We start from the raw sequence: 57,101 nt of genomic DNA, 5'->3' as shown, positions 1-57,101 counted from the left end.
AAAATGAACCTTGAGTTAGCGCTTGAGTGGATTGAAAATGACGAATTGGTAGAGGTCACACCAACGAACATTCGTATTCGTAAAAAATACCTTGACCCAACTGTACGTAAACGTATGAGTCGTTAAAAGATTCTTTACATGTAAAAAGATTTTGCCATTTAAACGTGGCAAAATCTCTCAAATTTAGGGGTTATCATGCAGACACTTCTCATTGTTTTAGGTGTGATTCTTCTGGGTGTTATCTTTATGTATAACACGCTTATTTCTAAAACCAATCACGTTGAAAATATTTTTGCAGGGCTTGATGCGGTTTTAAAAAAACGCTACGACCTTCTTCCAAACCTCGTTGCGAGTGTCAAAGAGTATATGGTACATGAGCGTGAAACGCTCGAAAAAATAACCGCATTGCGTACTCAAGCACTTCAATACAATCTTTACAGTCATGAAAAAATCGCTTTAGATAAAGAGCTAAGTTCCATGCTAAATGGCTTAATGGTTGCGGTTGAAAACTATCCGGCGCTTAAAGCCAATGAAAACTTTTTACATCTGCAAGGTACTTTGCATGAGATTGAAGAACAGATTTCTGCGGCACGCCGTGCGTATAATCAAAGTGTGACCGATTATAACAATGCGATTGAGATGTTCCCTACGAATGTGATGGCAGGTTTTATGAAATTAAGACGCAAAGAAGTGTTTAATATTCCTTCGCAAGAGCGTCACAATGTCGATGTTAAAAACCTTTTTCAAAAGTAGCGTTGTCTTATGAAAAAACGTGCATCGATTGTGGATTATTACTACGAATCGATGTACCCTGAACTTCAAGTCTTAGAGCAAGACCGATTGGTCATTGTCTCAAAATTAAAAAAAGCCGCATTTTTTCTCTTTTGTTTAGCAATAGCAACCTATTTTTTCTTACGTTATCAATTCCATTTTATCTCTCTTGAGGCATTGGCACTCTCTTTCATGGGAGCGTTTATGCTTTTCATGTTTGTCTATCGTCACGAAAGTGCGGGATACAGTATGCTCTTTAAAGACCATGTGATTGAAAAAATCATCCATTTTTTAGATGCTTCTTTGGCATACTATAAACATCGTTATCTTTTAGAAGATGCTTATCAAAAGAGTGAGCTTTTTCTTGAACAGTATGACCGTTATAGCGGGAGTGATTTAATCGAAGGGGTGATTGAGGGCGTTAGCGTTCAGTTTTGCGATTTACATGTAGAAAAAAAGTATCGTACAAAAAATGGCAAAGAGGAGTGGAAGGATATCTTTTCAGGACTCTTTTTTGTAGCCGATTTTAATAAAAATTTTCAGACGAATGTGGTGGTTTTACCTGATCATGCAGAGCGTATGCTTGGGGTTTTAGGTTCATGGTTGCAAAGTATCAACCAGAGCAGGGGTGAACTCATCAAACTGGATGATAGTCTATTTGAGAGTTATTTTGTTGTTTATGGGAACGATCCTATTGAGAGTCGTTATATTTTGACGCACTCTTTGATGGAAAAAATCGTGCAGTTACGCCAAAAAAGTGGTAAAAATCTTTACCTCTCTTTCGTGGATTCTAAAATTTATATTGCCATAGAGTACAACAAAGCGCTTTTTGAGCCGATATTGTGGAAGTCCTTATTGAAATTCTCTTATATCAAAGAGTATGTGGAGCTTTTATCAATGATGATAGGCATTGTGAAGCATTTTAAATTGGATGAAAAACTTTGGAGTAAACGCTAATGTTTAACGAACGATTATTAAAGATTTCACTGGCTTTTATCGCAGTTTTGATTCTTCTTGGAATTTTTATGATTAATTATGCACTTAACGATGATGGTAAGCGATCTTCTTATGAGGGTGTTTCTAGTACTAAAAGTTCAAAAGGAAGCAGTAGTGCTAATGAAGTCAGTCTTGATACGATTTATATCAATATCAAGTCTCCAAAATTTAAGATTTTAAAGGCAGATATCGCCCTTGAAATGAGAAATGCTGAGAATAAAAAAGCGATTCAGTCTGATATGCAAAATGTACGTAACGCTGTTTTACGTTATTTAAATGAGATGGAAGCTAAAGGTTTAGAGACAAATGAAGGCAAAGAGCGTTTGAAAGAGGAGTTAAAAGAGTTTTTGAAAGAGAGTTTTGGTTATGAAGTTGAGCAAATTTATCTTAAAAATTTTATTCTCTCACCTTGAAAAAGAGCAAACTGATCAACGCCAGTAGTGCTACGGCACTAGCATACAAATAGAGATAACTTCCGTAAAAATAGCCTGCCAATAGTGCCCCCACAAATCCACCTAAACCAAAAGAGATACCATAATAAAATTGAGCAGCTAGCTTTTTATGAGTGTAAAGGGTGTATAAAAGAGAAAGTGCTGCCGTGTGATGAAGGGCAAAACTAAAGGCATGTAGAGATTGGGAGAAATAGGCGATAAAAAGAGAGGATGGAAAGGCAAAGAGTAAAAACCATCGAATAGCAGTACTTAAAACACTAAAGCGTACTAAATTTAAGAGCGTAAAACGCTTTAAAATAGGCGCTTGAAAATAAAAAAGCACAATCTCACAAATGACGCCAAATGCCCATAAATAACTGGTTGTTTCCAAACTAATATGATGGTCTGTCTCGTAAATAGTAAAAAAGTTATAAAACGCTCCAAAACTAACTTGCATCAGAAAAAGGGCTATCCAAAAAAAGCTTACATGTAAAAGGTTAAAAGGTTCATTTTCTTCTGAAGAAGGGGTGAAATTTGGGTTATTGTATGTGAGCCAAAACGCAAAAAATGCAGTCAATCCAATAGCAAAAAGAAGATAATGCAAGCCATTGGCATAATCATCTAAATGCCGCGCAAGAATAATAGCAATCAGCATAAAGCCTATTGAGCCAAAAAGGCGTGATTTACCGTAACGTTCTTTTTGCAGATGTTCCATCGCATAGGTTTCAATATAGGGTAAAATGAGTCCTAAACACGCACCAAGAAGCATATTGGGTAACATAAAAAAGTAAAAATTGTGGATGCTACTATAAAAGAGCAAAACAGCAATCATAGCACCTATCAGTGCTATATAAAAGGTTTTTTGTGTGAGTTTAAAATGTTTGAGAAAGAAAAAAGGGACAATAAAACGCATCAGTGGCGCAAGGGCAAAAATAATTCCAATTTGCAAAGCACTATAACCTAGCATCTGAAGAATTTTAGGCATAAAAATAACATAGACACCCGTGACAACAAAGTAGAAAAAGAAAAAGCTTGAGATTTTAAAAAAAATCATTTGCAAAAGGGTGCGGTACGGCTTAGAAGATCATACAAAGCTTGTTTATCTTTACGAAAAAGGGGTACGAGCAGCCCAAAAAGAGTAGCGGTAGTTATAACCATCACACTATAACGTAAAAGAATACGTTGCCATGAAGGTGTTTTGAGGGAAGAAAGCTCTTTAAGTTCTATTTCATAGGCTTTATACCCAGGTGTTTGTCCCTTGCGTACCAAAAAGAGGGTGCTCAGAACGCCATAAGAAAGTAAAATAAGCACCCACCCTTCAACCATGTGTTCTGCAAAGCCTTCTCGTGAACCAAAAACAAGGTAAAAAACAATGTATAAGATAGGCATCAAGAGCATAAAAGAGTCAACAATAAAGGCTTTTAAACGTCTGGAAAAGGGTGCAATGCGATAAAGAGGCGCTTTGTTTGGCATCTCTTTTTTAATGCCTTTTTTGCTCTCTCTCCATCGCATAGGCTCTTAATTTCCTCTACTGCCTGGTTTATAAGCCACACTGCCTTCTTTACATAAAGGGCACTCATTTGGCTCATAAATGTCAAATTCAAAATCTGCCAATGCAAAAAATGGGGCATCATTGGGAAGTTTACAGGTAGGTTTTGCACTCACATCGCTTCCGATTCTCTTGCAAAAACCACGGTTAGCAAGGGCTGCAAAACCGACAATCTCTCCACCCATACTCTGGGCTACTTTGGCTGCTTCAAGGGCAGAACCGCCTGTGGTGATAATATCTTCACAAACAAGAATTTTCTCGCCCTTTTTAACTTCAAAGCCACGGCGAATGGTCATCTCACCATTCACACGTTCTGCAAAGATAAAGCGTTTTCCAAGGGCACGTGCTAACTCATACCCTGCTAAAACGCCCCCAAGTGCTGGAGAGCAGATGGTGTCTATTTCGATACCATGCGCTTGAATCATTTTGGCTAAGGCTATGGCTAATGTTTCAGCCACTTTTGGATCTTCAAGTACTTTAGCGCTTTGTAGGTAATAACGGGAGTGCTTACCACTGCTAAGGAGAAAATGTCCTTCTAAAAGGGCATTGGCATCTTTGTATATCTGTGCTACGTCCATTCAAAACCCCTTAAATTTTAAGTACTTCTGCTTCTTTTTCTTTGACCAAATCATCGACTTTTGTAACGGTTGCATCGGTAATTTTTTGGACTTCATCTTGTCCTTTTTTTGATTGGTCTTCCGTAATCAGTTTATCTTTTTCCAATTTTTTGACTTGGTCGTTGGCATCTTTGCGCACATTTCGAATAGCGATTTTTGCTTTATCGCCCATTGCTTTAGCTTGTTTTGCGCTCTCTTTTCTTTGTTCTGTGGTCATTGGAGGGAAAAATAGTTTTACACTTTCACCATCATTGTTAGGATTGACGCCGATATTGGCTTGCATAATCGCCTTTTCAATCTCCCTAAGCATTTTCTTTTCCCACGGGGTAATCGTGATGGTTGTTGCATCGGTTGCCAAGATGGTTGCGACTTGATTTAAAGCGGTGGGTGTTCCATAGTAATCCACATGAATATTGTCTAAAATAGAGATAGAGACCTTACCGCTACGAATGGTTGTAAAGTCACGTTTGAGTGCCGCAATACATTTTTCCATATGCTCTTTTTGGTCAGCATAGACTTTATTTAGTTCCATAATTATCCTTTACAAGTAGTTTCGTTGAAATTTTATTGCCCACGGAGATCATCACCCGTGTACGCTCTTTGATGGCTATTTTATTGATATTTGTCTGAAAAACACCCTCACTGAGATTTAAGGCTTCATACCCATATCCACTGATATAAATACCTCCTTTGGATGCAGAGGTTTGTGTCTTTACATGTAAAGATGTTAGCGCACCGTTTTCCATCAGCGTTAAAGGCTCAATCCACGTCGCCTCAAGGGCTTTGTATTTTAAAAATCCTGCCAAATCACTTTTACCAACCAAGGCGGAACGATCCAAATCCATAGGGTCGCTAAAAGAGGCAACGGCTCCCATGTTTTGATTGACAATGGCTTCAAATCCATAGGAGGAAGCGATGGCTTTGACTCTGGGTGAAAACTCTCCAAAGGGGTAAGAGAAATAGCGTGGCTTCATACCTAAGTGTTTTTCAAAAAGTTCAAGACCCACTTCAAAATCTTTTTTCAAATCAGCATCACTGAGTTCATGCATATGGGGATGATTGAAGGAGTGAAATTCTAAAGCACCGTATTTGGCAGTTTCACGGAGTTGTTCCCAACTCATAAAATCGCCATAGTTGTTTTCAGTCGCTCCCACATAGACAAACATGGAAAAAGGGTAGTTGTACTCTTTAAAGAGGGCAAGTCCATGTTCATAAAAGCTTTTGTAGTTGTCGTCAATGGTTAAAACTACCCAGTGATCTGGAATATTTTCTTTGTTGTAAAGCGCACGCACCAGTCTTTCGAGAGGAATGACTTCGTAGCCGTGCATTTTAAAATAGTCAAACTCTTTGCGTAATGCTTCAAGACTGGTGTTGGTTGAGGGGTGCCTCGCATCGTTAAAACGATGATAGACGAAGATATGGGCATCTGCCCACATCATCATGCTAAAACAGACAAGAAGCCAAAAAGATTTCATGGCTGATTATTTGGTGGTTGGAGCTTCTGGAGCAGCAGGTGCTAATGGTGCTGTTGTTGGAGCGGTAGGTACAACGCTTTTTTCAATTTTAATCTCTTCAGCCAAAGAAACTTTTTTATCTTGATTGTAAAAATAACCGAGTGTCAAAGTATTTGCGACAAAAACAATCGCCAAAATAAAAGTAAATTTTGCCATAAATCCTGCTGGGCCTTTTGCACCAAAAAGAGATTCGTTGCTTCCACTGTATGCGCCAAGACCAATAGAAGAACTTTTTTGTAACAATACAGCAATCGTCAAAATAGCCGTTAAAATAAACTGGAAAACCAGTAAAACGGAGGTAATCATTCGTGATGTCCTTTGTTTTCGAAATAATGTAAAACCAACGATTATATCTAAAAGGAATTAAAAAATCACTAAAGTACAGCAGAGTCTTTTTTTTAGTGAGAAGCGAGTATAATTTTTCAAAAAAGAGAGACGGGTTTTTTCTACGATGATGGCACAACATATTAGAGAGTTTTCAAAGAACGCACATCGCTATGATGCGCACACTGCTTTGCAACAAGAGATTGCACGCTATTTGGTTTCAAAGGTGGTATCGCATCCTCAACGTATTTTGGATTTGGGGTGTGGAAGTGGAGCTGTTTTTAAAACAATTACATGGGAATATGAGCATTTTATTGGGGTGGATTGTGCGCTTGCTATGTGTCAGTTGCATCCTAAAAATGAGAAAGTTGAAGTGGTATGCGATCGTTTTGAGAAAGAACAATTACTTCAAGAAACGTATGATTTGATTATTTCCTCTTCTGCCTTACAGTGGGCGTGTGATATTGAGGGTTTAGTTCAACGCATTGCTTTTACATGTAAAGAGGGAGCATTTGCAATTTTTACCGATAAAACCTTTGAAACGCTCTATCAAATGAGTGGTTTGCCTATCTTTCTTCCCTCTGCAGAACATTTACAGAGGGTGTTCGATAAACACTTTACATGTCATCAAGAGGTGAAACATTTTCATCTCTCTTTTGAGGACAATCGTTCACTCTTTCGTTACATTAAAAACAGTGGTGTCAGTGGCGGAGAGAAACGTTTGAGTGTGGCGCAAACCAAAAAATTGATTGAAACGTATCCTCATCCTTCGCTTGAGTGTGAAGTATTATTTGTTTGGGGAAAATCTCATTATAATTAATACTTATCTTGCTTTATTGTTTTACTTATTAAACTTAAATAAAAAAATTGACTAGAATCTATTTTTTTTGCCTATTTTGATATATTTTTCTTCAAAAAGGTTAAATATAATAAACCTTTCTAGGATAAAAGTGACGAAGAAATAGAAAAAAATTTAGGGGTTAAATCCCCATAACTTCGGTATTTGGTTAATATTAGTTTCCTTTTGTTTACTTTTTTTTACCTTTTGTAAGTTCTTTCTAAGATTTTACTTTTACAATGGATGTCATAAGATGTGCTTTAAAAGAGGTTTTTAAAGCTCTAAGCTTAAGAAGGAGAGGCAATGAAAGTAGAGATCTCACGAAGGAGATTTCTTCAAGGAAGTGTGGCATTAAGTGTTGTGGGTGGCACAACGCTGAGTACGACTTCCATTTTAGCAAGTTCAGAGCAAAAAACTGACGCTGTGCTAGTGAAGAAAGTTCCAACGATTTGTGAAATGTGTGTTAACAAATGTGCGGCAGTTGCGCATGTAAAAAATGGCATTGTGACAAAACTTGAACCGAACCCTTATTTTCCAAAATCACGCAATATGTTGTGTGCAAGAGGCGTTGCGGGTATTCATGCGTTGTATGATCCAGATCGTCTAAAATACCCTCTAATTCGAGCAGGGGAAAGAGGTGATGGAAAGTATCGCCGTGCAACATGGGATGAAGCGTATACGTATATTCAAGAGAAGATGGTCAAAATTCTTGATGAAGAGAAAGACAATCGCTCCTGTATTGGTTATTGTGCGGGTGAAGGTTTAGCTGAGCATACATTTAAAACGTTTATGGCTGATAAATTTGGATCTTCAAATTTTCTCAATCACTCAACGATTTGTTTACAAACGGCTGTCTCAGGCTATACTTTAACCATTGGTGGATATGGTTTAGCAGACATGGAAAATGCCAAATATGTGATTATGGCAGGAGCCAATCGTGCAGAAGCGATTTTAACACCTGATACGATGGATATGTTTAAGCGTACCCGTGGTCGAGGAATGAAGCTCGTTGTTGTTGATCCTCGCTATACCAACACCGCAATGCATGCAGATACCTATTTGCCAATTCGTCCTGGAACAGACTTAGCATTTGTTTTAGCGTTAACTTATGTTGCCATTAGCACTAAAATTTACAATAGAACCTATGTTGCTAAAAACTTTGTTGATTTTGACAAATATGAAAAACATATTTTAGAGAGCGGTTACACCCCTGAATGGGCAGAAAAAATTACAGGTATTCCTGCTGCAGAGATTCGTAAAGTGGCGCATGATTTTATGGCGCACGCTCCACAATCGGTCTATTATCAAGGTAGACGTACCACATGGTCTAGCAATGATTTTCAATTAAGACGTGCTATGGCACTTTTCACTGCACTTGGTGGTGGAATTGATGTTAAAGGTGGTATTGTTTTTGGTAAGAAATTGCCTTTGGGTGAACATGCGGTCAATGCGCCAATGTATGCCAATTCACAACCTCGTATCGACAAAAGTGTCGCAGCTGTTGTGGGTGCTACTGGTTCATGGGTAGGTTGGAGAAATATGGTAGCAGAAGGTAAAACACCGTACCCAATTCGTGGTATGTTTGTGTACAAACAAAATCCAATGCTCTCTGTTCCTAACTCTGCAAAAACACGTCAAATGTTTGAAAAGATGGATTTGGTTGTAGTGATTGATACGATGCCAAGTGATACGGCGATGTTAGCAGATGTTATTTTACCTGAGTGTACGTATCTTGAGAGAGAAGATCCTGTTCAATCGTTTGCGGGAGTTGAACCTGCCATTATTTTACGTGAAAAAGCGATTGAGCCTATGTATGAGACAAAGCCTGTGAATGACATTATGCGTGAGTTAGCTCAAAAGTTGACAAAACCATTATGGGAAATTACCAAAAAATACGATGAAGATGTCCAAGAGGCTATTGAAGAAGAGGATGAGCAGAGTGTTTTTGAGGATGGCGGTTTTGATTTAGCAGAGCCTTTTATGCACTCTCAAGAAGAGACGAATCATCATATGTTTGTAAGCAAATACGGTGAAGAAGCGTGGAAAATTTTACGTGAAAAAGGTGTTTTCTATCCTAATATGCTCTCATATTTTAAAAAGATAGATAACAATACGTATGAGTATTATCCAAAAGATAAGCGATTTTATTCTGTGCTTAAGTTAGAAGAAGAGTATGACCCAGAAGCATTTTTGCACGATTTATGTGTGAATCCATCAGACATTGCTGAATTGAGACGTTCGTTTAATACTCCCAATAAAAAAGTAGAGTGTTATCTTGCCAGTATGGTTGCAAGAAAAGTCGATCCGATGCCAGCATGGAGAGAAGAAGAGTATGTCAAAGTTCCTGAGGGTAAATTTAAATTTATTACAGGACGTCATGCACAATTTACACAAAGTTCAACGGTCAATAATATTATGCTTTTAGAGTTAATGCATGAAAACTATTTGTGGATTAACGATAAAGAGGCAAAAACGTTGGGAATTGAGTTTGGTGATATGATAGAGGTAACCAGTGGTGTCGGTCAAGTGCGTATTAAAGCCTATCCAACACCCAAAATTGTACCTAATACCGTATTTTATATCCACGGATTTGGTGCAAAATCAGAAGGTATGACCTTTGCACATCGCAATGGTGCGAGTGACAATGAAATTATTGAAGATACGATTGAGCCGGTACACGGTTGTGCAAATATGCATGACACGCTTGTAACGCTTAGGAGGGTGTGAAGATGAATTACGCAATGGCATTAGATTATCAAAATTGTATTAACTGTAAAGCGTGTGAAGTAGCGTGTAAAGAAGAGAATGGTGTGCAATTAGGTGCAGATAAACAGCGTATTTGGGTGGGTGTTGTGGAAGGAACCATTTTTGGAAAACCTTTTGCAAATCTTTACCCTTCACAATGTAATCACTGTATTGATGCACCTTGTGTGAGTGTATGTCCCACCAATGCAAGTCATTTTGCAGAGGGTGGCATCGTCAAAGTAGATCCGCATAAATGTATTTTATGTAAAGGATGTATGGAAGCATGTCCTTATGATGCACGTTTTGTGGATGACACCATGGTAGCGGTTGATAAATGTACCTTTTGTGATCACCGTATTGATGAAATGGGCACAACAGCATGTCAAGCAACCTGCCCAACAAAAGTAAGATTGTTTGGTGATTTAGATGATGAAAACAGTGATTTGGTCAAATTACTAAAAACCAAACGCTTTTTCTTTCAAAAAGAGTATACCAATACCTTACCAAAGCTTTTTTATATCTTACCTGATGATGAAGCGTATGCAAAACAGACGGTATCGCATGATACGATTATTCATACATGGGAAGATATTAAGCCCATTTATGAAGAAGCGAAAAATAGAAGGAGTAAAGAATGGAAAAGATAACTTTTGCAGGTCTTGAAATTAACAAGATCTCTCTTTTTAAACTCTTACTGAGCTTTCGCACCTAATTCCAATAAAAGAATAGTCTAAAAAGGCTATTCTTTCGAGCGTTTAGAAGAGTGCCATCTCCATATTGACAAATGAAAAAAGTCTGTTAAAGCCCTATATTAGGCACTTTTAGCTATAATAAAAATAAAGAATATCATCCATGAATCTTCAAGAACAGATCCTATCGGCCATAAATACAACGCTTAAAAACCCCATATATCAAACACTGCAACTCTTAAACATCAAGAGTATTTTACACCGTGCTAACTTTGTAAAGAAAAGAGAAGGCGTAGCCCCCTATCTTGTTGTATTACACTTTGTCTATATGTTGGTGATGAATAAAAAGATATCTTCGTTTATGCACCAAAGCAATGAGAGTTTTAAAAAAGACACCTACTACAGACTTTTGCAAAATAGTAGCTACAACTGGAGAAAACTTCTCTCTTTAAGCACTTTAAAAATCATCAAGCTTTTGCATAAAGTCCAAGATGCTTCGTCAATAAAAGTCTTTATTATGGATGATACGGTTGAGGGTAAAACAGGTAAATATATAGAGGGGAGTCGTGATGGACTTTGGAGCAATAAAGAGAAGCGAACCATTAGAGGGATCAATGTTGTTTCTTTGAATTATAGTGATGGTTATTCAAATTTTATGATAGATTTTGCAATGAGCATGGGAAACTATGCCCGCGTTAAAGTTGAAGAGTTTAGTACAGAACTCGATATCCGTTGCAACGCTTACAAACGAAGAATGGAGATTATGGAGGGTAAGTCTAAGATAGCATTGGCTATGGTAAAAAGAGCTGTACACAGTGGTATATACGCTGATTACTTGCTGGTTGACAGTTGGTACTCTAAACCAGCCTTTATCCAAGAGATGAACGATTTGGGTCTAAAGGTCATTTCAAGAATTGCTAACAACACTAAGATTTGGAACTTTAATGACAAAGAAAAAACACTGAATGCCATGTATGAAAAACACAAAAAGCTTAAAAATGCCAAAGTGGGAACATATGGCAAGAAGATTCGCTTTAGCTATTTTTCAACCGTTGTTGAACATAAAAATGCAGGGAAACTCAAAATTGTTTTTATTAAAACCACCGACAATCTCATCCCTATTGTCTCCACCGATTTAGAACTCAATGATGAAGAGATTATTGAGATTTATAAACGACGATGGGATATAGAACAAGGCTATAAAGAGCTCAGAGAATACTTTGGGTTTGGACAAGAAGAAAATAGAATCTATGAAGCACTGATTGCTAGAATGACACTTTCATTCTTTGCTTACAATATTGTCAGCTACATCAATAGAATCAGCCATGAGCCAAAAACCATTGGTGGATTATTTAAAGATTTGGAGTGTGAACTCTACACGCTTTCTATTGCTATGCAAGCGTTTATTGAAATAATGGACAAAATAGCACAAATTGATGAGATTGTAAAGAACAATAAGGATTTTACCAGTATAATTGCTACACTACGAAGTGCAACTCAAGAATTGCTGGGATTTAGGTGCGAAAGATGAGCTCTTATTTAATAAGACAATGATTATTGGATATTTTTTCCTTTTTCTTGCCATGGTAGGTATTTATGAGATTTTTGATGTGAGGTATTTTAGTGCAGCCGCCAATGCTCATGCTTCAGGTCTTAATCCAACGGACCCTGCGCTCAAAGAGGCAATGCGTTTAGCCGTATTTGGCGATGTCGGAGAGGTAAATCGTAATATCCCATGGACACTGTTTATCGTGAATTACATGTACATGATTTACACAGGAAGTGGCGTTATTTTTATTGTTGCGTTGGCTGAGTTGATGGGTTTTCATGTGATTGCTAAAGCAGCGGCTGGATTTATGGCAGTTGGTTTGTCTATGGTGTTTGCAGGACTTTTTACCATCGCAACGGATTTGAACATGCTCAATATGCTGTGGATGGTCTTGACACCAAATATAAGTGCGGGTATGTGGTTAATGTTACCGCTTTATTGTACCTATATTCCTTTTGTTCTGTTTGAAATTTACTTACTTTTGACGAATAAAAGAGAGTGGGCAAAACGTTTGGCTTTACCTATTTTGGTTTTAAGCATTGGCGTGGATTTGGTGGAGTATTATATTCAAGCGAAGTTGTTTTCTATGAATACCGCGCGTCATCTCTGGACAGAGTTTCCATTTTTGACGTTTTATTTTATTATTTCAGCATTTGTTTCTTCTTTGGGTGTAATGGGTATTTATAGTTACTTAGTCCACAAAAATAAAGAAGAATATAATGAATTAATGGATTTAATTAGAAAAGCAATGTTGTTTTTCGTATCCATCTTAGCGCTTTATGAAGTTTTTGGTTATATGGCAGTGGATAAAGATTGGTCTTTTTTAATTCTTTTTGGACCGTTTAAACCTATTTACTTTGGGGGTTATATCTTATTGACATTGGCGTTACCGTTTTTCTTTATTTTCAAACCAGGTAAATCACTTTATACCCTTCTTGCGTCTGTGTGTGTGGTCATAGGTGGTTTTGTTGGACGATATATCTTTGTCTATGGTGGTAATGCGAATCCAATGTCTAATCGTTTTGGGTTGGGTTACGAGAAATATGATTTTTATGCTTTAGAAAAATCATTTAATTACGTGGCTCCTCATTTAGGTGAGGTATTGATTGTGGTTGGTTCTTTAGGTGTGATTATGATTGTCTACAAAGTGTTTGATAGTATTCTCTCAGTCAGTGACTTTAGAGAACATCATTAATGTGTGAAATGCAAACTTTTTAAAGGAGAGAAGATGAAGTTACGAATTTTTGGGGCAAGTATTGTTGTGGCAGGTTTGCTTCTGAGTGGATGTACAACCACGCAACCTGAGGTGGGTGCAACACCAAGTGCAAAAGTATTGAATGCTCCTACGGCACATGTAAAGGGCTTAATGGAGAAATTTAAACTTCAAGACGTTGATTATGCGTATGTTAAAGCTGCTGTTGGCAATGGTACACGTAGTGGCGCAAAAGCACTTTTAATTGATGCACGTCCGAATCCAAAATATTTAGGCGGAACGATTCCATCAAGTTTAAATATTCCTGATACACAAATTGACAAATACATTGGTCAGCTTGATAAAGTTGCAAAAGATAAAGAGATTATTGTTTTTTGTGGCGGTTGGGATTGCGAAAAAAGTCCTATTGTTGCGGGACATTTAAAAAGCAAGGGTTTTACCAATGTTAAACTTTACCAAGCAGGTGAGCCTGAGTGGAAATCAAAAAGTTATTTAGAAGTTGGAACTCCTGTAGCACAAAGTGCGTTTAAAAATAACAGTGCTCTTTTAATTGATGCACGTCCATATGCTAAAACATTGGCAGAGTCTATCCCAGGTGCTCTTTATATGAACGATGATGAACTTCCTAAGTTGATGGGAAGATTCCCTGTTGATAAGAATACGCCAATTATCACATTTTGTGCAGGATATGAGTGTCATAAATCTCATGTTGTTGCAAATAAATTGTTAGAGTTGGGATATAAAAAAGTCAGTGTTTATGCGGGTGGTCTTCCTGCATGGAAAGAAGCAAAACTTCAAACAACCAGAGGTGCTGTAAAAGCTGAAGTCAAAACAGATGCAGCACCAAAAACTGCTGCAATGGTGGATGGTGTAAAGTTAGGTATTGATGAGGGAACCGTTGATGGTGAATGGTATAAAGCACATATTGTAGCGGGGACAGTACCTGCTAATGTGGCGATTGTAGATGTAAGAAGCCCGGCAGAATTTACTAATGGTCATATTAAAGGTGCCATCAATCTTGAAGCGGGTAAAATGAGCGCTACAGAGTTTGCTACGAAACTTCCTAAAGGGAAAGTTGTCGTGATCAACTGTGCATCTGGTGGTCGTGCTATGGAAGCACAAATGAAACTTAAAGATGCAAAAATGGATGTCAGCCGCGTACTTTATTTTGATGCAAATATCAAATGTGATGCTTCAAATAAATGTGACATAAAAGTGAATGAGCCTTTAGGTTAATTCACTTTTACATGTAAAGAAATATGAGGATTTTTATCTCCTTGTATTTCTTATAACCAATCTTAACATAAGGAGATAGAGTGTCAAAATTCTTTAAATTGCTTTGCGCAATTGTGGTGAGTATGAGTTTCTTAAGCACAGCGGCTCTTGCTGATGCGGGAAAAGGTCAGAAGCTTTTTATTAAAGAGCTTAAAGGTCCTTGCGGATTTGATGGTGCTACTATGGCAAAAAAACATACGCAAGCAGAGTGGAAAGCGATTCAAGATGGTGGCAAGTTGAATGATGAGATGAAAAAGTTTTGTCCAAATGCTAAACCATTAAAAGATTCATATATTCAACATGTGTATGATTTCTTATTTAACTATGCGAGTGATAGCGGCAACGTTCCAGCATGTTAAACGTGAAAGCAACAGGTTGTTGCCCACATCTTTACGTTTTTTAACACAATTTAAAGGGAGTGCGAGAGTTTTTCTCGCACTCCCTTTTTTTTACATGTAAGTGTTTATTCGTCGCGTGAACCAAAAATTCCAAGAATTTGTAGTAAAGAGACAAAGAGATTTAAAAAGTCTAAATAAAGAGCAATGGCGCCTTCAATAGGTGTCTCATATGCACCTTTTATAATATTTTGTGTGTCATAAAGAATAAAGGCACTAAATAAAATAGAACTAACACTTGCAATCGCTAATTGTAAAATAGGACTATGAAAGAATATATTAATTAGCCCTGCTACCACGACAACAATAAGCGTAATAAAAAGCATTTTACCCATTGTTGTAAAATCTTTTTTAGTATTCATTGCAAACACAGAAAGCCCACCAAAGGCAACAGTTGTTAAAATGAAAGCATTTGCTACAATGTTTGCGCCACCTTTAAGCCCAATAATACTTGAAAGTAATGGGGCAAGTGTTAATCCACTTAAAAAGGTAAAGCCAAAAAGTAAAAGCAAATTAAGACCGGCTTTACGTTTTGCTGCGTACAATCCAAACAAAAAGACAAATTCTAAAATAACAAATCCCCAAAACCAAGAGGCAATTGTATTTGCCATTCCTATACCTATATAAGCTCCAGCACTTGCCGCAAGTAGAGAAGCTGCAAAGAGCTGATACGTTTGCTTGATAAAAATTCCAATGGAACTTTCTCTCCCTTTTGCATGCTCATAGGCACTCTCATGTGAGTGTTGGTGTACGTAGTTTCTATCATACAGACCCATGTAATTCTCCTTTAAGTTGTTTTGATAATATTTGTTTATCTAGAGTACATTTTAGCGAATTTACTAAAAAGAATCTAATTTAAACTTTCTCTATTATATGGAAAGAGAGTAAACGAAAAATTAATCATTGGAAGCAAGATAAAAAGGGTATATAAAATGCTTATTCTTTTAACCTTCTTTTAAGGTGTATTGCCATATAATTTCGTCCTCGTTTGAGAGAACGGGGTTAAAGAGAAGTACCCAAAGTAGGGAATTTGCTTCACGTTCATTACCATTTTAACAATGTTAAATTCAATCTTTGAAATCTAAATAAGCGACCAAAGCCAGGACGCAAAAAAGTAAGAGATTATCACCTCTTCAAAAACAAAGAGATAATAATCAACACTTCATTTATGAAGGATACTTAAGATACAGAAGCTTTGCTTCGTGCTTTAGTATTTGGTTCTTTAAGACAGCTTTGCTGTCTGCTAAAAGAACAAACTTAATGGAGAGTTTGATCCTGGCTCAGAGTGAACGCTGGCGGCGTGCTTAACACATGCAAGTCGAACGGATAAAATAAGCTTGCTTATTTTGTTAGTGGCGCACGGGTGAGTAATATATAGCTAACCTGCCCTTTAGTGGGGGACAACAGTTGGAAACGACTGCTAATACCCCATACTCCTTCTTATCATAAGGTAAGTTGGGAAAGATTTATTGCTAAAGGATGGGGCTTTATTGTATCAGCTAGTTGGTGGGGTAATGGCCTACCAAGGCTATGACGCATACCTGGTCTGAGAGGATGATCAGGCACACTGGAACTGAGACACGGTCCAGACTCCTACGGGAGGCAGCAGTGGGGAATATTGCACAATGGAGGAAACTCTGATGCAGCAACGCCGCGTGGAGGATGACGCATTTCGGTGTGTAAACTCCTTTTATAAGGGAAGATAATGACGGTACCTTATGAATAAGCACCGGCTAACTCCGTGCCAGCAGCCGCGGTAATACGGAGGGTGCAAGCGTTACTCGGAATCACTGGGCGTAAAGGATGCGTAGGCTGTAATATAAGTCAGGAGTGAAATCCAACGGCTCAACCGTTGAACTGCTCTTGAAACTGTTTTACTAGAATATGGGAGAGGTAGATGGAATTGGTGGTGTAGGGGTAAAATCCGTAGATATCACCAGGAATACCGATTGCGAAGGCGATCTACTGGAACATTATTGACGCTGAGGCATGAAAGCGTGGGGAGCAAACAGGATTAGATACCCTGGTAGTCCACGCCCTAAACGATGCACACTAGTTGTTGCGATGCTAGTCATTGCAGTAATGCACTTAACAGATTAAGTGTGCCGCCTGGGGAGTACGGTCGCAAGATTAAAACTCAAAGGAATAGACGGGGACCCGCACAAGCGGTGGAGCATGTGGTTTAATTCGAAGATACACGAAGAACCTTACCTGGCCTTGATATCCTAAGAATCCTGCAGAGATGCGGGAGTGCTAGTTTACTAGAACTTAGAGACAGGTGCTGCACGGCTGTCGTCAGCTCGTGTCGTGAGATGTTGGGTTAAGTCCCGCAACGAGCGCAACCCTCGTGATTAGTTGCTAACAGTTTGGCTGAGCACTCTAATCAGACTGCCTTCGCAAGGAGGAGGAAGGTGAGGACGACGTCAAGTCATCATGGCCCTTATGGCCAGGGCTACACACGTGCTACAATGGTTAGGACAAAGAGACGCGATACTGCGAAGTGGAGCAAATCTTAAAACCTAGTCTCAGTTCGGATTGGAGTCTGCAACTCGACTCCATGAAGCTGGAATCGCTAGTAATCGTAGATCAGATATGCTACGGTGAATACGTTCCCGGGTCTTGTACTCACCGCCCGTCACACCATGGGAGTTGAATTCACCCGAAGCCGGAATACTAAACTAGTTACCGACCACGGTGGGTTCAGCGACTGGGGTGAAGTCGTAACAAGGTAACCGTAGGAGAACCTGCGGTTGGATCACCTCCTTTCTAGAGTATAAGAGACACTATCTCACAATGGTGTCTCGGGCGAGAATGGCTTGGTTGCTTATTTAGTTTTGAGAGATTGAATGAAAGAGGGGCTTATAGCTCAGGTGGTTAGAGCGTACCCCTGATAAGGGTAAGGTCAGAGGTTCGAGTCCTCTTAAGCCCACCATGGGGAATTAGCTCAGCTGGGAGAGCGCCTGCTTTGCACGCAGGAGGTCAGCGGTTCGATCCCGCTATTCTCCACCATTTTTTATGGTAAACATTGTTCAAGAAGATCTTAAGAAGTTTAATAACAGTTTTTACATGTAAGAGTTGTTATTAGACTTTTTTAGTCTAAGTTTGTGTTCTAAAACTTATGATACGATGCATGTGCGTTGTGCTTTAGGTTTGGTTCTTTAAGATGGCTTTGCCATTTGATGAAAGAACATAAAGATGTTATTTAAATTATTATTGTCAAAGTCAACAAAACGCAAAAAAAACAATTTACAACTTGTTTAATGTTTCATTACATTTAATAAGGGAGTGAAATGTGCATTAGAATACAAATAGGTAAGCTATTAAGAGCGAATGGTGGATGCCTAGGCTGTAAGAGGCGATGAAGGACGTACTAGACTGCGAAAAGTTGCGGGGAGCTGTCAAGAAGCTTTGATCCGCAAATATCCGAATGGGGCAACCCAACTGGTAGTGATACCAGTTACCCTGCGGGGGGCGAACCTGGCGAAGTGAAACATCTCAGTAGCCAGAGGAGAAGAAATCAAATAGAGATTCCGATAGTAGCGGCGAGCGAACTTGGAAGAGGGCAAACCTGTTGCTTGCAACAGGGGTTGTAGGACTGCGTTATAGAATGATGATAGGTAGTAGAGTAACTTGGAAAGGTTAACCATAGCGGGTGATAGTCCCATATACGAAATCTAGATTCATCTTAGCAGTATCCTGAGTAGGGCGGAACACGTGGTATTCTGTCTGAAGCCGGGAGGACCACCTCCCAACCCTAAATACTACTTACAGACCGATAGTGAACCAGTACCGTGAGGGAAAGGTGAAAAGAACCCCAGTGAGGGGAGTGAAATAGAACCTGAAACCATTTGCTTACAATCATTCAGAGCCCTATGATTTATCAGGGTGATGGACTGCCTTTTGCATAATGAGCCTGCGAGTTGTGGTATCTGGCGAGGTTAAGAAAACTCGGAGCCGTAGCGAAAGCGAGTCTTAATAGGGCGAATAAGTCAGATGCTGCAGACCCGAAGCGAAGTGATCTATCCATGAGCAGGTTGAAGCTGGTGTAAGAGCTAGTGGAGGACCGAACTCGCTGACGTTGAAAAGTCTTGGGATGACTTGTGGATAGGGGTGAAAGGCCAATCAAACTTCGTGATAGCTGGTTCTCTCCGAAATATATTTAGGTATAGCGTCATGTTGTAGTATACGGGGGTAGAGCACTGATTGGGCTAGGGCCTATACCAAGGTACCAAACCCTGTCAAACTCCGAATACCGTATATGTAATCATGGCAGTCAGGCGGCGGGTGATAAAATGCGTCGTCAAGAGGGGAACAACCCAGACTACCAGCTAAGGTCCCAAAGTGATAACTCAGTGGAAAACGATGTGGAGTTGCTTAAACAACCAGGAGGTTGGCTTAGAAGCAGCCATCCTTTAAAGAAAGCGTAACAGCTCACTGGTCTAGCGATTCTGCGCGGAAAATATAACGGGGCTAAAGTTATCCACCGAAGCTGTAGATTCTATTTTTAATAGAGTGGTAGGAGAGCGTTCTAGTCAGCATTGAAGGTGTACCGGTAAGGAGCGCTGGAGCGGCTAGAAGTGAGTATGCAGGCATGAGTAGCGATAAAACGGGTGAGAATCCCGTTCGCCGAAAACCCAAGGTTTCCTACGCGATGTTCGTCATCGTAGGGTTAGTCGGGACCTAAGTCGAGTCCGAAAGGGGTAGACGATGGAAAGTTGGTTAATATTCCAACACCAATTATAGAGCGCGATGGAAGGACGCTTAAAGCTAAACGAGGCAACTGATGGAATAGTTGTTCGAAGGATGTAGATTGAGATACAGGCAAATCCGTATTTCTTTATTCGAGATCTGACAGGCACTTGATGCTCTTCGGAGGGGATGGTGAATCGTTGATGCTATCGAGCCAAGAAAAGTTTCTAAGTATATCTGTAATTGCTCGTACCGTAAACCGACACAGGTGGGTGAGATGAGTATTCTAAGGCGCGTGGAAGAAATCTGGTTAAGGAACTCTGCAAAATAGCACCGTATCTTCGGTATAAGGTGTGCCTCCTTCTGTATAGGAACTTGCTTCCAAAAGCGGAAAAGGTTGCAACAAAGAGTCCCTCCCGACTGTTTACCAAAAACACAGCACTCTGCTAACTCGTAAGAGGATGTATAGGGTGTGACGCCTGCCCGGTGCTGGAAGGTTAATTGATGTGGTTAGCGCAAGCGAAGCCATTGATCGAAGCCCCAGTAAACGGCGGCCGTAACTATAACGGTCCTAAGGTAGCGAAATTCCTTGTCGATTAAATATCGACCTGCATGAATGGCGTAACGAGATGGGAGCTGTCTCGACCAGAAATCCAGTGAAATTGTAGTGGAGGTGAAAATTCCTCCTACCCGCGGCAAGACGGAAAGACCCCGTGGACCTTTACTATAGCTTGACACTGCTGTTGGGATAAAGATGTGCAGGATAGGTGGGAGGCTTTGAGGGTGTGACGCCAGTTGCACCTGAGCCATTGTTGAGATACCACTCTTCTTTATTCTGATAGCTAACTGGGACATATTATCTATGTTCAGGACAATGTCTGGTGGGTAGTTTGACTGGGGCGGTCGCCTCCTAAAAAGTAACGGAGGCTTACAAAGGTTGGCTCAGAACGGTTGGAAATCGTTCGTAGAGTATAATGGTACAAGCCAGCTTGACTGTGAGAGATACACCTCGAGCAGAGACGAAAGTCGGTCATAGTGATCCGGTGGTTCTGTGTGGAAGGGCCATCGCTCAAAGGATAAAAGGTACCCCGGGGATAACAGGCTGATCTCCCCCAAGAGCTCACATCGACGGGGAGGTTTGGCACCTCGATGTCGGCTCATCGCATCCTGGGGCTGGAGCAGGTCCCAAGGGTATGGCTGTTCGCCATTTAAAGCGGTACGCGAGCTGGGTTCAGAACGTCGTGAGACAGTTCGGTCCCTATCTGCCGTGGGCGTAGGAAAGTTGAGGAGAGTTAACCCTAGTACGAGAGGACCGGGTTGAACGAACCACTGGTGTACGGGTTGTTCTGCCAAGAGCATCGCCCGGTAGCTATGTTCGGATGTGATAACCGCTGAAAGCATCTAAGCGGGAAGCCAACTCCAAGATGAACTTTCCCTGAAGACCTCATGAAGACTACATGTTTGATAGGCTGGGTGTGTAATGGGTGAGAGCCCTTTAGCTGACCAGTACTAATAGGTCGTTTGGCTTACATATTATTACGTATGATAATGCTATTTCACTTCCTTATTAAGTGTAAAGCGCTTTGTTGACTAGACAATTTTAAACTCACCTGAAGAATGGTGAATTAAGCCTATTTCGCTATACTGCTAAATAGATTTAATTCACGATTCTGGTGGCTCTAGAGAAGAGGAAACGCCCTGTCCCATTTCGAACCAGGAAGCTAAGCTCTTCATCGCCGATAATACTCTCCCTTACTGGGATGGAAACGTAGGTCGCTGCCAGTTCGTATCTCCTTATGATTTAACTCAAAAATAAACTCCCTAATCTTTTAATTCAGTTTTTTTAAATATTATTTCAAATATCAATCTCTCTTATTCAAAAATAATGCTATCACTTCTTTAATCTATTTATCCTCCCTCAAATCCTTTTTTAATGGTGCTTTTATTATTTTGCGATAAAAAACTCCTTACTTTTTTATTCTTGCTTCTCCTCATTAGTTAGCTTTTCTATAACTTTACTAAGTTTTATTTCTATATGATTTCCTTTCTGAGAAAATAGGTAAAATAAATTTGTACACAGTCTATTTTTTTAATTTATTAAATTCAAATTTATTTTACTTTTGATATGATAACTCAATCTCTTTTGAAAGGATTATCATGCATAATGCCTTCATGTATTATGATCAATAAAAGGATTGTAATGGTTTAGTTCCCTGTTTTGCTTTATTTGAGGTGCTAATAATTTTGGCTGGGTATATTTACATGTAAATATACAAAATGACATTTTAAATGGTTAAATATTTATTACTAAGGGCAAAAGATGAAAAAAATTATCTTACCGTTGTGTGTTGCGTGTTCTTGCTTATTGGCATCGGATGATTCATTGAAGCAAGAGATTGAAGCTTTGAAGGTTCAGATGGCTGAACTTAAAAACGCTCAGTCAAAAATCAATATTGATGCGCTTAAAGCTCAAATATCTGAGGTTAAGGCACATGATGCCAATGATAATATCAAGTGGAGTGTGGATTTACGTACCTCTTATGATGCGATTGATTACAAGATAAAAGGTCTGGCTGATCAAGATAATGGTGTTTGGACTAACAAGCTCATTCTTGGTATGGCAGCGCAACCTGCGGATAATTTGGTCTTTAAGGGATCATTAGGTGTTTATTCAATGTTTGGCAATAACAGTTCAACAGGAATGAATCCATACTCAAATATGAATTGGTACTCTTCAGAGTCTCCTGATGATAATACCATTAGACTTCGTGAAGCGTATTTCTTATATTTTGGAAATATGGGTGATATTCCTTATACGGCTAGCTTTGGTCGTCGACCCTCTGTTGATGGTTTCTTAACCAATCTTAGAGCAGACAATGAAAATCCAGCGTCACCGATTGGTCATAATATTAATATGGAATTTGATGGCGCAAGCTTTAAATTTGATTTAGACAAACTCACAGGTGTTTCTGGTATGTATGTGAAGCTTTGTTTAGGTCGAGGCAACTCAAATGCAGATGCTAGATATCCTACGTTTACAGGTTATCCAATTATGGGTGGTGTGGTTCCTAGTTCAACACAGACACCGTACGTTAAAACAGATAGTGACTCAGCTAATATGGACTTAGCCGGATTGATATGGCAAATTTATGATAATGGTCAGTATAAAGTCATGGCAAATTACTTTAAAGGCTGGAATATGATGGGGGCTAACTTTAGTGTAGCTAGTGAAGGTGCTCTTGCAGATAATCCAATGGATATGGCAACATTAATGGATGATACGTATAACGTTTCCATGACAGATGTGGGTGATTTAACAGGTGGTGCATTATCCTTGCAAGTCAATGGTATTGGTGATGGTATCAGTGATTTCTTAGATGATTCTATTTTCTTTGCATCGTATGCTTTTAGTAAAACTGATCCAAAAGGAAATCATGCTACCGTAATGGATGCATTGTATAATAATTTAGGTATGAGTTCTTCAACACAAGAGATGTTAGGTTCTTCAGATAAAGAGACAGGTTTCTCTATCTATACGGGTATTCAGATTCCAAGCTTCTTTGAGGGGCATCGACTGGGCTTAGAGTATAACCATGGTAGTAAATACTGGAGAAGCTTTACCTATGGCGAGGATACTCTTGTTGGTTCAAAACTTGCGGCTCGTGGTGATGCGTATGAAATTTATTATACCTTGCCACTTGTGGGTAAAAACTTGACCGCACAGTTGAGTTACTTGTATATTGATTATGACTACACAGGTAGTGATATGTTCTTTGGCTCAACAGGAACACCTCAAAATGTTGATGAGACAGCAGGAGCAGTTAGATCAGCTCAAAACGTGCGTGCTTCATTGCGTTATCGTTATTAAAAAATAGCGTATGGGTGTAATGAAAAGCTAACGAACAGTAAAAGTATGCTAGGCTACTTCATTAACGTTTGATGAAGGAGCGCTCATGCGGTATCTTTTGATTGTTTTTGTGATGCTTTTCATTACAGGTTGTTCGAAAATCAGTAAAGAAAACTACGATAAAATTGATGTAGGCATGACGTATCCACAGGTGATTGATCTTTTGGGTCAAGCGAATCATTGTGACTCGCTGATTGGGATGAGTGATTGTACGTGGGGTGATGAAAAACGTTATATTAAAATCAAGTTTGTAGCAGATAAAGTGATGTTAATGCACTCCAAAGGTTTAGAATAATCTTGTTACATGTAAGGAATCAATCCTTACATGTAACGTCTATTTTTCATCTTTTTTAATAGCATCTTTTGCGCCTTTGACTGCGCCATCTACCATGTTTTTTGCAACTTCCCATGCACGAAAACCTAATTTTTTAGCCTCTTGCGCAACATGTTTTGCCTTTTCACCTTCAAATTCAAATTGTTTAAGAGACTCGACTTTTGCAGAAGCTATTTTTTCAAATTCATTAACATCTTTTTTAAACGATTCTAATTTTTTCTCTGCTTCTTCTTTGAGTCCTTCAATGCGATCAGAGAGGAGTTCTTTGACCTCATTGGCTGTACGCTTCATTTTGGCTACTGAGCTGTTCATCTCTTCAACCATCTCTTTAATAATCGTTGCAGAAATGCCCTCTGATTGCGATGCGAGGACATTGAGCATAATAATAAAATGCTCATCGAGTTTTAGAAGTTCTTTACGTAGAAGGGGTAAATCTGTCTCAAAAAGGGTTTCTATCTCTTCTGCAGGAAGGTATCTTAAATCATTTTTAAATTTTTCAAGTGCTTTGGTGATGCCATCGCGTACACCATTGACGGCACCTTCAAGAATCTCTTTTGCATGGGCAACATCTTCATCGGCAATATCCATACTCGCTTTAAGAATCGTTTGCGAAATATTTAAAAGACGTTGTTTGGTGAAATGCCCTTCTTGAATGGTTTGGTAGGTTAAATTTTTAGTGATAGCATGGGTTGTATCTTTGATGTCACTTCCTTTTTCAAGGGTTGTGATCAGTGCTTCTTCGGCTGTTTCTTTTAAGATACCTAGCATCTCTACACCTTTGAGTTTGGCGTCATTGAGTGCAAAAAGAGCGGCTTCTTTTGTGTCATGCGAAATATGTGCAATGTGCCTCTCTAGGGTATGAAACGTTTCAGCGATGGAGTTTTTAATGTGCTGTTTTTGAAGAAAAATACTTTTTTCGAGTTGCTCTTTTTCATAAATGGTCTTGTATAAAAATGCTTCTTGTTCAGCGCTTTTTGCTTTCAAAAGCCCGTCTATGATACGCTCAACCATCTCAGGTGTTTTAAGTCCTTCATCGTGCAAGACCTTGCAGTAGAGTTCAAAAAGTTCTCCAATACGGCTTTGAATCATCGCTTCATCTTTGAGGCGTTGAATTTTTTTTCGGGAGAGTTCAAAACTCAGTTCTTGAATCAGTTGGGAGAGGTTGGAATTTTCTTTATTTTCTTTGAGTGTTGCTGAAAAAATGTGTTGTATTGACTCCATGGAGAATTCCTTTTAAAGTACAAATTTAATGTGTTGGTGTTGTTTAAGTAGATGAAACAGTGCTTTTCTATCGTCTGCATTGTGAACCAAAATGTTTAATGTATAACTTGCGTAGTTGCCTTTGGTGCTATTTTGAGATTTGCGTATGTCGTGGATACGTTCTTCTAACACTTCTTGCACAATGGTTGTCACATTGTGTTCACTGCTTAAAACGAGTTTGTATTCCCATTGGCAAGGATAATCAAGCTGAAGTTCGGGCGTAGTTTCCACTTTTACCTCCGCTTTTGGATTCGAGTTGAATAGCGTTAATTACCATTGATTTATCAATGGCTTTAGACATATCATAAATCGTTAAAAGTCCAATGCTAACACCCGTTAAAGCTTCCATTTCCACGCCAGTTTGTCCTTTAAGTTTTGCGGTTACCGTGAGTTTAAATCCTGGGAGATGGGGAAGTTCTTCCACATCACAGTTCACGGATGTTAGCATTAAAGGATGGCACATAGGGATAAGATCACTGGTTTTTTTGGTTCCCATAATCGCCCCAATTACAGCCGTTTGCAGAACAGGTCCCTTTTTAGTTTGTTGGGAGACGATTTGATCAAAAGCAGCTTGGCTCATGGTAATCGTACCACTTGCGATGGCAACACGAAACGTCTCTTCTTTATCGCTGACATCGACCATTTTTGGTCTATCTTTTTCATCTAAATGTGTTAATTGCATCTCTACCTCGTTACATGAATAATAGTTGTTTTGATTATAGCACCATTTCTCTTAAGCTGTGCGTGATAAGAATGTGTCAATTTTTCTCATTTTCATGAAAAAGGCGTTCGTGTGTGTATAGAAATGTTTATTATTATGCTACAATGATTTTATAAGGTCATCTATGTTACCGAGTAAGTAACGTATTTACGGGCAAAAGGTAACAGTGTGTGATTTAAAAAAGAGGAGTATGGTCACGATGAATATTTATGTAGGCAATGTCAAGTATGAGATGACGGGCGATCAGTTAAAAGAGATGTTTTCTGCGTACGGTGAAGTGTCAAGTGCAAGAATCATTAACGATAGAGAAACAGGACGTTCAAAAGGTTTTGGTTTTGTTGAAATGCCAAATGATTCAGAAGCAAAAGCTGCTATTGAAGCAACGAATGAAAAAGAGATTGGTGGACGAACACTTAAAGTAAATGAGGCAAGACCTAGAGAAGATCGTCCAAGAGAGATAGACCTCGAAGAACTCCTCGAGATTTTAATTAAGCGTTACATGTAAAGACTCAGTCTTGAGTCTTTACGCTCTTTTATTAGCGCGAAAGCGCAAATCCAATACCAATACGATCACTCCGCTTGTTATAGTCAATTAAACTCTCCGAGTAACCGCTGTAGAGTTGAATGTACCCAAAAAGATTATCTTCCCACAGTGGGAATGTCCAATCTGCTTGAATTGCTCCTCTGTTAGTGTCCTCTAGTTTGAGATTGTTTCGCACTAAAAATTTAAAGGTATGTTTTTTCCACGGATAGATCAATTCAATGTCACCATAGCCTAGATAATCCTCAATATCCGGGTTATCATCACTTCGTGCGTCTTCTTTAAGGCGATACCAGATGCGTGGGGCGATGATGAGATTGCCTGCTTGAAAAAATCCTTTGACATAGAGTCGATTCCATGAGCGTGATTTTTCCTCATCTTTGCCATTGGATTCGTGTAGAATACCCAACTGATATGCTTTAATAAAACTTTCACGTTCAAAATGGGGCATAATAATAAAAAGCTCTGGTTGATAGTTGGTTTCACGAAAGGGTGCTGAATCTTCTCTGGTTTGCCACCATGCCGTATAGGTGTAAGCAAGAACGATACTTTCATGAAGTCCTAGTAGGTTATCGACAAGGTCTTTTTGAAAACTGAGTTGAAATTTGGTCTCTTGGTGGTTTCGTCCTTCATGGGAGACTCCATCATACGTCATCGGCAATAAATAGTTCATTTTATAGGGTGCGATATCAAACGTTTGGGTAATCATCTGTTTCATAGATTGGTACGTGTCATCATCTTCATAGCCTTCTAAAAAAGAGCTATAAACCGCTTCGGTACGTTCGATTTTGTGTAAGCGCTCTGCAATGCTACTCTCAAGCGCTTTGGTTTGGGTGGTTTTTTCTTCTAAGCTTAAAATAGCCGCTTGTTTGTACCATAACAAAGCTCGTTCTTGATCTTGCTGTGTTTCATAATATTTTGCGAGGGTATAAGCAGCAGAGGCATCACCATAGGATGCTTTTGCCTCTAAAGCTTCCGTGTCGATGGCACGGAGCATCATCGGTAAAGAGAAAAATGCACCAAAAAGAGATCTTTTTGCGAAGCGTTTAATACTCATAATCAACGACTTTACTTACCGCATTTAAGGATTTGATGAAGGCAACAACTTCAAGGTGCAAAGGGTGAATGGCGTAGGTGTACAAATCTTCTTTACTCTTAAAATCACTCACTAGAGCGAGATCAAAGGCACGCTCTTCGGGTGAAAAATTAATGCCTACTTCTATATGCACCAAAACATCAATTTTCCCTTTTAGGCTCATAATACGCTCTTTTAACGCCTCTTTTTGTGCGTCTGAAGCATTGGGTAGTTGGAAAAAAACAATGTGTTTCACCATAAAGGACTCCTTTGTTATTCGAATGCGTGCGGTTGGTCGATGATGTAGCCTTGAAAAAGATCAAAGCCCAAAGTGCGCACGGTTTCGAGAGTAGTTTGTGAATTGAGATGGGTCGCAACGGTTTGGATATTTTTAGCTTTGCAAAGTTCTAAAATGGTGTTACATGTAAAACGTGCGTGTTCATCAGTGCAAAGGTTTCGGATGAGGCTTCCATGCACTTTTACGATATCAATTAACCCTCCATCGCAGAATTCTAGTAAAGAACTATCACAGACATTATCCAATGAGAGTGTGATGTTTGCGTGTTTGAGTTGTTGGAGAGCTTCTTTAAAGGGCTCAAAAGGTATCTCTTTTTTGTATTCAATTTCTAAAATAATCGGTTGATTCGAAAAGGTTGTCTCTATAAAAGCAAGACGTTCTTGATCTTGCAAATCTTCCCATGAGAGATTGAGTGCTATCTTAATCCCTTTTTGTTTAGCCAGTGTGAGCGCCTTTTGTGCAATACTCTCTAGTAAGCGATCATAAAAATGGCGTTTTTTAGCAATTTTTAAAAAGAGTTTAGGGGATTGAAGGGTGTTATGATAAGCAAGACGTAGCAAGGCCTCGTAGCACAAAACGGTGCTATTTTTATCGATGATGGATTGAAAATGGAGGACAATTTGTCCCTCTTCAATCGCTGTTTTTATCATTGCTTCAATCGCTTCTTCATTTTCGTTCATCAAGATATTGGCAAATTCAGAGTAGGTGACGAAAAGTTGGTTTTCTGCTTTGGCAACGAGCAGTGCTTTTTGTGCCTTTTGTAACCCTTCAAAGTGGTCAAAACTAATGCCAATGTGTACATTGAGTGTGAGTATTTTACCCTCATAAGGAATGAGAATATGCTCCATTTCACGGCTTAAAGCGCTGATGAGATGTTCCATTTTTGAGAGCTCAAAGGGGGTATCAATAAGTAGGGCAAATGTGTCATCAAACAGTGCAAAGAGTTCCATTTCATGTTCGGTCGCAAAGGTGAGAAGTAGGTCATGAAAAGCGGAAAGAACACGGCTTCCTCCCTCATCGCCATAGGTTAAGATAATATTTTTAAATTGTTTAATATCAATTAAAAAGAGTTTAGGACTTTTACATGTAAGCATTTTTTCTTCAAAGAGACAGAACGAGGGAAGGGGCGTGTGGTTTTCAATCATAAGCGTTCCTTTGCATATGCGTAATCTTCAGGATGGTTGAGGTTTAAAAAGGGTGCATCCTCTTTAAAATGAACATAGTGTGTCTTGCTTTGTTCAAGGAGATGGTGCATTTTATGGTTATGGTGTTGGAGTGCATGTTTTATCTTTGCAATCATCGAGGGTGCATAAATCGCACATAAAGGATGCGATGATGAAGGAGAAACCGCAATCACCGCATCGGTGGTTTCTTTTAAATTATTCGCTAGGGCGTGAAAAATCTCAGGGGTCACAAAAGGTGTATCGACACTTAAAATGCAGACAGGTTTGTTCACATACTCCAAAATGGAGAGCAATGCTACTAACGGGGAGTGTTCTGTATAGGTAGTATTATCTTCAATAAAGGAGGCGTCAAAATCAAATTTATCACGTGTTTTGGTGCTGACATGTAAACGCTCAAAAAAGGGTTGAAGCCTTGCTAATTGGTATTCTGTAAGGGTTTTAAAATCGCCAAAGGGAAGCAAGGCTTTATCGCTTCCCATGCGTGAACTTTTCCCACCGGCAACAATCACTAAAGGGAGTGGGATAAAAGGCATTAGAGTGTTCTTGGATCGGTGATTTTGCCCATGACGGCGCTGGCGGCTGCGACGGCTGAGTTGGCAAGATAGATTTCGCTGGTGCGATCTCCCATGCGACCTACAAAGTTACGGTTGGTGGTTGCCACACAACGTTCATTTTTACCTAAAATACCCATATAACCTCCTAAACACGCTCCGCAGGTTGGGTTACTAAAGACCGCTCCTGCTTCAATAAAAATTTCAACCAAGCCCTCTTTTTGTGCTTGTAGAGAGATTTTTTGTGTTGCAGGGGTGATAATTAAGCGTGTTTTACGTGCCACTTTGCGACCTTTAAGAATGCTTGCGGCAATACGCAAATCTTCCAAGCGACCGTTGGTGCAACTGCCAATAAAGACTTGATCGATAGCTAAATCATCTTTAACCGCCTCATTAATGGATTTGCCATTGGAAGGTAAGAAAGGATAGGCAATGACAGGGTCAAGATTGGCGACGTCAATGTGAAGCACTTGCACATACGTAGCATCATCATCAGAGTAGAAAAATTTAGGTTCTCGTGCAAGATTTTTGTCACTTAAAAAGGCTTTAGTAATCTCATCAACAGCGACAATACCGCTTTTAGCACCCGCTTCAATCGCCATGTTGCAGAGTGAAAAACGATCATCCATGCTTAAGTGTCCAATCGTATCGCCTGTGAATTCTAACGTGCGGTACAATGCACCATCCACGCCTAAAAGACGAATGACCTCAAGAATCAAATCTTTACCGTAAACGTGTTGTTTGGGTTTTCCGCTAAAAACCACTTTGATGGACTCAGGGACTTTAAACCAGTTCTCCCCCGTAATCATCGCAAACGCTAAATCGGTGGAGCCCATACCCGTTGCAAATGCCCCAAGTGCACCGTGTGTACAGGTGTGAGAATCCGCACCAATAATCACATCGCCTGGAACAACAAGCCCTTTTTCAGGCAACAAAGCGTGTTCAATACCCATATCTTTTTCATCAAAATAGTGTTTGAGATCATGTTTGTAGGCAAATTCACGACTGATTTTAGCTTGATTCGCACTGGCAATATCTTTGGCTGGAATGTAGTGATCCATGACGATACTAAAGCCATCAGGATTGGCAAGTTTGGTAGCACCACTCTGCTCAAATGCTTTGATTGAAATCGGTGTGGTAATATCGTTACCAATAACCATATCAATTTTGCTTTTGATAATTTCGCCTGCAAAGACAGGATGACCGACATGGTCGCTAAAAATTTTTTCTGTGATTGTTTGACCCATAATTGTACACCTTATGTAGTAAATTGGGATATTTTAGCAAAAAAAGGTTTAAGAAAACGTGTAGAAAAAGGACTGGGATTCTGTGAAAACAGAACCCTTAAAGGCTTAACGGCTACAACCGCAACCGCCTGAACCACATCCTTTGGTGTTGTCATCGTTCTTAGAGGTGTCGATATTAAAAGGTAAGTATGCAGGGCAAAAACGAATCAATGCCGTGATAAAAACCACCACCCCAATCAATCCAAACCAACTGTTGTAGATAACGCCTAAAATCGCAATGAAAATACCAATAATCATGCGAAGCATTCTATCTGCTCTTCCTATATTGCATTTCATGGTAAACTCCTTTGTTTAAATTGGAGTTATTATATCTTATTTAGAGTCAATAACCATCATATTCCTAAATGATAAAAATTACTATTGACAAATATTTATTCTTTTGCTAGAATTCTATCACCGAAACAAATTAGAACGGTAAGGAGTCATTATGGCATGTGATAGTAATACTGTTGAAGCAAAAGCTTCTCAACCTAATACAGAAAATCAAAATTCAGAAATGAAAGTACAGGAGAAAAAATCAATGAGTTCATCTTTAGTTTTACAAAAAGCCCCAGAATTTAAAATGGATGCGTACGACGCAAAAACAGGTCACTATACAAGTGTAAGCAGTGAAGATTATAAAGGTAAATGGCATGTTGTTTGTTTTTACCCAGCGGATTTTACATTTGTATGCCCAACTGAAATTGCGGCAATGAATGCTAAATACGATGAGTTCCAAGAACTCGGCGTTGAAATCTTAGCGGTTTCTACGGATACTAAGTTTTCACACAAACGTTTTGTTGAGACAGAGCCTATTTTAGCAGGTCTAAAATTGACCATTGGCGCAGATCCAACAGGTACAGTAAGCCGTGCGTTTGGCGTGATGATTGAAGATGAGGGTATTGCGCTTCGTGGACGTTTCCTTATCAATCCAGAAGGTGTATGTGTCGCACAAGAAGTTCAAGCACCAATGGTTGGAAGAAACGTAAATGAATTTTTACGCCAAGTTCGAGCATGGCAACATGCGAGTAAAACAGGTGAGGTATGTCCAGCAGGTTGGAGACCAGGTAAAAAAACATTGCCAGTAGCGACAGATGTTGAAAAAATGACAGGTCGTGTAGGTGATTATATTACCATCGAAGAGATTCTCTCTTAATTTTTACCTGCTTTATACAAGACCCCTTTTAAAAGGGGTCTTTCTTCTCTTTTCCTTCTTAGCTTCTGTTTATATACTGATACCAAAAAATATTTTACGATGATACGTAATAGTGAACCATCTATTGATAAGATGATTGCGACGCATCGTAAGTTATTTTAAATGAGAACAAACACGTGAGTGTTGTTGTAAAGGAGCATGAAGATGCAATTTTTTAACCAATGGAGCATACGCCAAAAACTCATCGGTGGGTTTGGTTTGGTTGTAGGGCTTATGTTTTTTGTTACGGCTATTGGGATTCAAAAAGTGAATTATATTGATGAGACGTTATATGAAATTACAGATGTGAATTCTCTAAAACAGAGGTATGCGATTAATTTTAGAGGCAGTGTTCACGATAGAGCGATTGCCCTTAGAGATGGTGTGCTTTTCAATGATGCAACGGCGTTGGCGATGGTTTTAGAGGAGATAAAACGGTTAGAAACCTTTTATGCAACCTCTGCCAAGGAATTAGATGCTATTTTTGCCAAAGGTGAAGGGATTGAAGAGCAAGAGAGGGTCATTTTAGAAAAGATTAAAAGAATTGAGTATCAAACAATGCCATTGATTGCTGAGGTGATTGTGCGTAAGCAAAGCGGTCAGTTTGAAGCAGCTCGTGAACTTCTTTTAGAGCATACAGCACCTGCGTTTAAAGCGTGGCTTGCGGCGATTAATGAATTTATTGATTATGAAGAGGCTAAAAATCAGCTCGCAACTCCAAAAGCCAGAGAGGTTGCGGGGAGTTTTGCTTCGTTTATGATTGTTTTATTGTTGATGGCTTTTGTGTTTGCAAGCAGTGTGGCATGGGGAATATCGAAAAATTTAACCAAGGCGTTGGGTGCTGAACCCAAAGAGGTTTCTCGTATCGCTAATGCTATTGCCAATGGTGATTTAACTTTGAATGCAAAGAGTGAGAATGAGGCTAGTATTTTAGGCTCTGTTCTTAAAATGCAAGCGAATTTAAAAACCATCGTTTTATATATTATGGAGGCGTCTAATGTGTTAGCTAAAAAAGCAGAAGATGTACACGAAGCGTCCGCACACTCTAAAAAACTTGCCGCTACGCAAGAGGAGACTTCGTTTGCTTTGGTTAAAGAGATTGGGCAGATTAGTGCCAATATTGATGCCATAGCACTGATGTCGCAACACGCAAAAGAGAATTCCCGTCAAAGCTCTATGCTGTCACAGCAGGGGCGAGAAATTGTGACACAAACGGCATTACAGATGAAAGAGGTGACGCAAAATGTACAGCTTTCAGCGCAGCATATTCAAACACTCAACCAACATTCACACGCTATTGGCGGGAGTGCTGATTTGATTCAGGAGATTACAGACCAGACCAATCTTTTGGCACTCAATGCTGCGATTGAAGCTGCTCGTGCGGGGGAAGCGGGGCGTGGTTTTGCGGTGGTAGCCGATGAAATTCGAAAGCTTGCGGATCGTACTGATGTGGCAACCAAAGAGATTGCACAGATGATTGGCTTGATTCAAAGTGAAACAAAAAATGCTGTCTCCACGATGGAAAGTGTGGTAAAGCAAGTCGAAAAAAGTTATGAGATGAGTCATGAAGCAACACGTTTATTAGAGCATATTGATGCGCAAGCGGGCGATTCACTCTCAAAAACAGATCATATGAGTCTTTCATTGGAAGAACAAGCGCACAAAGTATCGGGTTTATCAACCAATGTACGCTCCATTTCCACAATGTCACAAAGTACCAATCGTGCGATGCAGGAGAATGTGGATGTGGTGAAAGAGTTGATGGATATTTCACGTGATTTGCAAAAACGTATGGAACATTTTAGCGTTTAGTGAAACCCCTTATACCCTTCTAAAAAAGATTGGATGCCCTCTTGTGCAAAGAGGGCGTCATTCCATACTTTGCTATCAATTAAGTCATAATAGGCTTCTTTTAGCACATACGCATAGGCGTTAATTTTTCTATTTTCCACCAGAAGCTCCACCTCTTTACGCTCATAATACTCGCCTTCAAACGTATCAAGGATGACCAAATCTTCGTCTGAGATTTCATAATAGACACGACCTTCAACCCACTCATTGGCTTCAAAAATGACAGGATAGACATCATTTTTAATCGCACGCCGTGCGTAGCCTTGCAAGGTGGCTTTTTGCGAAAGGTAATGCCCTCTCACCAGTCTGTGCCAGACATCTTCAAACATCAATGATCCATACGTAAAGAGGTGTTTCATGCGTGCTCCTTGAAAAAAATCATATCACAGTATGATACACCATGGTTGCTCAAAAAATGTGCAAATAAAGATATAATAGACTTCTTTCATAACCCATTGAAAAAAGAGTATCGCTGATAGCACATCACTTTTTAAAACTAAAAACATCGCCATAGCTTTGGCTATGACTCAATTTTGAGTTTTAAAAATTAACGCACTCTTAGCAAACTCTTTATCTTTTCAAGGGGCATGAAAGAAGTCTAATAAGAACCAAATCCTCTTTACATGTAAAGGTTAAATATGGTGAAGTGCACGTTTGAATCTCCTTTGGGGTTATTACTAGCACAGGCAAATGCGCAGGGAATTTATGCGTTAGACTTTACATGTAACACTGAATTATATACTCAAGAGAATGGACATATCATTCAGCTTAGAAGAGAGTTGGATGCCTATTTTGAAGGGAAATTAAAGCGTTTTTTGGTGCCATTAGTCCCTATGGGAACGCCGTTTCAAAGAGCTGTTTGGGAAGTTTTAAGAACGATTCCTTACGGGGAGACGATTTCGTATAGCCGTGAAGCGGAGCTTTTAAAACACTCAAAAGCCGTGCGTGCGGTGGCGAATGCCAATGGCAAAAATCCCATTGCAATTCTTATCCCGTGCCATCGGGTGATTGCCAAAGATGGAAGCATGGGTGGGTATAGCAGTGGGGTATGGCGTAAAGAGTATCTTTTAAATTTGGAGCAACAGTATCGATGAAAGTCGTCATAGCAATTGATTCGTATAAAGGGTGTGCAAGTTCGCAAGAGCTTTCAGGATGGATAGAAGAGGGTATTAAAAACGTCTATACAGAAGCAGAGGTCAAAGCCTGTTCTATTGCCGATGGTGGCGAGGGAATGCTTCATGCCTTAATGCACAATAGCGATGGAAAAATTGTTACATGTAACGTGCATGACCCGTTGATGCAACCCATTGAAGCGCAGTATGGCATCTTACGTGATGGCATCACCGCAGTGATTGAGATGGCGCAAGCCTCAGGGCTTCCTTTGGTACCCAAAGAGAAACGCAACCCATTAAAAACCACCACGTATGGCGTGGGAGAGTTGATAAAAGACGCACTTGAGAGGGGGTGTCGCACGTTTATTGTTGGCATTGGTGGCAGTGCAACCAATGATGCGGGACTTGGGATGCTTCAAGCATTGGGATACCGTTTTTTAGATAAAAATGGTGATGTTTTGGGGTACGGTGGTGAGATTTTAGAGAGTATTGCGAGTGTGGATGTCTCAGATGTTGAGCCTTTGCTAGAGCAGTGTGAATTTAGCGTGGCGTGTGATGTGGACAATGTGATGTATGGCACAAAAGGGTGTGCGCAGGTCTATGCGCCACAAAAGGGTGCTGATGCGTTGATGGTGGAGCGTTTGGATGCGGGCATGGTGCATTTTTGCGAGGTGCTTGAAAAAGCGTATGGCAAAACCATCGCCCATGTAGCAGGTTCAGGTGCCGCTGGAGGTATGGGCGGAGGAATGCTGGCATTTTTAAAAAATACCTCACTTCGTTCAGGCATTGAGATTATCTTAGATGCCATGCATTTTGATGAAACGCTAAAGGACGCTCATCTTGTTATCACAGGTGAGGGGCGCATTGATACGCAATCACTCATGGGAAAAGTCTTAAGTGGTGTTTCCAAACGTGCGCATAAAGCGGGTGTGCCTTTGATCGCCTTAGGGGGTGGCATTGCCGATGATTTAGAGGTGCATGAGGGGATTGACGCACTGTTTTCCATTATGCGCTACCCCATTTGTTTGGAAGAGGCGATGGAGAAAGAGCGCACCAAAATGCTGGTGATTAAAAGTACGACAGAGATTTTTAGATTGATGCGTGCTATTTTACGAAAGTGATAAATGAAACATAAAGAACTGATTTTAATTAACGATTTTTTACAGCAATACCACAAGATTTCCTCGATTTACCGTGTGGACGATAATGTCCTACGCATCGTGTTTGAAGCGGGTGAAGCGCTTTTTATTGACCTTTCACGCAATGATTCGTATATGTTTTATAAGAGCGATTTTAAACAATCCAAACGCTATAACGCTCCTTTTGACGTGATCTTAAACAAACGCTTTGCCAATGCGAAAATACTCTCCATGAAGGTGGAAGAAAATAACCGTATTTGGCGCATTTGCGTGCTTTCAAGCTCAAGTTACAAATCCTTTGAAACCACCTTACAACTTGAATTTACAGGGCGCAATACCAATGCGATTATCTTAGATGAAGATGAGGTGGTGTTGGAAGCTTTGCGTCATATTGATGCGAGTGTTTCTTTTCGCAGTGTCAAAGTGGGAGAGGTGTTGGAGCCTTTGCCACCTAAAGAGCTCAAAGAGAAGCCTTTTGAGATGGACGGAAGCGTTGAAGCGTATTTGCATGCCAGCTATGAAAAACGTTTACATGTAAAGCTTTGTGAACTCAAAAATCAAAAAAAAGCGGGGCTGGAGCGAAAGAGTGAAAAGCTCACAGAGGCGATGAATGCCTTAGAAAATGAGGAAGAACTTTTAGCCAAAAGCGAGCAAGCGCACAAAGAGGCAACATTGGTGTTAGCGCATTTGTACAGCATTAAAAATTATCAAGAGCGTGTGGAGCTTTATGATTTTGATGGAGAGCTTGTGAGCATTGCGTTACCTCTGGCGCATTCGCCTCAACACGCCGCCAATATGCTCTATAAGAAGTCCAAAAAATTGCGTCAAAAAGCTTTTTCGATTCATCGCCAAAGAGAAAATTTGGAAGAGAAACGCCTCTTTTTGGAGCGGATGATGGGGGTGATTGAAGGGGCAAGGGATTTGGAAGAGATACACATCTTAACGCCTAAAGTCACCAAACAAAAGCAAAAGGGCGAAGACAATAATTATGAAACCTTTTGGCTGGAGGGGTACCGCATTTTACTGGGTAAAAACGAGAAGGGAAATATCGCACTTTTGCAAGAGGCAAAAAAGAGCGATATCTGGTTACATGTAAAAGATATGCCCTCAGCGCACGTGATTATTTGCACCGAAAAACAGAGTGTGCCTGAGCCTATTTTGATTTTTGCGGCGAAGTTGTGTGTGGACTTTAGCCTCTCTCAAAAAGGTGGCTATTTGGTCGATTATACCCAACGTAAAAACGTGAAGCCCTTTGATGGAGCGAATGTTGCTTATGAGACGTATCAAACGCTTAAAATTTACAAGGAATGAGCTTTATCTCTAGCTTTAGTGCATAGCGCAGCGTAGCTTTTTAGGCTTTGCCTAGAAAGCGTGTAAAAATGTGTGGGAGCGAATGTTGCTTATGAAACGTATCAGACGCTCAAAATTTACAAAGAATAAGTCTTACATGTAAAAGGAGGAGAGTATGGCAGTAGGTCCTCTTGGTAGTGTGGTGTATGCAAACCAAATGATGCCAGCACAAGCAGCGAAGCAGATGGATTACCAAAACAGTGTTCAGATGCAAAATGCGCTAGCCGCTGCCATGCAAGCTGAAAAAGAAGATACCGTACAAGAAGTTCGTCCTACGGAGGAGAGTTATAAAATAGACCCTGAAAATGAGCATGAACGTCATAAGCATGAGGAAGAAGAGCGTGAAAGAGCGCAGGAAGAGGTCTCTTTAGCTGAAAAAAAAGAAGAGGATGTTGAAGAGGAAACATCGTTCGTACATCAAGGGCATCTGGATATTAAAGCGTAACCTCACCTTTGGTTTGCTATGATTGCTCCTTATATCAAATACCACCATCAAAGAGTTCTTATGAATTTTAAAACACTCTACGAATCTAATAAACAGCGTGTTCTCACAGGTTTTGTGATGTTAGGCGTTGCGTCACTGCTTGCCTTTTTGGATAATCTAATTGTAACATGGCTGGTTCTTGGCATTGTCTATCTTTTTGCGTTTCATGAAGCGATGAATCTTTTTGGCGTCAAAGAGGTTAAGCTTTATGTTTATGCGGTTCTTTTGTGGTTGGTTGCCTATGTTTATCCCAATCCTGATGATTTGATTTATCTGGTTTTGATTCTTTCTCTTTCTATTATGGCGTATACCAAAACTGTGGATTATAAACTTTTAGCGCCTTTTTTCTACCCTTCTATCTCCATGCTCTTTTTATATGCGCTCTACCATGATTTTGGTATGTCCGTGTTGGTATGGTTGGTGTTTATTGTGGCATTGACCGATACGGGAGCTTACTTTGTGGGTAAAAGTGTGGGTAAAACCCCTTTTTCTCCCTCTTCTCCCAATAAAACGCTTGAGGGCGTTGCTGGAGGTGTGATGATTGGAAGCATTGTGGGGGCGATTTATGGTACGTTTTTTATCCCTTTATGGCTGTCTGTGTTGATTGCGTTTTTGACCTCTATCTCTTCCGTGTTTGGGGATTTGTTTGAGAGTTATTTGAAGCGTGAAGCAGGAGTGAAGGACAGCGGTGCACTCTTCCCAGGGCACGGCGGTATGCTTGATAGGCTCGATGGTTATTTGTTCGGGGGTGTCGTGATGGTGATTTTGCTTCGAGGGTTGGCATAAGTGGTACTTTTAGGCTCCACAGGCTCCATTGGGGTTAATGCACTGATAATCGCCAAACGCTTTGGCATTGAAGTAGAAGCGCTAGTTGCGGGTAAAAATATAGCCCTTTTAAATGAGCAGATTGAAGAGCACCATCCTAAATATGTTGCCATTTCAGATGAAAAAGACCGTCCTTTAGTCAAACACCATGAAGTCTTTGTGGGTAAAGAGGGCATGATAGCGCTATTACAGAAAACACAAAGTTTTTTAGTGGTCAATGCGCTTGTGGGTTTTGTGGGACTTGCTCCTAGCATTGAGGCATTGCGTTTGGGTAAACGACTCGCCCTTGCCAATAAAGAATCCCTCGTGGTAGCGGGGCATTTACTGGATACCAAAAAAATTACGCCTATTGATAGTGAACATTTTGGTTTATGGTATTTGCTTGGCAATCGTCCTGTCTCAAAAATGACGATTACGGCAAGTGGGGGTGCGTTTCGGGATTCGCCTTTGGAAGTCTTACCGCATATGAGTTTTCACGATGCGCTTAAGCATCCTAATTGGAGCATGGGTGCGAAGATTACGATTGATAGTGCAACCATGACCAATAAACTCTTTGAACTTTTAGAAGCCAAATGGCTCTTTGGGTGTGATGTCTTGGATGCGGTGATTGAGCCAAAGTCGATTATTCATGCGTTTGTGGATTTTAAAGATGGAAGCACGACTGCCCATTTAGCAAGGGCTGATATGAAACTTCCCATTGCCTTTGCTTTGCGAGGAGAGATAGAAGAGGCGATTTTACCACCGATTGATTTGGTGGAAATTGGTTCTTTTTCGTTTCGCCCCATTGAGGTTGCTCGTTATCCGATTTGGGAGATTAAAGAGGATGTCTTAGCCCATCCAACCCGTGGCGTGGTGATTAATGCTGCGAATGAAGTGGGTATTGCACGTTTTTACAATCATGAGATTTCTATTTTAGAGTTAGCTAAGCGTACGATTGATGCGTATCGCTTTTTTCATGATGTGCATCCACAAAGTTTGGATGAGGTGTTTGAGATTGATAGGGAAGTTAGAAAATACTGCTTAAAATAGCACCATACTCTTTCACACAGTCACGATAGCATTTCGATAGAATAATTCAAAATTTACCATAAAGAGGTGTAAATGATACAAAGCACGAACTACAACTTTAGGCTAAGAGATAGCATTATTGGGTTGCAGTTTTTATTTGTCGCCTTCGGAGCATTGGTTTTAGTACCAATTCTTACAGGCTTAGATCCTAACGTTGCCCTATTTACCGCAGGGCTTGGAACCTTACTGTTTCAGTTAACCACACGTGAGCAGATTCCTCCTATTTTTTTAGCGTCGTCATTTTCGTTTATTGCTCCGATTATCTATGGGCTTAAAACATGGGGACTTGCAGGGACGATGTGTGGACTTGCCGCAGCAGGAGTGTTCTATCTCTTTTTGAGTATGGTGGTGCGTTTAAAAGGAACCGCCTTTTTGCATAAAATCTTTCCTGCGGTGGTGGTTGGACCTGTGATTATGACCATTGGTCTTATTTTATCGCCGGTGGCGGTCAATATGGCAATGGGAAAAACAGGCGATGGTGCGATGGTTTTAGTGCCCCTCTCTCAAGCGATGATGGTCTCTATGTCTGCACTTTTAGTCACACTTTTGGTTGCGCTTTTGGGTAAAGGGGTTTTTCGTTTACTTCCCATTTTATGTGGAATTATTGCGGGATATAGTGTTGCATTGATTTTGGGCATTGTTCATTTTGATGCGGTCGCAAAAGCGGCATGGTTTGCGGTTCCGAACTTTGTTTTTCCTGAGTGGAATGTGGAAGCGATTATTTATATCTTACCCATAGCCATTGCTCCAGCGGTAGAACATGTGGGGGGTATTTTAACCATTAGTAATGTCACCAAAACGGATTATTTGAAAAAGCCTGGTCTTAAAACGACCCTTCTAGGTGATGCGATTGCAACCAGTGCCGCTTCTATGTTAGGTGGCCCTCCTAATACTACCTATTCTGAGGTTACAGGAGCTGTTACCATTACTAAAGCGTATAATCCTGCGATTATGACATGGGCGGCACTTTGTGCGATTGTGTTAGCGTTTGTGGGAAAACTAGGAGGGCTTTTAGCAACGATTCCTGTTCCTGTTATGGGTGGCATTTTATTGCTTTTATTTGGAATTATCGCTTCGATTGGGATTGGAACGATGGTGCGTGAAAAAGTCGATATGAACGACCCTCGCAATATGATTATTGTCTCTATGGTTTTAGTGTTAGCCATTGGTGGAATGGTAGTGGATATGGGTGGCGTTGCTTTTAGTGGAATTGGTTTGGGTGCGATTGTTGGAATTGTACTGAACTTGATATTGCCTAAGGGGCATTACATCAATGAAACAACAGAAGGGGAGGCATAAAAAATGGAAATGATAGAAAAAGCAGTTGCTACCCTTTCGGGTATTGTATGGGGTGCACCCATGCTGGTTTTGTTAGTCGGAACAGGACTCTATTTAACGATTTTGTTAAAAGGGATGCAATTTTGGGCATTGCCTCATGCGTTGAAGCTTATTTTTCATAAAGAGCATGATGGTGAGGGAGAAATTAGCCATTTTGCAGCACTGATGACAGCATTGGCGGCAACCGTAGGTATTGGTAATATTGTCGGTGTTGCTACGGCGATTACGCTAGGTGGACCAGGGGCAGTTTTTTGGATGTGGATGACAGGTTTAGTGGGTATGGCAACCAAATACTCTGAGGCAGTTTTGGCGGTAAAGTATCGTCAAAAAGGGCATCATCATGGGTATAAAGGTGGACCAATGTACTACCTAACCTATGGTTTAAATATGCCTCGCCTTGGTATGGCATTTGCGATTTTTACAGCGATTGCGGCGTTTGGTATTGGCAATATGACACAAGCCAATGCGGTTGCGACCATTTTAGAGACACAAATGAATGTACCGACATGGGTAACAGGCGTGGTTCTTTTAACGTTAACAGCGGTTGTTATTTTAGGAGGCATTAAATCCATTGGTCGTTTTACCTCCTTTTTAGTACCATTTATGATTTTGATTTATGTTGCCGTTTCTCTAGTGATTTTAGGGATGAATATGGACAAAATTGGGAGTGCGTTTGGGCTTATTTTCTACCATGCGTTTAATCCAATCGCTGCTGGAGGCGGTTTTGTGGGTGCAACGATGGCAGCGGCGATTCGTTACGGTGTAGCACGGGGAGTATTTTCCAATGAATCAGGTTTGGGCTCCGCACCGATTGCGGCGGCGGCTGCTAAAACCAACGACCCTGTACGTCAAGCGTTGGTGAGTATGACGCAGACATTTATCGACACCTTAGTTGTGTGTACAATGACGGCTTTAATTATTCTTATTTCACCGTATTGGGAACAAGGGGTAAGCCCAGGAACCATCACGATGGAAAGCTTTAAGCTTTATCTGGGTTCTTTTGGTGGGTATGTGGTGATTTTATCTACCGTTTTATTTGCCTACTCCACTATTTTAGGATGGAGTTATTATGGTGAAAAAGCGTTTGAATACCTTTTAGGGGAACGCTTTGTTCGTTTGTATCGGGTTTTATTTATCGCAGGTGTGATGGTGGGTTCTATGATGAAGTTGGAGTTTGTATGGAACTTTTCAGACCTCACCAATGGTTTGATGGCGATTCCAAACCTCATTGCGCTGATTTTATTGTCTAAAGTGGTTTCAAGTGAGAGCAAGCGTTATTTTGAGACACTAAAATAACAGACCATGTTTCGTCTCTCTTTTGCTCTGGTTGCGATTGCTGTTTTATCGCTCATTAATTTTTACAGTTATCGACGTTTTATCAAGCGTGTGGACATGTTATCAAACGTCCACACTCCGTTAAAATGGGGAATGATAGCGATCACTCTGTGTGAGATTTGCTACTTTTTAGTGTTGCGTTTAGACAGTTTAGATCCTTTCTTCTATGCCCTATTTTCAGCGATGATAGGTGTGTCGTTTATGCTCTTTTGTGTGGCACTGCTGTACGATTTGTTTCATCTTCCTTATTCTAAAATACCACAGGATTACTCCAGACGGCTCTTTTTAAAAATGGTGTTTGATGTGACCATGCTTTTGTTAGCTCTTTCGTACATGGTGAAAGGATTTTTCAATGGGATGAAAGCTCCTGTCATTAAAGAGGTAGAGGTGAGCATCGTTGGGCTAGGCAAAGAAGTCAGTGTGGTGCAGATAAGCGACGTGCATATTGGTAAAGTGTTAGGCAAAGCGTTTATGGATGAACTTGTCGCACAGGTTAATAGACTGGATGCTGATATTGTAGTGATTACGGGGGATTTGGTCGATATGCCCGTACGTGAGATTGGGGATAAACTCGATGCGCTTCGAAGTGTTCAAAGCCGTTTAGGGGTCTACTTTGTTCCAGGAAATCATGAATATTTTTATGGGGTTCATGGGATTATGGAGCACTTAGAATCCTTAGGGGTAGAGGTGCTCTCCAACCGCTCACTGATGATTGATCATCGTTTCAATCTTGTCGGTGTGAGCGATATGATAGGCAAACGCTTTGATTTTTTACCGCCTGATTTACCCAAAGCCTTTTTACATGTAAACAACGAATTACCCACTATTTTGCTCTCACATCAACCTAAAATTGTCAAAGAACTCAAGGATGAAAAGATTGATTTGATTCTCAGTGGGCATACCCATGGCGGACAAATTTTTCCTTTTGGGCTTTTGGTGCTCCTTGACCAGCCCTATCTGAGTGGTCTTTATCAGCATTCAAAAACAACCCAAATTTTTGTCAGCAATGGGGCAGGATATTGGGGACCTGCGGTGCGTGTGATGGCACCGAGTGAAATTGTAAAACTAACCCTAAAGCCTCACGTATGAAATCTTTTTGCGCTTTACTCTTCATCGCACTGCTTTTTACAGGGTGTAGTGTCAAACAAGAAGCCTTACATGTAAAACGAGATGGCATAGAAAAACTGACCAACGATTTGATGCTTTTGGGTAATAGTGTACGCTACGAAGAGGCACGTTTGTTGGCGTATGAGGCATTAACCTATCCGCATGTTTTAGCCAAACGTTATGCGCTGGTAAGCCCACCCACCTTTCATAATTTTCTCATCAATACAGGACTCAAAGAGCGAGGACTCTGCTATGAATGGAGCGAAGATATGATGGCGCATCTGAAAAAAGGGCGTTATGAGAGTTTTGATTTGCGTTGGGGTGTTGCCAATAAAGGTGAGTTTGATGAGCATAACAGTGTGGTCGTTGTCGCAAAACACGCTCCCTTTCAAAACGGTCTTTTACTCGATCCATGGCGCAATTCAGGTGAGTTGTATTGGGCAAGGCTCGATGAAGACCCTGAATATCACTGGGTCGAAAATAAAGAACGCAGTTTATACTTTGGAACCCTTCAGCCCTAATCCTCTTTTGTTTTCTCAATCACCATGCGGATGACACTGGCTTCTCCTACATGTTTTGTCCCTTCTTCTAGCCTAATGACCTCTTGAGAGAGTTTACGGATGAGGCAAGGAAGGGATTTTAAAAGATGGCTGAGATGATTAATGTCGTACAAAAGGTCTTCATCCATAGGTCCTCCGCTTTTAAAATGGCGTTGGCTGGTACTAAAAAACTCGCCAATAAAAACGCCTTTAGGTTTGAGGGCGTCTATGATTTTTTCAAAAAGAAGCTTTTGTTCAGGTTTTTGAAGATGCAAATAGCTACACACGATGGCATCATAACTCTCTTTGCGTGGCGACCAGTATGCAATAAGGGTATGGCATAGCGTAATGGCGACATAGCGCTCTTTTGCTAAGTGGCGTAGTCTAGAGAGTGCGACAAACGAGGCATCTAGGGCTTCAACATGAGGGATACCTTGTTCGGCTAAAAAAAGAGCGTTTCTGCCTTCGCCTTCTCCTAGACATAAGACACGCTTAGCCTTTTCCATACGATAAAATTGTGATTCAATAAACGCATTGGGCGCTTCACCATAAAGAAGCCGTCCTTTGCTAAATTTTTCATCCCAGAGTGCTTGCATCCTATTCCTCTTTTAAATGAACTGTATCAAGGAAATTCTCTTTACATTGTACTACAATGTGAAAAAACTACAAGGGAAAAAAGATGAATTATCCTGCTTTTTTTGACACGGTTTCCTCAATCACGCTTTATGACCCGCTCTCTGAGCTTTTAGGTGCGTTTGAAGAGGGGAAGGTATGTGTGAGCTACTTGGATGTGGTCAAAAGTGCTGGGCATAGTTGTCCTACGATTGCTGGGGCGTATTTGATGGTGCGTGAAGGGTTAAAAAAACTCTATCCTGACACCTTGCCTGTGCGTGGAGAGATAGAGGTCTTTTTTAAAGAGGGAATCGAAGAGGGAACCACAGGGGTCGTTGCGAATGTCTTTTCGTTTATAACCGGTGCAACAGATGTGTGGGGGTTTAAAGGGTTAAGTGGACATTTTTCACGTACGCAACGTATGCATTTTAAGGCTCCTATATCTTTACATGTAAAGATGAAGCGCTTAGATACTGGCGTGGAAGTGAATGTGGCGTATGACCCTAACTCGATTCCTTTTGATCCTCGTGTATCAGCACTGATGCCAAAACTTTTTACATCCCTACTCACTCCTGAAGAAAAAGCTTTGTTTGCTACATTATGGCAAGAAAGGGTTGCAAAAATTTTAGAAAATTTTGATAAAGTAATACTCCTACAATAATTTCTTCTGGAGTAGCCATTGTTAAGCAAAAACAAACAACATATTGTCAAATGGATTGTTTTTTTGCCAATAGTAGCCGTTTTGCTGACATTTGTTATTTTATTAACAATGGTTATCTCTATGGAGCAAACTGACTATGAAAAATCTCTTGAACAAGCCAGAATTTCGTATGTGAAACGCTCTAAAATTCAAGCGCAAGAACGTATTGATAAGTTGATTGATTATATTAACGTCAATGAAAAACTTTTGCGTGAAGAAGCCGAAGAAGAGATCGCCAATATGGTTGATTTGGCACATAGAATCATGGTAGATATTTACAATGAAAACCCAACATTACCTCGTGAAAAAATCATCCAAAAAATCAAAGACAAGCTTAAAGATGTTCGATTTTTCAATGACTTGAGTGGGTATTATGCCTTGTTTGATTTTGAGGGAAAATGTGTCATGCATGGACTCGATGAGTCACTTGAGGGTAAAAATATGCTCAATTACCAAGATAGGGATGGTTATTTTTTTATTCAAGAGATGATTGCGCATCTTAAAGAGAGTGCTTCGTATGCCATGACATGGCGTTGGAAAAATCCCACGGATGCGACTCATCGTAAAAAGATAGGCTATGCAAAACGCGTTGAGCCTTTAAATCTTTTTATTGTAAGTGGTCGCTACGAAGATGCGATTTTGGAGAAGATTAAAAAAGAGACACAAAAAGTGCTTTTAAATACACGCTATGGAGAGCATGGCTATATTTTTGCGTATGATTATGAGGGCAATACCATTTCTCATGGAGACCACTCCTTTGTAGGAAAAAACAGACTTAATGTCGTGAGTGACAATCAACTGGTTATTCGAGATATCGTTGTAGGGGGAAAGCTGAATGTTGAGGGCTTTTTTATGCACTACATTGCCTCGTATCACCCTTTGGATAAAGATAGACAAAAAGTCTCTTTTATTCGTCCTATTCCGCAGTTTGAATGGGTGGTGGGTACAGGCACGTATCTTTTAGAAGAGAACAATGCCTTTTTGGAACAAGCAAAGATGCTTAAAACCAAAATGCAAACGACCATTGCGAATTTAGTCATTATCTCTTTAGTGATTATGTGTTTGATTATTGTGATGATGTTTCTTATCTCTGTTAAACTGCGTTCTTTATTGGCACGTTATGAGAACCACTTACTGCTCAATAACAAACAGATTAAAGAGCAAAAGATGGTTTTTGAAACCTTGTATCAAAAATCAGCGGATGGCATTTGGCTTTTAAAAGAGGGACTTTTTATTGATTGCAATGAAGCTATTATGAAAATGTTTAAAACCACCGATAAACAGAAGTTGATTAACGTGAGTTTAGCCGATTTGTCACCTGAATTTCAGCCTGATGGGCAAAGCTCGTATGAAAAATCCAGATGGATGAACTCCATCGCTTCTAAAGAGGGCGTTCATAAGTTTGAATGGTATGCCAAAGCCTGTGATGGAACGTTGATATGGATTAGTGTGGTGATGACAACGGTGATGATGAATAAGGGTAAAATCCAACACTGTTCCATCCGTGATATTACCGCACGAAAAGCGCTTGAAGAAGAGAATAAAAAACAGAAAAAACTTTTGATGCATCAAGTCGAACATGATATTTTAACAGGACTTCCTAACCGCAATCTGCTTCAAGACAGGCTCACCCAAGCGATTAAGAAAGCGAGTCGTGATGGCAAGGTTTTGGGCGTTATGTTTGTGGATGTGGATAAATTTAAAAATATCAACGACTCCCTCGGACACGATGCGGGGGATATGCTTTTAAAAACGATTGCCAAACGGATGCAGCATAGTATTCGAGAGACTGATACGGTTGCACGTTTGAGTGGAGATGAGTTTATCGTGCTTTTAGATGGGTGCAAAGATGTCAATGATATTTTTGTGGCGATTAAAAAGCTTATCAATGCTTTTCAAGAACCATTTATATTTGGAAATGAGAGTTTTAAAGTGACGATGAGCATCGGGGTGAGTGTCTATCCCAACGATGGTGAATTGGCGAGTAAATTGCTTAAAAATGCCGATATCGCGATGTATAAAGCAAAATCTCAAGGGCGAAACCGTTACATCTTTTTTGATCAAGAGATGAATCAAGAGACTAACGAGCATTTAGAGGTTGAAAAGAGTTTGCATAAAGCCCTTGTCAATCAAGAATTTGTACTGCATTATCAGCCTCAAGTCAATTTAAAATCGGGAAAAATTATAGGCTTTGAGGCGTTGCTTCGATGGAAACATCCTAAAAGGGGATTAACCGCACCGGGCTATTTTATTCACGTGGCAGAAGAGAGCGAGTTGATTATTGAGATTGGAAATTGGGTGATTAAAGAGGTCATGCGCCAGTTAAAAGAGTGGCATGACAAGGGGTTGCGTCCAGGTAAAGTAGCCATTAATATTGCAGGGAAACAGCTTGAATCCAACCATCTTATTGCGTTTATTTTACAAAATCTCAAAGAAAGCGGGTGTCGTCCAGAGTGGATTGAGCTAGAGATTGTAGAGCGGTTTATTATGAAAGATGCCACCAAATCCATCGCCCTTTTGAAGCGCTTTAGGGAGCTTGGGCTTGACATTTCCATTGATGATTTTGGCACAGGACACTCCTCTTTGGCATACTTGAAAGAGTTGCCTATCACAAAGTTGAAAATTGACCAAAGCTTTGTGCAGAATTTAGAAAATAGCAGTGAAGATAGAGCGATTGCTCGAACGATTATCGAGTTAGGTCGAGGTTTGGGCTTGGTCGTTTTGGCTGAGGGCGTAGAGACGAAGGCGCAAAAAGAGTTGATTCATAGTAGCGGGTGTGATTTGATTCAAGGCTATGTCTTTAGTAAACCTGTGGATGCTAAGAGCGTTGAAGAGATGTTGAAAAATCAATCTCACATGCTATAATGTAAAGAAATCATCACATAGGGTTTGTATGCAACGAAGGGATTTTTTAGGACTTTTGGGGATAGGTGTTTTGAGCAATGTGGCGTATGGGCAGAGTGAGCTATCCAATGATATTTGGCTCACCAAAGAGCAAGTACCTCTGTTTACATCGGTGTTGTATAAGCTTCAATTAGTGGAACGCACCGTAGGTCATGCCAATTTTAATTTGATTTCTTTGGATGAAACCCTTAAAATCGCAAAAAATTATCCCAACATTGAACCTTTTAGCCCCGCTGAATTGGCGTACATCGAAGAGGTATTTTACACAGACCCCATCAAATATGGCTTTTACGGTAAGAAAACCATTGAAAATATGAGCGATACGATTGATAAAAAAGAGGTCATAAAGATTGGTGGTTCGGGGCATTATGTTTTTCGTGAGTATGCACCACTGCTGGAGCGTTTAGTTAAAGATGTGGGCAATACGCTGATTTTAACCTCAGGTGTTCGTAGTATGGTCAAACAACTCTGTTTACATTTGGAAAAAATAGAGCGTGAAAAGGGCAATATTACTCTAGCGACGCACTCTTTGGTTCCTCCTGCATACTCCTATCACTCCATTGGAGATTTTGACGTGGGGAAAAAGGGTTGGGGACATCAAAATTTTACGTCAAATTTTGCTCGTACAGAGGAATTTTGGCAGTTGCAAAAGCTCTCTTATGTTTCGATGCGCTATACCATTGGCAATGGCGATGGGGTGCGTTTTGAGCCGTGGCATATAAAGATTGTCTCATGATTTTAAGTATCGAAAGTAGCTGTGATGATAGCTCGATTGCCATCACACGCATAGAGGATAAAAAACTACTTTTTCATAAAAAAATTTCCCAAGATGAAGAACATGCCAAGTATGGTGGCGTGGTACCAGAACTGGCTGCGCGTCTTCATGCGATCACTTTACCTAAGATTTTAGAAGAGACACAACCCTATTTTGAGGCACTTAAAGCGATTGCGGTGACCAATGAGCCAGGACTTTCGGTGAGCCTTGTTGAAGGGGTGAGTATGGCAAAAGCGCTGAGTGTGGCGCTCCATCTTCCTTTGCTAGGTATCAATCACCTTAAGGGGCATATCTGTTCTTTGTTTATTGAAGAAGAGACACGTTTTCCGATGGATGTTCTGCTCGTCTCTGGAGGACACACACAGCTTTTACATGTAAAGAGTTTAGAGCAGATTGAACTGCTTGCGACAACGATGGATGATAGCTTTGGTGAGAGTTTTGATAAAGTGGGAAAGATGTTAGGACTTCCCTACCCTGCGGGGGCGATTATTGAAACGTACGCTCAAAAAGGGGATGCGAAGTGCTTTGATTTTACCATTCCTTTGCAAGGAACCTCCTCTTCGATGCTGGCTTTTAGCTATTCCGGTTTGAAAAATCAAGTCAGACTTTGCATTGAGGCGCAAGAGAGGATGGATGAGCAAATCCTGTGCGATATTTGCGCTTCGTTTCAGCGTGTCGCCGTAGCGCATTTAATGCAAAAAATAAAAAAAGCGTATCAAGCGCGAAAAGTAGAGCACTTTGGCGTGGTTGGTGGAGCGAGTGCCAATCTCTATTTGCGGGGGGAACTTGAGCGTTTTTGTGCCTCTAAAAAAGCGCAACTTTACACCGCTAAAATGGCATTTTGTTCCGATAATGCTGCGATGATTGGCAGATGTGGTGTGGAAGCTTATCAAAAAGGTGTTTTTGTGAGTTTAGAAGAGTTGAAAGTGCGTAGCTCTTCTAAGGATATCTTTTACATGTAAGCATTAGAGGATGATAATTTCCTCTTCGAGTTTTACACCAAAGCGTTTTAAAACCTCTGCTTTGACTTCCGTGATGAGTGCAAATGCTTCTTCAAAGGTTCCCCCTCCTGTATTGACCAAAAAGTTGGCGTGCATAGGGCTAAACATCATCGCACCAAAGCGTTTACCTTTAAAGCCAGCCTCTTCAATAAGTTTACCCGCATAGTGTCCCACAGGGTTTTTAAAACAGCTTCCAGCACTTGCTTCTTTGGGTTGGTTATCCCGCATTTTTTTAAACATAGCAAGGAGATTTTCATCAAATCCCTCTTTACATGTAAAGGTCGCTTCATACACAATCCCTTCAATGTCCGCAAAGCGGTAGCCATAGTTTATCTTAGATTTTTCTATCCACCCCTTTTCGGTGCGAATGGCGATAAGATGGTTAAAAACTTCCCACTCTTTAAGCCCCGCATTCATAGCAACCATACCGCCTAGGGTTCCGGGGAGTTTTTGCATCAATTCAAAACCTGCGAGATTGTGTTTTTTGGCAAAGGAGAGCATTTTTCCACTCGGTGTGGCACCACCTACATGTAAAACATCGCCCTCTTGAACAATAAAGTCAAACGCTTTGCCAAGCATAGCAAGCGGTGGGGGAGTTGGGCTTACAAGAAGGTTATTTGCGCCACCGATGATGATGTGATTTTTTGGAAGGGGTTGGGGTTTTTCAAGGAGTAAAACATCCACACTCGGACCAATTTTTATGCTGGAATAGCTGGAGAAATGAATGGTTTTTGTCATATTAAAAAAGGAAACTTGGAATCATATCGAATAAGCGAGTGGTAAACTCTATCATCATATTCATCATCCATGGCATGGTAAAAATGGCAACCACAATGGTAATTAAAATCTTAGGAACAAAACTGAGTGTGGATTCGTTGATTTGGGTCACGGCTTGAAAAATACTAATAGCAAGACCTGCTATCATCCCAGCAAGAAGCATGGGTAAAGAGAGATAAAGCGCTATTTTAAAGGTTTCAACGCCCAGTCCAATCAGTTTGGCTTCCATGCTTTAGCTCATTCTTAATGTTTCGTATTCGTGAGGAATCAGATACTCTTTAGCCTTGATGCATTGATCGTAAAAACCATGTTTATACCCAAGTTCAAAAAGGGTATCAATCGCTTCATATTGCACATCACTCATCTCGATAGAGTGTGCGTTGGCATAGAGCCCCAAATAGGTTTTAAGGGTCGCATCATCGACTCTGACAAGGTTTCGCTCCAGCAGCATTTTAGAGAGTACGTGTTGATGGGTGTGAGCAACATCAACTGCTTTAATGAGGCTTTTTTCACAGGTAATGGCTTGTAATAATGGCATAGAACGGCGCAATGCCATGCCACCCAGTGGGAGAGGAAGCTCTTTGCCTTGCGTTAAGCTTTTCCAAATATCCCATATCTCACGCTCCACAACAAGGGTATCATTAAAATTTAAAATACTCTCGTGAATTAAAACCCCTGCATCGACTTCGCCACTCAAAACGGCATTTTCAATCTCTAAAAAGTTTTTATAGACAATGCGTGCTTCAGGATAAGCAATTTTAAACAAAAGGGCGTTGGTCGTGTGTGTACCACTGAGCGCTACTTTAAAATTGCGTTTGAGTTTGGTCTCTTTTCTCTTGACCAGTTTGGGACCATACCCTTCACCAAAACTCACCGCCGTGCGCAAAAGGGCATAATCGTTTCGAATTTTAGGGTACAACGCAAAGCTAATTGCACTGATATCATAGGTGGTTTTCAAGGCTTCAACGTTGAGGGTTTCAATGTCTAAGGCGATATTTTCAAAGCAGACATCGCCTGTGTCCACCCAGCCAAATTTGATGGCATAATACATAAAAATATCATCAGCATCAGGGGAGTGTGCTACGCTAAGTGTTCTCACAAAAATCCTTACATGTAAATCTTTTGGCATTGTAACATATTGCAGATTGAAATATTTTGAGCCTCTTTTTTGATTTTTGACTACAATCGCTTCAAAGGGCTTTTTCAAGCTCGAAATGATAAAATAATAGCACTAGACTTCTTTCATAACCCATTGGAAAAAGAGTATCGCTTATAGCACATCACTTTTTAAAACTAAAAATATCGCCATAGCTTTGGCTATGACTCAATTTTGAGTTTTAAAAATTAACGCACTCTTAGCAAACTCTTTATCTTTTCAAGGGTTATGAAAGAAGTCTACTATGAAATGAGGGGTCCCATGCAAATCGATGAAAATAAGAGAAAAGCACTCGAACTTGCGATAAAACAGATTGATAAGGCATTTGGAAAAGGTGCGCTTGTCAGACTTGGTGATAAGGTGGTTGAACCCATTGCTGCCATTAGTACAGGTTCTATTGGGCTTGACTTGGCTTTGGGGATTGGCGGTATTCCACAAGGTCGAATTATTGAGATTTATGGACCTGAAAGTTCGGGTAAAACAACTTTATCCCTTCAGATTATTGCCGAGGCGCAAGCTAAGGGAAGTATTTGTGCGTTTGTGGACGCAGAACACGCACTCGATGTAAAATATGCAGGTAATTTAGGGGTTGATATTGAAAATCTTTTGGTCTCTCAGCCTGATTTTGGTGAACAAGCGTTAGATATCGTTGAAACCCTTGCACGCAGTGGCGCTGTGGATGTAATTGTTGTGGATTCGGTGGCGGCACTCACTCCTAAGAGCGAGATTGAGGGCGATATGGGTGATACCCACGTAGGACTTCAAGCGAGGCTTATGAGTCAAGCCCTTCGTAAGCTGACCGCTGTTGTGCACAAAATGAATACGACGGTGATTTTTATTAACCAAATTCGTATGAAAATTGGAACGATGGGCTATGGTTCTCCTGAAACCACCACAGGTGGAAATGCACTTAAATTTTATGCTTCTGTGCGTATTGATGTGAGAAAAATTGCGACACTCAAACAAGGTGAAGAGCAAATTGGTAACAGAGTCAAAGCCAAAGTCATTAAAAACAAAGTCGCTCCTCCGTTTCGTCAAGCAGAGTTTGATATTATGTTTGGCGAAGGCATTTCCAAAGAGGGTGAAATTGTTGATTATGGTGTAAAGCTCGATATCATCGATAAAAGTGGTGCGTGGTTTAGCTATAATGAGACTAAATTGGGGCAAGGACGTGAAAATGTCAAAGCCTTCTTGAAAGAAAATAAAGCACTTGCTTTAGAAATTGAAGAAAAAATCAAACAAGCCATCAGTGGCAATGCCATGGTGATGGCATGTGGCGTTGATGATATAAAGGAAGATGAATGATCTATATCGAAGATATAAGCGCAGATGAGGTACTCGATAGCCGTGGAAACCCAACCGTTCGAGCACGTGTCAGTTTAAGTGATGGTACGGTTGCAAGTGCCATTGTTCCTAGTGGTGCCAGTACCGGTAAGCGAGAAGCTTTGGAGCTTAGAGATGCGGACAGTCGCTATATGGGCAAAGGCGTGCTAAAAGCATGTGAACATGTCAACACGGAGATTTCAGATGAGCTTATTGGTTTAAGTCCATTTAATCAAGCCTTCATTGATGAAACAATGAAAAAACTTGACGGTACAGATAATTATGGTCGCTTAGGTGCGAATGCTGTTTTGGGTGTTTCTATGGCAGTGGCTCGTGCTGCAGCGCAGAGTTTAGGTGTGCCTTTGTATCGCTATTTAGGTGGCGCAAATGCGATGACACTTCCCACCCCGATGTTTAACATCATTAACGGTGGAAGCCATGCGAATAACAGCGTTGATTTTCAAGAGTACATGATTATGCCTCTAAACTTTGAGACTTTTTCTGAAGCCTTGCGTGCGGCAACAGAAGTGTATCACCACTTGAAAAAAATTATTGCTTCTATGGGTGAGAGTACCGCTTTGGGTGATGAGGGTGGTTTTGCTCCTAATCTTAAAGACAATGAAGAGCCGATTAAAGTCATTATGGAAGCGATTGCAAAAGCGGGTTATACCGCAGGTAAAGATATAGCGATTGCCCTTGATGTCGCAAGCAGTGAATTGGTGTGCGAGGGTGGATACAAACTAGAGTCTGAAAATCGTGTCTTAAGCAGTGCAGAACTGGTGGCGTATTATGAAAATCTTTGCGCAAAATATCCGATTGTTTCGATTGAAGATGGTTTGAGCGAAGATGATTGGGATGGTTGGAAGCTTTTAACTGAAAAATTGGGCTCAAAAGTACAACTCGTCGGTGATGATTTATTTGTAACCAATACGAAAATCTTAGCAGAGGGCATTGCAAAAGGGATTGGTAATGCAATTTTGATTAAACCAAATCAAATTGGAACCGTTACAGAGACGATGCAAACCGTTCGTCTTGCTCAACGCAACAATTATAAATGTGTGATGAGCCATCGAAGTGGTGAGAGTGAAGATGCGTTTATCGCTGATTTTGCTGTAGCACTCAATACCGGTGAAATCAAAACAGGTGCAACCGCACGTGGTGAGCGAACGGCAAAATACAATCGTTTATTGGATATTGAAAATGAAGTCGTTTATGGCGAGTATGTAGGAACAAAACTTTTTACTAAATGAGTGATGTTTTAGACGAATTTGACAAAGAAGTAAAAGGGGAGGGCAGAGGTGATTCTGCCCTTTTTTATTTAAAACTTATCTCGCTGATTGTTGCGGTTGTGGGTTTTGGTTTATACATCGGGGATGTTCTTTTTGGGAAGAGTTCTTTAGATGTGTTACTCAATTTACAAGCGGACAAAGATACCTTAAGCGAAAAAATTCAAAGCCTCAAAGAAGAGAATGCTGTTTTACAAAAAGAGTATTTTGAATTACGGCAACTTGACCCAGACCGATGATAGACAAAGGAGCGTTTATGTGGAAAATTTTCTTGCTTTTTCTGTTTCTAATGGTACATCTTGAGGCAAGAGAAAATCCTTTTGAGTCTCCTGTATCGAGTGCTGAAGTTGGTAAAATGACGGATATTGAGGAGAGAAGTGAGGATTTTGAAAGCGTTTCAGTAGAGCTTCCTAGCACTGCACGGATTTTGAAAAGTGTGACGGTTGCGTTCCAAAATATTGATGGTTCCATCGCAAAAGAGGAGCGTCAGATTGACCAAAATATAGACTGGCATTTGCCTCTTATCTTAGCACCCAAAGCATCAAAAACAGTAGCACCTCTTCTCGAAAAAAAAGCAGATACTTCACTTATAACATCGCTTAAAGCGACACCATCAAAAGCGACGCCTTCTTTAGTCACTCACACCAATACCCCTAAAGAAGAGGCATCCTTACTTCTTGCAAAAGGTATCACGTATCGTGTGCATGGCCGTGAGATCACCTTTTTGACACAGGATGAAAAACTGCGTGATTTTTTAATCGCAGATCCGTATAAAATTGTTGTTGATTTTAAAAAGAGTGCTGCTTTTTCAACCAAAACGGTTCTTTTGCATCAAGCGCCTTTTGTTTCTATGACACTGGGGGATCATAAAGATTTTTATCGGGTTGCTATTTTATTGGATGGTCATTATCGTTACGACATAACAAAAACTGAGAGTGGTTATCGCATTACATTAAAATAAAAGAAGGGTTACATGTAAGAAGTGCTTCTTACATGTAAAACGATTAAAGCTCAAATTTTGGTGTTCGCTCGACAGGTCCAATGTAGTGTTGGCGAGGGCGTGCGATTTTCATATCGGGTTGTTCTTTGAGTTCAATCCACTGCGCAACCCAACCAGGGGTTCTTCCAATCACAAAAATAACGGCAAACATCTCTTTTGGAATTTTAAGCGCTTGTAAAATAAGCCCTGAGTAAAAGTCAATGTTAGGGTAGAGCTTACGTTTAATGAAATACTCATCATTTAAAGCAATTTCCTCAATACGGTGTGCCACAGCCATAAGTTCAGTATCAATTGAGAGTTCATTGACCAATTTCTTTTGAAGATTTTTCAAAATGGTTGCACGTGGATCAAAGTTTTTATACACCCTGTGCCCAAATCCCATCAGTCTAAAAGGATCATTTGGGTCTTTGGCTTTGGCAATGTATTTATCAACATTATCAACCGTGCCAATTAATTCTAATTGACGAATGACGGATTCGTTCGCTCCACCATGCGCTCGTCCCCAAAGCGCACCAATACCCGCACTAATCGCTGCATAAGGGTGCGCATGGGTTGAAGCCACAACACGTACCGAGGTCGTAGACGCATTTTGTTCATGATCGGCATGGAGCGTAAAAATGGTATCGAGTGCTTGAACTTCGATAGGTTTTAAATCAATATGGTGGTGCGGATAGCCTCGTAACATATACAAAAAGTTTTCCGTAAAGCCTTTATCCAAATCAGGATAAATAATAGGTAATCCCTGAGAATAGCGATAAGAAAACGCTGCAATCGTAGGAATTTTGGCGACAATGCGATGCGCCATCTCTTTGGCTTCTTTGGGTGAATCCATATCCAAATGGTCAAAATAAAACGTAGAAAGCGCAGAAACCGCCGCTGATAAAATAGCCATAGGATGTGCATTATCAGGGAACGCATCAAAGAGTTTACGCATACTTTCGTGGATAAAAGAGCGTTTTTTGAGTTCCGCTAAAAAGTTTTTATACTGCTCTTTGGTTGGTAATTCTTTGTGCAAGAGTAAATAAGCCGTATCTAAAAATGATTTTTTGGTTGCAAGATAGGCGATATCATAACCTCGATACATCAATTTGCCAATATTGCCATCAATGTAGGTGATTTGAGAGCGACAACTTGCCGTTGAGGTAAACCCACGATCTAAAGTAAACATGCCTGTGTTGGCATAAAAAGAGGATATGTCTACAACGTCAGGCCCAAGGGTTGATTTGAGAATAGGAAACTCGTGTTCTTCTCCTGTACGGTTATCAATAAGGGTAACAGAATCTTTACGCATACACATCCTTTACAAAACTCGAACTTATAAGTGAAATTTATTATAGCAAATTTTATTTTGCTTGAAATGATTATTTTTTACACCGCATGATGACAGAGTTCTGCGACACTGTATCCTAAGTGTTCTATCATCACTCTATCTTTTTGGGGCGCTTCCCCTTTGGTCGTCAAATAATCTCCAA

At 40.3% G+C, this 57,101-nt stretch carries 57 protein-coding genes, 2 tRNA genes and 3 rRNA genes (2 of these 62 cut by a window edge); 39 read left to right on the top strand and 23 right to left on the bottom strand.

Annotated features, from left to right (window positions below; translation table 11 throughout):
- The 4 genes from typA to SDEL_RS11550 all read left to right on the top strand — a co-directional run.
- Window positions 1-126: the 3' end of a translational GTPase TypA gene (gene typA, locus SDEL_RS11565; RefSeq protein ID WP_012858043.1), read on the top strand. 1,674 nt of this gene lie to the left of the window's left edge; the window shows 126 of its 1,800 coding nt (coding positions 1,675-1,800); the start codon falls outside the window, past its left edge; it ends in the stop codon at window positions 124-126.
- Window positions 127-195: 69 nt separating this feature from the next.
- Complete coding sequence (locus tag SDEL_RS11560) at window positions 196-753, top strand: LemA family protein (RefSeq protein WP_012858042.1); 558 nt, start codon at window positions 196-198, stop codon at window positions 751-753.
- 9 nt (window positions 754-762) lie between these two features.
- Entirely contained in the window at window positions 763-1,728 is a 966-nt protein-coding gene (locus SDEL_RS11555; RefSeq protein ID WP_012858041.1) for a DUF3137 domain-containing protein, read from the top strand.
- Window positions 1,728-2,180: a flagellar basal body-associated FliL family protein gene (locus tag SDEL_RS11550; protein WP_012858040.1), complete on the top strand. Its 453-nt coding sequence runs from the start codon at window positions 1,728-1,730 to the stop codon at window positions 2,178-2,180. The genes SDEL_RS11555 and SDEL_RS11550 overlap by 1 nt, the downstream gene beginning before the upstream one ends.
- Here the strand turns inward: SDEL_RS11550 and SDEL_RS11545 are convergent.
- From SDEL_RS11545 to secG, 6 genes are read right to left on the bottom strand one after another with little or no spacing between them, the layout of a single operon-like run.
- Window positions 2,164-3,252: an MFS transporter gene (locus SDEL_RS11545; RefSeq protein ID WP_012858039.1), complete on the bottom strand. Its 1,089-nt coding sequence runs from the start codon at window positions 3,250-3,252 to the stop codon at window positions 2,164-2,166. The genes SDEL_RS11550 and SDEL_RS11545 overlap by 17 nt on opposite strands.
- Window positions 3,249-3,710: an RDD family protein gene (locus SDEL_RS11540; RefSeq protein ID WP_012858038.1), complete on the bottom strand. Its 462-nt coding sequence runs from the start codon at window positions 3,708-3,710 to the stop codon at window positions 3,249-3,251. Before SDEL_RS11540 ends, SDEL_RS11545 begins: the two co-directional genes overlap by 4 nt.
- 6 nt (window positions 3,711-3,716) lie before the next feature.
- On the bottom strand, window positions 3,717-4,325 hold the full coding sequence (pyrE, locus tag SDEL_RS11535; RefSeq protein ID WP_012858037.1) for an orotate phosphoribosyltransferase: 609 nt from the start codon (window positions 4,323-4,325) through the stop codon (window positions 3,717-3,719).
- 10 nt (window positions 4,326-4,335) lie between these two features.
- Window positions 4,336-4,896 (bottom strand): ribosome recycling factor, encoded by a 561-nt coding sequence (frr, locus tag SDEL_RS11530; protein WP_012858036.1) that lies wholly within the window; start codon window positions 4,894-4,896, stop codon window positions 4,336-4,338.
- Window positions 4,883-5,839 carry a polysaccharide deacetylase family protein gene (locus tag SDEL_RS11525; RefSeq protein ID WP_012858035.1) on the bottom strand — a complete coding sequence of 319 codons (957 nt, stop codon included), beginning with the start codon at window positions 5,837-5,839 and terminating at the stop codon, window positions 4,883-4,885. Before SDEL_RS11525 ends, frr begins: the two co-directional genes overlap by 14 nt.
- A gap of 6 nt (window positions 5,840-5,845) precedes the next feature.
- A complete protein-coding gene (gene secG / locus SDEL_RS11520; RefSeq protein WP_425352961.1) occupies window positions 5,846-6,181 on the bottom strand; it encodes a preprotein translocase subunit SecG in 336 nt (111 codons plus the stop codon).
- 148 nt (window positions 6,182-6,329) lie between these two features.
- On the opposite strand from secG, the gene SDEL_RS11515 reads away from it, so the two are divergent.
- From SDEL_RS11515 to SDEL_RS11485, 7 genes are all read left to right on the top strand, one after another.
- On the top strand, window positions 6,330-7,022 hold the full coding sequence (locus tag SDEL_RS11515; protein ID WP_012858033.1) for a methyltransferase domain-containing protein: 693 nt from the start codon (window positions 6,330-6,332) through the stop codon (window positions 7,020-7,022).
- A gap of 321 nt (window positions 7,023-7,343) precedes the next feature.
- Entirely contained in the window at window positions 7,344-9,767 is a 2,424-nt protein-coding gene (locus tag SDEL_RS11510; protein ID WP_012858032.1) for a molybdopterin-containing oxidoreductase family protein, read from the top strand.
- 2 nt (window positions 9,768-9,769) lie between these two features.
- Window positions 9,770-10,432, top strand: coding sequence for a 4Fe-4S dicluster domain-containing protein (locus SDEL_RS11505; RefSeq protein WP_012858031.1), 663 nt, complete (start codon window positions 9,770-9,772; stop codon window positions 10,430-10,432).
- A 205-nt stretch (window positions 10,433-10,637) separates the two neighbouring features.
- Entirely contained in the window at window positions 10,638-12,005 is a 1,368-nt protein-coding gene (locus SDEL_RS11500; RefSeq protein ID WP_012856485.1) for an IS4 family transposase, read from the top strand.
- Window positions 11,950-13,218, top strand: a complete 1,269-nt coding sequence (locus tag SDEL_RS11495) for a polysulfide reductase NrfD family protein (protein ID WP_223295821.1) — start codon at window positions 11,950-11,952, stop codon at window positions 13,216-13,218. Before SDEL_RS11500 ends, SDEL_RS11495 begins: the two co-directional genes overlap by 56 nt.
- A gap of 33 nt (window positions 13,219-13,251) precedes the next feature.
- The gene (locus SDEL_RS11490) at window positions 13,252-14,472 is read left to right on the top strand and encodes a rhodanese-like domain-containing protein (RefSeq protein WP_012858029.1); all 1,221 of its coding nucleotides are present in this window, start codon (window positions 13,252-13,254) and stop codon (window positions 14,470-14,472) included.
- Between the two features lie 80 nt (window positions 14,473-14,552).
- Window positions 14,553-14,870: a hypothetical protein gene (locus tag SDEL_RS11485; protein ID WP_012858028.1), complete on the top strand. Its 318-nt coding sequence runs from the start codon at window positions 14,553-14,555 to the stop codon at window positions 14,868-14,870.
- Window positions 14,871-14,974: 104 nt separating this feature from the next.
- On the opposite strand, the gene SDEL_RS11480 is transcribed toward SDEL_RS11485, so the two are convergent.
- Window positions 14,975-15,682 (bottom strand): Bax inhibitor-1/YccA family protein, encoded by a 708-nt coding sequence (locus SDEL_RS11480; RefSeq protein WP_012858027.1) that lies wholly within the window; start codon window positions 15,680-15,682, stop codon window positions 14,975-14,977.
- 481 nt (window positions 15,683-16,163) lie between these two features.
- On the opposite strand from SDEL_RS11480, the gene SDEL_RS11475 reads away from it, so the two are divergent.
- The 7 genes from SDEL_RS11475 to SDEL_RS11445 all read left to right on the top strand — a co-directional run bounded on the left by SDEL_RS11475 (window position 16,164) and on the right by SDEL_RS11445 (window position 23,797).
- Window positions 16,164-17,672: ribosomal RNA gene (locus SDEL_RS11475) — 16S ribosomal RNA — on the top strand.
- Window positions 17,673-17,761: 89 nt separating this feature from the next.
- Window positions 17,762-17,838: transfer RNA gene (locus SDEL_RS11470), tRNA-Ile, on the top strand.
- A 1-nt stretch (window position 17,839) separates the two neighbouring features.
- Window positions 17,840-17,915, top strand: a tRNA-Ala gene (locus SDEL_RS11465).
- A gap of 301 nt (window positions 17,916-18,216) precedes the next feature.
- Window positions 18,217-21,129 (top strand): 23S ribosomal RNA (locus SDEL_RS11460).
- 135 nt (window positions 21,130-21,264) lie between these two features.
- Window positions 21,265-21,380 (top strand): 5S ribosomal RNA (gene rrf, locus SDEL_RS11455).
- Together the 16S, 23S and 5S rRNA genes with 2 tRNA genes alongside form the textbook arrangement of a ribosomal RNA operon.
- A 535-nt stretch (window positions 21,381-21,915) precedes the next feature.
- Window positions 21,916-23,463, top strand: coding sequence for a DUF3373 family protein (locus SDEL_RS11450; protein ID WP_012858026.1), 1,548 nt, complete (start codon window positions 21,916-21,918; stop codon window positions 23,461-23,463).
- A gap of 85 nt (window positions 23,464-23,548) precedes the next feature.
- Complete coding sequence (locus SDEL_RS11445) at window positions 23,549-23,797, top strand: hypothetical protein (RefSeq protein WP_012858025.1); 249 nt, start codon at window positions 23,549-23,551, stop codon at window positions 23,795-23,797.
- Window positions 23,798-23,836: 39 nt separating this feature from the next.
- Here SDEL_RS11445 and SDEL_RS11440 read toward each other — a convergent pair whose 3' ends face one another.
- The 3 genes from SDEL_RS11440 to moaC are packed head-to-tail and all read right to left on the bottom strand — an operon-like array spanning window position 23,837 to window position 25,778.
- The gene (locus SDEL_RS11440; RefSeq protein ID WP_012858024.1) at window positions 23,837-25,057 is read right to left on the bottom strand and encodes a DUF6781 family protein; all 1,221 of its coding nucleotides are present in this window, start codon (window positions 25,055-25,057) and stop codon (window positions 23,837-23,839) included.
- A 12-nt stretch (window positions 25,058-25,069) separates the two neighbouring features.
- Entirely contained in the window at window positions 25,070-25,327 is a 258-nt protein-coding gene (locus SDEL_RS11435; protein ID WP_012858023.1) for an HP0495 family protein, read from the bottom strand.
- Window positions 25,299-25,778: a cyclic pyranopterin monophosphate synthase MoaC gene (gene moaC / locus SDEL_RS11430; RefSeq protein ID WP_012858022.1), complete on the bottom strand. Its 480-nt coding sequence runs from the start codon at window positions 25,776-25,778 to the stop codon at window positions 25,299-25,301. The genes SDEL_RS11435 and moaC overlap by 29 nt, the downstream gene beginning before the upstream one ends.
- Before the next feature lie 238 nt (window positions 25,779-26,016).
- On the opposite strand from moaC, the gene SDEL_RS11425 reads away from it, so the two are divergent.
- Complete coding sequence (locus SDEL_RS11425) at window positions 26,017-26,322, top strand: RNA recognition motif domain-containing protein (RefSeq protein ID WP_012858021.1); 306 nt, start codon at window positions 26,017-26,019, stop codon at window positions 26,320-26,322.
- A 31-nt stretch (window positions 26,323-26,353) separates the two neighbouring features.
- On the opposite strand, the gene SDEL_RS11420 is transcribed toward SDEL_RS11425, so the two are convergent.
- From SDEL_RS11420 to SDEL_RS11395, 6 genes are all read right to left on the bottom strand, one after another.
- Window positions 26,354-27,415, bottom strand: coding sequence for a phospholipase A (locus SDEL_RS11420; RefSeq protein ID WP_041666378.1), 1,062 nt, complete (start codon window positions 27,413-27,415; stop codon window positions 26,354-26,356).
- Complete coding sequence (locus SDEL_RS11415) at window positions 27,405-27,692, bottom strand: Dabb family protein (protein WP_012858019.1); 288 nt, start codon at window positions 27,690-27,692, stop codon at window positions 27,405-27,407. Before SDEL_RS11415 ends, SDEL_RS11420 begins: the two co-directional genes overlap by 11 nt.
- Window positions 27,693-27,706: 14 nt before the next feature.
- The gene (locus SDEL_RS11410; RefSeq protein WP_012858018.1) at window positions 27,707-28,876 is read right to left on the bottom strand and encodes an EAL domain-containing protein; all 1,170 of its coding nucleotides are present in this window, start codon (window positions 28,874-28,876) and stop codon (window positions 27,707-27,709) included.
- Complete coding sequence (gene mobA, locus SDEL_RS11405) at window positions 28,873-29,448, bottom strand: molybdenum cofactor guanylyltransferase MobA (protein WP_012858017.1); 576 nt, start codon at window positions 29,446-29,448, stop codon at window positions 28,873-28,875. The genes SDEL_RS11410 and mobA overlap by 4 nt, the downstream gene beginning before the upstream one ends.
- Window positions 29,448-30,713 carry a 3-isopropylmalate dehydratase large subunit gene (leuC, locus tag SDEL_RS11400; RefSeq protein ID WP_012858016.1) on the bottom strand — a complete coding sequence of 422 codons (1,266 nt, stop codon included), beginning with the start codon at window positions 30,711-30,713 and terminating at the stop codon, window positions 29,448-29,450. The genes mobA and leuC overlap by 1 nt, the downstream gene beginning before the upstream one ends.
- A 105-nt stretch (window positions 30,714-30,818) precedes the next feature.
- Window positions 30,819-31,049, bottom strand: a complete 231-nt coding sequence (locus SDEL_RS11395; RefSeq protein WP_012858015.1) for a YgaP family membrane protein — start codon at window positions 31,047-31,049, stop codon at window positions 30,819-30,821.
- A gap of 151 nt (window positions 31,050-31,200) precedes the next feature.
- Here SDEL_RS11395 and SDEL_RS11390 point away from each other — a divergent pair, with 151 nt between their 5' ends.
- Complete coding sequence (locus SDEL_RS11390; protein WP_012858014.1) at window positions 31,201-31,908, top strand: peroxiredoxin; 708 nt, start codon at window positions 31,201-31,203, stop codon at window positions 31,906-31,908.
- A 204-nt stretch (window positions 31,909-32,112) separates the two neighbouring features.
- Window positions 32,113-33,759 carry a methyl-accepting chemotaxis protein gene (locus SDEL_RS11385; protein WP_012858013.1) on the top strand — a complete coding sequence of 549 codons (1,647 nt, stop codon included), beginning with the start codon at window positions 32,113-32,115 and terminating at the stop codon, window positions 33,757-33,759.
- Here SDEL_RS11385 and SDEL_RS11380 read toward each other — a convergent pair.
- Complete coding sequence (locus SDEL_RS11380; protein WP_012858012.1) at window positions 33,756-34,157, bottom strand: gamma-glutamylcyclotransferase family protein; 402 nt, start codon at window positions 34,155-34,157, stop codon at window positions 33,756-33,758. The two genes, SDEL_RS11385 and SDEL_RS11380, sit on opposite strands and share 4 nt — an antisense overlap.
- Window positions 34,158-34,436: 279 nt before the next feature.
- Here SDEL_RS11380 and SDEL_RS11375 point away from each other — a divergent pair, with 279 nt between their 5' ends.
- From SDEL_RS11375 to SDEL_RS11330, 10 genes are all read left to right on the top strand, one after another.
- The gene (locus SDEL_RS11375; RefSeq protein ID WP_012858011.1) at window positions 34,437-34,892 is read left to right on the top strand and encodes a methylated-DNA--[protein]-cysteine S-methyltransferase; all 456 of its coding nucleotides are present in this window, start codon (window positions 34,437-34,439) and stop codon (window positions 34,890-34,892) included.
- On the top strand, window positions 34,889-36,031 hold the full coding sequence (locus SDEL_RS11370; protein ID WP_012858010.1) for a glycerate kinase: 1,143 nt from the start codon (window positions 34,889-34,891) through the stop codon (window positions 36,029-36,031). Before SDEL_RS11375 ends, SDEL_RS11370 begins: the two co-directional genes overlap by 4 nt.
- A 3-nt stretch (window positions 36,032-36,034) precedes the next feature.
- Complete coding sequence (locus SDEL_RS11365) at window positions 36,035-37,360, top strand: NFACT family protein (RefSeq protein WP_012858009.1); 1,326 nt, start codon at window positions 36,035-36,037, stop codon at window positions 37,358-37,360.
- Between the two features lie 154 nt (window positions 37,361-37,514).
- Window positions 37,515-37,844, top strand: coding sequence for a hypothetical protein (locus SDEL_RS11360; RefSeq protein WP_012858008.1), 330 nt, complete (start codon window positions 37,515-37,517; stop codon window positions 37,842-37,844).
- 60 nt (window positions 37,845-37,904) lie between these two features.
- The gene (locus tag SDEL_RS11355) at window positions 37,905-38,669 is read left to right on the top strand and encodes a phosphatidate cytidylyltransferase (protein WP_012858007.1); all 765 of its coding nucleotides are present in this window, start codon (window positions 37,905-37,907) and stop codon (window positions 38,667-38,669) included.
- Window positions 38,670-39,737, top strand: a complete 1,068-nt coding sequence (gene dxr, locus SDEL_RS11350; protein ID WP_012858006.1) for a 1-deoxy-D-xylulose-5-phosphate reductoisomerase — start codon at window positions 38,670-38,672, stop codon at window positions 39,735-39,737.
- A 72-nt stretch (window positions 39,738-39,809) separates the two neighbouring features.
- Window positions 39,810-41,075, top strand: coding sequence for a uracil-xanthine permease family protein (locus tag SDEL_RS11345; RefSeq protein WP_012858005.1), 1,266 nt, complete (start codon window positions 39,810-39,812; stop codon window positions 41,073-41,075).
- A gap of 3 nt (window positions 41,076-41,078) precedes the next feature.
- Entirely contained in the window at window positions 41,079-42,410 is a 1,332-nt protein-coding gene (locus SDEL_RS11340; protein ID WP_012858004.1) for an alanine/glycine:cation symporter family protein, read from the top strand.
- A 6-nt stretch (window positions 42,411-42,416) separates the two neighbouring features.
- Window positions 42,417-43,538, top strand: coding sequence for a metallophosphoesterase (locus SDEL_RS11335; protein WP_012858003.1), 1,122 nt, complete (start codon window positions 42,417-42,419; stop codon window positions 43,536-43,538).
- Window positions 43,535-44,077, top strand: a complete 543-nt coding sequence (locus SDEL_RS11330; protein WP_012858002.1) for a hypothetical protein — start codon at window positions 43,535-43,537, stop codon at window positions 44,075-44,077. Before SDEL_RS11335 ends, SDEL_RS11330 begins: the two co-directional genes overlap by 4 nt.
- Here the strand turns inward: SDEL_RS11330 and SDEL_RS11325 are convergent.
- Complete coding sequence (locus tag SDEL_RS11325) at window positions 44,074-44,691, bottom strand: class I SAM-dependent methyltransferase (protein WP_012858001.1); 618 nt, start codon at window positions 44,689-44,691, stop codon at window positions 44,074-44,076. The two genes, SDEL_RS11330 and SDEL_RS11325, sit on opposite strands and share 4 nt — an antisense overlap.
- 83 nt (window positions 44,692-44,774) lie before the next feature.
- On the opposite strand from SDEL_RS11325, the gene SDEL_RS11320 reads away from it, so the two are divergent.
- The 4 genes from SDEL_RS11320 to tsaD all read left to right on the top strand — a co-directional run bounded on the left by SDEL_RS11320 (window position 44,775) and on the right by tsaD (window position 50,048).
- On the top strand, window positions 44,775-45,368 hold the full coding sequence (locus SDEL_RS11320; RefSeq protein ID WP_012858000.1) for a hypothetical protein: 594 nt from the start codon (window positions 44,775-44,777) through the stop codon (window positions 45,366-45,368).
- A gap of 63 nt (window positions 45,369-45,431) precedes the next feature.
- Window positions 45,432-48,272 (top strand): cache domain-containing protein, encoded by a 2,841-nt coding sequence (locus SDEL_RS11315; RefSeq protein WP_223295820.1) that lies wholly within the window; start codon window positions 45,432-45,434, stop codon window positions 48,270-48,272.
- A gap of 28 nt (window positions 48,273-48,300) precedes the next feature.
- Window positions 48,301-49,047 (top strand): M15 family metallopeptidase, encoded by a 747-nt coding sequence (locus SDEL_RS11310; protein ID WP_012857998.1) that lies wholly within the window; start codon window positions 48,301-48,303, stop codon window positions 49,045-49,047.
- Window positions 49,044-50,048: a tRNA (adenosine(37)-N6)-threonylcarbamoyltransferase complex transferase subunit TsaD gene (tsaD, locus tag SDEL_RS11305; protein WP_012857997.1), complete on the top strand. Its 1,005-nt coding sequence runs from the start codon at window positions 49,044-49,046 to the stop codon at window positions 50,046-50,048. Before SDEL_RS11310 ends, tsaD begins: the two co-directional genes overlap by 4 nt.
- A gap of 3 nt (window positions 50,049-50,051) precedes the next feature.
- Here the strand turns inward: tsaD and SDEL_RS11300 are convergent, their stop codons facing one another.
- From SDEL_RS11300 to SDEL_RS11290, 3 genes are read right to left on the bottom strand one after another with little or no spacing between them, the layout of a single operon-like run.
- Window positions 50,052-50,825, bottom strand: coding sequence for a UDP-N-acetylmuramate dehydrogenase (locus tag SDEL_RS11300; protein WP_012857996.1), 774 nt, complete (start codon window positions 50,823-50,825; stop codon window positions 50,052-50,054).
- 1 nt (window position 50,826) lies between these two features.
- On the bottom strand, window positions 50,827-51,093 hold the full coding sequence (fliQ, locus tag SDEL_RS11295; RefSeq protein WP_012857995.1) for a flagellar biosynthesis protein FliQ: 267 nt from the start codon (window positions 51,091-51,093) through the stop codon (window positions 50,827-50,829).
- A 3-nt stretch (window positions 51,094-51,096) separates the two neighbouring features.
- Entirely contained in the window at window positions 51,097-51,993 is an 897-nt protein-coding gene (locus SDEL_RS11290; RefSeq protein WP_041666639.1) for a menaquinone biosynthesis family protein, read from the bottom strand.
- Window positions 51,994-52,287: 294 nt separating this feature from the next.
- Here SDEL_RS11290 and recA point away from each other — a divergent pair, with 294 nt between their 5' ends.
- The 4 genes from recA to SDEL_RS11270 are packed head-to-tail and all read left to right on the top strand — an operon-like array spanning window position 52,288 to window position 55,590.
- Window positions 52,288-53,325 carry a recombinase RecA gene (recA, locus tag SDEL_RS11285; RefSeq protein ID WP_190275683.1) on the top strand — a complete coding sequence of 346 codons (1,038 nt, stop codon included), beginning with the start codon at window positions 52,288-52,290 and terminating at the stop codon, window positions 53,323-53,325.
- Entirely contained in the window at window positions 53,322-54,593 is a 1,272-nt protein-coding gene (gene eno, locus SDEL_RS11280; RefSeq protein ID WP_012857992.1) for a phosphopyruvate hydratase, read from the top strand. Before recA ends, eno begins: the two co-directional genes overlap by 4 nt.
- Window positions 54,590-54,868, top strand: a complete 279-nt coding sequence (locus tag SDEL_RS11275; protein ID WP_012857991.1) for a hypothetical protein — start codon at window positions 54,590-54,592, stop codon at window positions 54,866-54,868. The genes eno and SDEL_RS11275 overlap by 4 nt, the downstream gene beginning before the upstream one ends.
- A 17-nt stretch (window positions 54,869-54,885) precedes the next feature.
- Window positions 54,886-55,590, top strand: coding sequence for an AMIN domain-containing protein (locus SDEL_RS11270; RefSeq protein WP_012857990.1), 705 nt, complete (start codon window positions 54,886-54,888; stop codon window positions 55,588-55,590).
- A 43-nt stretch (window positions 55,591-55,633) separates the two neighbouring features.
- Here the strand turns inward: SDEL_RS11270 and SDEL_RS11265 are convergent, their stop codons facing one another.
- On the bottom strand, window positions 55,634-56,920 hold the full coding sequence (locus tag SDEL_RS11265; RefSeq protein ID WP_012857989.1) for a citrate synthase: 1,287 nt from the start codon (window positions 56,918-56,920) through the stop codon (window positions 55,634-55,636).
- Window positions 56,921-56,997: 77 nt separating this feature from the next.
- A protein-coding gene (locus tag SDEL_RS11260; protein WP_012857988.1) for a biotin synthase crosses the window boundary here: on the bottom strand, window positions 56,998-57,101 show its 3' portion. Its footprint extends 748 nt past the window's final position; the window shows 104 of its 852 coding nt (coding positions 749-852); its start codon lies off the right edge, out of view; the stop codon is at window positions 56,998-57,000.

Source organism: Sulfurospirillum deleyianum DSM 6946, assembly GCF_000024885.1.
GTDB lineage: Bacteria > Campylobacterota > Campylobacteria > Campylobacterales > Sulfurospirillaceae > Sulfurospirillum > Sulfurospirillum deleyianum.
This window is presented reverse-complemented; position numbering and strand designations above follow the sequence as displayed.

What these genes read in the sequence shown, in the direction of transcription:
- SDEL_RS11325 (WP_012858001.1), bottom strand. Translation starts at nt 44,691, where the DNA reads ATGCAAGCACTCTGGGATGAAAAATTTAGCAAAGGACGGCTTCTTTAT.
- SDEL_RS11425 (WP_012858021.1), top strand. Translation starts at nt 26,017, where the DNA reads ATGAATATTTATGTAGGCAATGTCAAGTATGAGATGACGGGCGATCAG.
- tsaD (WP_012857997.1), top strand. Translation starts at nt 49,044, where the DNA reads ATGATTTTAAGTATCGAAAGTAGCTGTGATGATAGCTCGATTGCCATC.
- SDEL_RS11310 (WP_012857998.1), top strand. Translation starts at nt 48,301, where the DNA reads ATGCAACGAAGGGATTTTTTAGGACTTTTGGGGATAGGTGTTTTGAGC.
- SDEL_RS11545 (WP_012858039.1), bottom strand. Translation starts at nt 3,252, where the DNA reads ATGATTTTTTTTAAAATCTCAAGCTTTTTCTTTTTCTACTTTGTTGTC.
- leuC (WP_012858016.1), bottom strand. Translation starts at nt 30,713, where the DNA reads ATGGGTCAAACAATCACAGAAAAAATTTTTAGCGACCATGTCGGTCAT.
- SDEL_RS11450 (WP_012858026.1), top strand. Translation starts at nt 21,916, where the DNA reads ATGAAAAAAATTATCTTACCGTTGTGTGTTGCGTGTTCTTGCTTATTG.
- SDEL_RS11275 (WP_012857991.1), top strand. Translation starts at nt 54,590, where the DNA reads ATGAGTGATGTTTTAGACGAATTTGACAAAGAAGTAAAAGGGGAGGGC.
- SDEL_RS11265 (WP_012857989.1), bottom strand. Translation starts at nt 56,920, where the DNA reads ATGCGTAAAGATTCTGTTACCCTTATTGATAACCGTACAGGAGAAGAA.
- SDEL_RS11345 (WP_012858005.1), top strand. Translation starts at nt 39,810, where the DNA reads ATGATACAAAGCACGAACTACAACTTTAGGCTAAGAGATAGCATTATT.
- SDEL_RS11360 (WP_012858008.1), top strand. Translation starts at nt 37,515, where the DNA reads ATGGCAGTAGGTCCTCTTGGTAGTGTGGTGTATGCAAACCAAATGATG.
- SDEL_RS11480 (WP_012858027.1), bottom strand. Translation starts at nt 15,682, where the DNA reads ATGGGTCTGTATGATAGAAACTACGTACACCAACACTCACATGAGAGT.
- SDEL_RS11340 (WP_012858004.1), top strand. Translation starts at nt 41,079, where the DNA reads ATGGAAATGATAGAAAAAGCAGTTGCTACCCTTTCGGGTATTGTATGG.
- moaC (WP_012858022.1), bottom strand. Translation starts at nt 25,778, where the DNA reads ATGCAATTAACACATTTAGATGAAAAAGATAGACCAAAAATGGTCGAT.
- SDEL_RS11445 (WP_012858025.1), top strand. Translation starts at nt 23,549, where the DNA reads ATGCGGTATCTTTTGATTGTTTTTGTGATGCTTTTCATTACAGGTTGT.
- mobA (WP_012858017.1), bottom strand. Translation starts at nt 29,448, where the DNA reads ATGCCTTTTATCCCACTCCCTTTAGTGATTGTTGCCGGTGGGAAAAGT.
- SDEL_RS11440 (WP_012858024.1), bottom strand. Translation starts at nt 25,057, where the DNA reads ATGGAGTCAATACAACACATTTTTTCAGCAACACTCAAAGAAAATAAA.
- SDEL_RS11510 (WP_012858032.1), top strand. Translation starts at nt 7,344, where the DNA reads ATGAAAGTAGAGATCTCACGAAGGAGATTTCTTCAAGGAAGTGTGGCA.
- SDEL_RS11515 (WP_012858033.1), top strand. Translation starts at nt 6,330, where the DNA reads ATGATGGCACAACATATTAGAGAGTTTTCAAAGAACGCACATCGCTAT.
- frr (WP_012858036.1), bottom strand. Translation starts at nt 4,896, where the DNA reads ATGGAACTAAATAAAGTCTATGCTGACCAAAAAGAGCATATGGAAAAA.
- SDEL_RS11500 (WP_012856485.1), top strand. Translation starts at nt 10,638, where the DNA reads ATGAATCTTCAAGAACAGATCCTATCGGCCATAAATACAACGCTTAAA.
- SDEL_RS11330 (WP_012858002.1), top strand. Translation starts at nt 43,535, where the DNA reads ATGAAATCTTTTTGCGCTTTACTCTTCATCGCACTGCTTTTTACAGGG.
- SDEL_RS11320 (WP_012858000.1), top strand. Translation starts at nt 44,775, where the DNA reads ATGAATTATCCTGCTTTTTTTGACACGGTTTCCTCAATCACGCTTTAT.
- SDEL_RS11290 (WP_041666639.1), bottom strand. Translation starts at nt 51,993, where the DNA reads ATGCCAAAAGATTTACATGTAAGGATTTTTGTGAGAACACTTAGCGTA.
- SDEL_RS11270 (WP_012857990.1), top strand. Translation starts at nt 54,886, where the DNA reads ATGTGGAAAATTTTCTTGCTTTTTCTGTTTCTAATGGTACATCTTGAG.
- SDEL_RS11540 (WP_012858038.1), bottom strand. Translation starts at nt 3,710, where the DNA reads ATGCGATGGAGAGAGAGCAAAAAAGGCATTAAAAAAGAGATGCCAAAC.
- SDEL_RS11380 (WP_012858012.1), bottom strand. Translation starts at nt 34,157, where the DNA reads ATGAAACACCTCTTTACGTATGGATCATTGATGTTTGAAGATGTCTGG.
- SDEL_RS11370 (WP_012858010.1), top strand. Translation starts at nt 34,889, where the DNA reads ATGAAAGTCGTCATAGCAATTGATTCGTATAAAGGGTGTGCAAGTTCG.
- SDEL_RS11555 (WP_012858041.1), top strand. Translation starts at nt 763, where the DNA reads ATGAAAAAACGTGCATCGATTGTGGATTATTACTACGAATCGATGTAC.
- SDEL_RS11505 (WP_012858031.1), top strand. Translation starts at nt 9,770, where the DNA reads ATGAATTACGCAATGGCATTAGATTATCAAAATTGTATTAACTGTAAA.
- SDEL_RS11525 (WP_012858035.1), bottom strand. Translation starts at nt 5,839, where the DNA reads ATGAAATCTTTTTGGCTTCTTGTCTGTTTTAGCATGATGATGTGGGCA.
- SDEL_RS11335 (WP_012858003.1), top strand. Translation starts at nt 42,417, where the DNA reads ATGTTTCGTCTCTCTTTTGCTCTGGTTGCGATTGCTGTTTTATCGCTC.
- SDEL_RS11395 (WP_012858015.1), bottom strand. Translation starts at nt 31,049, where the DNA reads ATGAAATGCAATATAGGAAGAGCAGATAGAATGCTTCGCATGATTATT.
- pyrE (WP_012858037.1), bottom strand. Translation starts at nt 4,325, where the DNA reads ATGGACGTAGCACAGATATACAAAGATGCCAATGCCCTTTTAGAAGGA.
- SDEL_RS11420 (WP_041666378.1), bottom strand. Translation starts at nt 27,415, where the DNA reads ATGAGTATTAAACGCTTCGCAAAAAGATCTCTTTTTGGTGCATTTTTC.
- SDEL_RS11490 (WP_012858029.1), top strand. Translation starts at nt 13,252, where the DNA reads ATGAAGTTACGAATTTTTGGGGCAAGTATTGTTGTGGCAGGTTTGCTT.
- SDEL_RS11365 (WP_012858009.1), top strand. Translation starts at nt 36,035, where the DNA reads ATGAAACATAAAGAACTGATTTTAATTAACGATTTTTTACAGCAATAC.
- eno (WP_012857992.1), top strand. Translation starts at nt 53,322, where the DNA reads ATGATCTATATCGAAGATATAAGCGCAGATGAGGTACTCGATAGCCGT.
- SDEL_RS11415 (WP_012858019.1), bottom strand. Translation starts at nt 27,692, where the DNA reads ATGGTGAAACACATTGTTTTTTTCCAACTACCCAATGCTTCAGACGCA.
- SDEL_RS11560 (WP_012858042.1), top strand. Translation starts at nt 196, where the DNA reads ATGCAGACACTTCTCATTGTTTTAGGTGTGATTCTTCTGGGTGTTATC.
- SDEL_RS11355 (WP_012858007.1), top strand. Translation starts at nt 37,905, where the DNA reads ATGAATTTTAAAACACTCTACGAATCTAATAAACAGCGTGTTCTCACA.
- SDEL_RS11550 (WP_012858040.1), top strand. Translation starts at nt 1,728, where the DNA reads ATGTTTAACGAACGATTATTAAAGATTTCACTGGCTTTTATCGCAGTT.
- SDEL_RS11375 (WP_012858011.1), top strand. Translation starts at nt 34,437, where the DNA reads ATGGTGAAGTGCACGTTTGAATCTCCTTTGGGGTTATTACTAGCACAG.
- SDEL_RS11410 (WP_012858018.1), bottom strand. Translation starts at nt 28,876, where the DNA reads ATGATTGAAAACCACACGCCCCTTCCCTCGTTCTGTCTCTTTGAAGAA.
- fliQ (WP_012857995.1), bottom strand. Translation starts at nt 51,093, where the DNA reads ATGGAAGCCAAACTGATTGGACTGGGCGTTGAAACCTTTAAAATAGCG.
- SDEL_RS11300 (WP_012857996.1), bottom strand. Translation starts at nt 50,825, where the DNA reads ATGACAAAAACCATTCATTTCTCCAGCTATTCCAGCATAAAAATTGGT.
- SDEL_RS11385 (WP_012858013.1), top strand. Translation starts at nt 32,113, where the DNA reads ATGCAATTTTTTAACCAATGGAGCATACGCCAAAAACTCATCGGTGGG.
- SDEL_RS11390 (WP_012858014.1), top strand. Translation starts at nt 31,201, where the DNA reads ATGGCATGTGATAGTAATACTGTTGAAGCAAAAGCTTCTCAACCTAAT.